General features: G+C 43.9%; 51 protein-coding genes and 2 pseudogenes (2 of these 53 cut by a window edge). 28 read left to right on the top strand and 25 right to left on the bottom strand.

Features of this window, described 5'->3' with window-relative positions:
* Window positions 1-71: the final stretch of an ATP-dependent endonuclease gene (locus R7040_RS04615; RefSeq protein WP_064354767.1), read on the top strand. The gene continues 1,564 nt to the left of window position 1, outside the view; the window shows 71 of its 1,635 coding nt (coding positions 1,565-1,635); its start codon lies beyond the left edge, outside the window; the stop codon is at window positions 69-71.
* Window positions 72-224: 153 nt separating this feature from the next.
* Here the strand turns inward: R7040_RS04615 and R7040_RS04610 are convergent, their stop codons facing one another.
* Both R7040_RS04610 and R7040_RS04605 read right to left on the bottom strand, forming a co-directional pair.
* Window positions 225-707, bottom strand: a complete 483-nt coding sequence (locus R7040_RS04610; RefSeq protein ID WP_017634175.1) for a DUF1097 domain-containing protein — start codon at window positions 705-707, stop codon at window positions 225-227.
* A gap of 228 nt (window positions 708-935) precedes the next feature.
* The gene (locus R7040_RS04605) at window positions 936-1,841 is read right to left on the bottom strand and encodes a LysR substrate-binding domain-containing protein (RefSeq protein ID WP_005376369.1); all 906 of its coding nucleotides are present in this window, start codon (window positions 1,839-1,841) and stop codon (window positions 936-938) included.
* 301 nt (window positions 1,842-2,142) lie between these two features.
* Between R7040_RS04605 and focA the strand changes: the two genes are divergently transcribed.
* Entirely contained in the window at window positions 2,143-3,594 is a 1,452-nt protein-coding gene (gene focA / locus R7040_RS04600) for a formate transporter FocA (RefSeq protein ID WP_171342929.1), read from the top strand.
* 137 nt (window positions 3,595-3,731) lie between these two features.
* Here focA and R7040_RS04595 read toward each other — a convergent pair whose 3' ends face one another.
* The 3 genes from R7040_RS04595 to R7040_RS04585 form a co-directional block, all read right to left on the bottom strand.
* The gene (locus R7040_RS04595; protein ID WP_158173064.1) at window positions 3,732-4,301 is read right to left on the bottom strand and encodes a YceI family protein; all 570 of its coding nucleotides are present in this window, start codon (window positions 4,299-4,301) and stop codon (window positions 3,732-3,734) included.
* On the bottom strand, window positions 4,298-4,837 hold the full coding sequence (locus tag R7040_RS04590) for a cytochrome b (protein ID WP_005390157.1): 540 nt from the start codon (window positions 4,835-4,837) through the stop codon (window positions 4,298-4,300). The genes R7040_RS04595 and R7040_RS04590 overlap by 4 nt, the downstream gene beginning before the upstream one ends.
* A gap of 174 nt (window positions 4,838-5,011) precedes the next feature.
* Complete coding sequence (locus R7040_RS04585) at window positions 5,012-5,254, bottom strand: DUF2164 domain-containing protein (RefSeq protein WP_042520836.1); 243 nt, start codon at window positions 5,252-5,254, stop codon at window positions 5,012-5,014.
* 183 nt (window positions 5,255-5,437) lie between these two features.
* On the opposite strand from R7040_RS04585, the gene R7040_RS04580 reads away from it, so the two are divergent.
* Entirely contained in the window at window positions 5,438-6,070 is a 633-nt protein-coding gene (locus R7040_RS04580) for a hypothetical protein (RefSeq protein WP_005376385.1), read from the top strand.
* Window positions 6,071-6,257: 187 nt separating this feature from the next.
* Window positions 6,258-7,046: an EAL domain-containing protein gene (locus tag R7040_RS04575; protein ID WP_054576002.1), complete on the top strand. Its 789-nt coding sequence runs from the start codon at window positions 6,258-6,260 to the stop codon at window positions 7,044-7,046.
* A 27-nt stretch (window positions 7,047-7,073) separates the two neighbouring features.
* On the opposite strand, the gene R7040_RS04570 is transcribed toward R7040_RS04575, so the two are convergent.
* From R7040_RS04570 to R7040_RS04560, 3 genes are all read right to left on the bottom strand, one after another.
* Window positions 7,074-8,333, bottom strand: a complete 1,260-nt coding sequence (locus R7040_RS04570; protein WP_199266705.1) for a DEAD/DEAH box helicase — start codon at window positions 8,331-8,333, stop codon at window positions 7,074-7,076.
* A gap of 67 nt (window positions 8,334-8,400) precedes the next feature.
* Window positions 8,401-9,003, bottom strand: coding sequence for an ACP phosphodiesterase (locus R7040_RS04565; protein ID WP_054730575.1), 603 nt, complete (start codon window positions 9,001-9,003; stop codon window positions 8,401-8,403).
* An 81-nt stretch (window positions 9,004-9,084) separates the two neighbouring features.
* Window positions 9,085-9,258, bottom strand: a complete 174-nt coding sequence (locus tag R7040_RS04560; protein WP_005376381.1) for a hypothetical protein — start codon at window positions 9,256-9,258, stop codon at window positions 9,085-9,087.
* Between the two features lie 314 nt (window positions 9,259-9,572).
* Here R7040_RS04560 and R7040_RS04555 point away from each other — a divergent pair, with 314 nt between their 5' ends.
* Complete coding sequence (locus R7040_RS04555; RefSeq protein ID WP_318095440.1) at window positions 9,573-11,003, top strand: methyl-accepting chemotaxis protein; 1,431 nt, start codon at window positions 9,573-9,575, stop codon at window positions 11,001-11,003.
* 430 nt (window positions 11,004-11,433) lie between these two features.
* On the opposite strand, the gene R7040_RS04550 is transcribed toward R7040_RS04555, so the two are convergent.
* Both R7040_RS04550 and R7040_RS04545 read right to left on the bottom strand, forming a co-directional pair.
* Window positions 11,434-12,102 (bottom strand): HAD-IA family hydrolase, encoded by a 669-nt coding sequence (locus R7040_RS04550; protein ID WP_017820949.1) that lies wholly within the window; start codon window positions 12,100-12,102, stop codon window positions 11,434-11,436.
* A 195-nt stretch (window positions 12,103-12,297) separates the two neighbouring features.
* Window positions 12,298-12,807, bottom strand: a complete 510-nt coding sequence (locus R7040_RS04545; protein WP_005376378.1) for a hypothetical protein — start codon at window positions 12,805-12,807, stop codon at window positions 12,298-12,300.
* A gap of 145 nt (window positions 12,808-12,952) precedes the next feature.
* Between R7040_RS04545 and R7040_RS04540 the strand changes: the two genes are divergently transcribed.
* The 4 genes from R7040_RS04540 to glgC all read left to right on the top strand — a co-directional run bounded on the left by R7040_RS04540 (window position 12,953) and on the right by glgC (window position 18,701).
* Complete coding sequence (locus tag R7040_RS04540; protein WP_005397614.1) at window positions 12,953-13,423, top strand: CreA family protein; 471 nt, start codon at window positions 12,953-12,955, stop codon at window positions 13,421-13,423.
* Between the two features lie 233 nt (window positions 13,424-13,656).
* Window positions 13,657-14,961, top strand: a complete 1,305-nt coding sequence (locus R7040_RS04535; RefSeq protein ID WP_005376376.1) for an inosine/guanosine kinase — start codon at window positions 13,657-13,659, stop codon at window positions 14,959-14,961.
* Window positions 14,962-15,197: 236 nt separating this feature from the next.
* Window positions 15,198-16,946, top strand: a complete 1,749-nt coding sequence (locus R7040_RS04530; RefSeq protein WP_005376375.1) for a formate--tetrahydrofolate ligase — start codon at window positions 15,198-15,200, stop codon at window positions 16,944-16,946.
* A 537-nt stretch (window positions 16,947-17,483) separates the two neighbouring features.
* Entirely contained in the window at window positions 17,484-18,701 is a 1,218-nt protein-coding gene (gene glgC, locus R7040_RS04525) for a glucose-1-phosphate adenylyltransferase (RefSeq protein WP_318081088.1), read from the top strand.
* 97 nt (window positions 18,702-18,798) lie between these two features.
* Here the strand turns inward: glgC and R7040_RS04520 are convergent, their stop codons facing one another.
* Together R7040_RS04520 and R7040_RS04515 are read right to left on the bottom strand one after the other, a co-directional pair.
* The gene (locus R7040_RS04520; protein ID WP_318081087.1) at window positions 18,799-21,960 is read right to left on the bottom strand and encodes a chitinase C-terminal domain-containing protein; all 3,162 of its coding nucleotides are present in this window, start codon (window positions 21,958-21,960) and stop codon (window positions 18,799-18,801) included.
* A 277-nt stretch (window positions 21,961-22,237) separates the two neighbouring features.
* Window positions 22,238-23,119 carry an AraC family transcriptional regulator gene (locus R7040_RS04515; RefSeq protein ID WP_064354760.1) on the bottom strand — a complete coding sequence of 294 codons (882 nt, stop codon included), beginning with the start codon at window positions 23,117-23,119 and terminating at the stop codon, window positions 22,238-22,240.
* 206 nt (window positions 23,120-23,325) lie between these two features.
* Between R7040_RS04515 and R7040_RS04510 the strand changes: the two genes are divergently transcribed.
* The 7 genes from R7040_RS04510 to R7040_RS04480 all read left to right on the top strand — a co-directional run bounded on the left by R7040_RS04510 (window position 23,326) and on the right by R7040_RS04480 (window position 29,860).
* Window positions 23,326-24,474, top strand: a complete 1,149-nt coding sequence (locus R7040_RS04510) for an iron-containing alcohol dehydrogenase (RefSeq protein WP_005386076.1) — start codon at window positions 23,326-23,328, stop codon at window positions 24,472-24,474.
* A gap of 294 nt (window positions 24,475-24,768) precedes the next feature.
* Window positions 24,769-25,425 (top strand): lysoplasmalogenase, encoded by a 657-nt coding sequence (locus tag R7040_RS04505; RefSeq protein WP_005376394.1) that lies wholly within the window; start codon window positions 24,769-24,771, stop codon window positions 25,423-25,425.
* A 162-nt stretch (window positions 25,426-25,587) separates the two neighbouring features.
* Window positions 25,588-26,322, top strand: coding sequence for an amino acid ABC transporter ATP-binding protein (locus tag R7040_RS04500; protein ID WP_258457412.1), 735 nt, complete (start codon window positions 25,588-25,590; stop codon window positions 26,320-26,322).
* The gene (locus R7040_RS04495) at window positions 26,322-27,119 is read left to right on the top strand and encodes an amino acid ABC transporter permease (protein ID WP_238959052.1); all 798 of its coding nucleotides are present in this window, start codon (window positions 26,322-26,324) and stop codon (window positions 27,117-27,119) included. The genes R7040_RS04500 and R7040_RS04495 overlap by 1 nt, the downstream gene beginning before the upstream one ends.
* 9 nt (window positions 27,120-27,128) lie before the next feature.
* Entirely contained in the window at window positions 27,129-27,947 is an 819-nt protein-coding gene (locus tag R7040_RS04490; protein ID WP_042520808.1) for a transporter substrate-binding domain-containing protein, read from the top strand.
* An 81-nt stretch (window positions 27,948-28,028) separates the two neighbouring features.
* The gene (locus R7040_RS04485) at window positions 28,029-28,949 is read left to right on the top strand and encodes an amino acid ABC transporter permease (RefSeq protein ID WP_318095436.1); all 921 of its coding nucleotides are present in this window, start codon (window positions 28,029-28,031) and stop codon (window positions 28,947-28,949) included.
* 92 nt (window positions 28,950-29,041) lie between these two features.
* A complete protein-coding gene (locus R7040_RS04480) occupies window positions 29,042-29,860 on the top strand; it encodes an EAL domain-containing protein (RefSeq protein ID WP_017820958.1) in 819 nt (272 codons plus the stop codon).
* A gap of 106 nt (window positions 29,861-29,966) precedes the next feature.
* On the opposite strand, the gene R7040_RS04475 is transcribed toward R7040_RS04480, so the two are convergent.
* Complete coding sequence (locus tag R7040_RS04475; RefSeq protein ID WP_005376400.1) at window positions 29,967-30,500, bottom strand: RNA-binding S4 domain-containing protein; 534 nt, start codon at window positions 30,498-30,500, stop codon at window positions 29,967-29,969.
* Between the two features lie 226 nt (window positions 30,501-30,726).
* Between R7040_RS04475 and R7040_RS04470 the strand changes: the two genes are divergently transcribed.
* Complete coding sequence (locus tag R7040_RS04470) at window positions 30,727-31,680, top strand: endonuclease/exonuclease/phosphatase family protein (protein ID WP_053349128.1); 954 nt, start codon at window positions 30,727-30,729, stop codon at window positions 31,678-31,680.
* A 17-nt stretch (window positions 31,681-31,697) separates the two neighbouring features.
* Here the strand turns inward: R7040_RS04470 and cra are convergent, their stop codons facing one another.
* Complete coding sequence (cra, locus tag R7040_RS04465; RefSeq protein ID WP_005376402.1) at window positions 31,698-32,678, bottom strand: catabolite repressor/activator; 981 nt, start codon at window positions 32,676-32,678, stop codon at window positions 31,698-31,700.
* A gap of 373 nt (window positions 32,679-33,051) precedes the next feature.
* Here cra and fruB point away from each other — a divergent pair, with 373 nt between their 5' ends.
* The 3 genes from fruB to fruA are packed head-to-tail and all read left to right on the top strand — an operon-like array spanning window position 33,052 to window position 36,924.
* On the top strand, window positions 33,052-34,185 hold the full coding sequence (gene fruB, locus R7040_RS04460; protein ID WP_005386065.1) for a fused PTS fructose transporter subunit IIA/HPr protein: 1,134 nt from the start codon (window positions 33,052-33,054) through the stop codon (window positions 34,183-34,185).
* 9 nt (window positions 34,186-34,194) lie between these two features.
* Window positions 34,195-35,166: a 1-phosphofructokinase gene (pfkB, locus tag R7040_RS04455; RefSeq protein ID WP_318081084.1), complete on the top strand. Its 972-nt coding sequence runs from the start codon at window positions 34,195-34,197 to the stop codon at window positions 35,164-35,166.
* A gap of 18 nt (window positions 35,167-35,184) precedes the next feature.
* Window positions 35,185-36,924 carry a PTS fructose transporter subunit IIBC gene (gene fruA, locus R7040_RS04450; RefSeq protein ID WP_318081083.1) on the top strand — a complete coding sequence of 580 codons (1,740 nt, stop codon included), beginning with the start codon at window positions 35,185-35,187 and terminating at the stop codon, window positions 36,922-36,924.
* An 82-nt stretch (window positions 36,925-37,006) separates the two neighbouring features.
* Here fruA and R7040_RS04445 read toward each other — a convergent pair whose 3' ends face one another.
* The 4 genes from R7040_RS04445 to R7040_RS04430 all read right to left on the bottom strand — a co-directional run bounded on the left by R7040_RS04445 (window position 37,007) and on the right by R7040_RS04430 (window position 43,086).
* The gene (locus R7040_RS04445; RefSeq protein WP_318081082.1) at window positions 37,007-37,717 is read right to left on the bottom strand and encodes a hypothetical protein; all 711 of its coding nucleotides are present in this window, start codon (window positions 37,715-37,717) and stop codon (window positions 37,007-37,009) included.
* A gap of 175 nt (window positions 37,718-37,892) precedes the next feature.
* Window positions 37,893-40,952, bottom strand: coding sequence for an efflux RND transporter permease subunit (locus R7040_RS04440; RefSeq protein WP_262651251.1), 3,060 nt, complete (start codon window positions 40,950-40,952; stop codon window positions 37,893-37,895).
* Entirely contained in the window at window positions 40,952-42,013 is a 1,062-nt protein-coding gene (locus tag R7040_RS04435; protein ID WP_318081081.1) for an efflux RND transporter periplasmic adaptor subunit, read from the bottom strand. The genes R7040_RS04440 and R7040_RS04435 overlap by 1 nt, the downstream gene beginning before the upstream one ends.
* Complete coding sequence (locus R7040_RS04430) at window positions 42,013-43,086, bottom strand: efflux RND transporter periplasmic adaptor subunit (protein WP_262637839.1); 1,074 nt, start codon at window positions 43,084-43,086, stop codon at window positions 42,013-42,015. Before R7040_RS04430 ends, R7040_RS04435 begins: the two co-directional genes overlap by 1 nt.
* 160 nt (window positions 43,087-43,246) lie before the next feature.
* On the opposite strand from R7040_RS04430, the gene vdeR reads away from it, so the two are divergent.
* Window positions 43,247-43,975 (top strand): efflux transporter transcriptional repressor VdeR, encoded by a 729-nt coding sequence (vdeR, locus tag R7040_RS04425; protein WP_005376423.1) that lies wholly within the window; start codon window positions 43,247-43,249, stop codon window positions 43,973-43,975.
* A 71-nt stretch (window positions 43,976-44,046) separates the two neighbouring features.
* Here vdeR and gcvT read toward each other — a convergent pair whose 3' ends face one another.
* The gene (gcvT, locus tag R7040_RS04420) at window positions 44,047-45,165 is read right to left on the bottom strand and encodes a glycine cleavage system aminomethyltransferase GcvT (protein WP_137282664.1); all 1,119 of its coding nucleotides are present in this window, start codon (window positions 45,163-45,165) and stop codon (window positions 44,047-44,049) included.
* 260 nt (window positions 45,166-45,425) lie between these two features.
* On the bottom strand, window positions 45,426-46,049 hold the full coding sequence (locus R7040_RS04415) for a helix-turn-helix domain-containing protein (protein WP_005376429.1): 624 nt from the start codon (window positions 46,047-46,049) through the stop codon (window positions 45,426-45,428).
* Between the two features lie 379 nt (window positions 46,050-46,428).
* Here R7040_RS04415 and R7040_RS04410 point away from each other — a divergent pair, with 379 nt between their 5' ends.
* The 3 genes from R7040_RS04410 (at window position 46,429) to gcvP (ending at window position 51,149) form a co-directional block, all read left to right on the top strand.
* Window positions 46,429-47,724 carry a serine hydroxymethyltransferase gene (locus tag R7040_RS04410; RefSeq protein WP_005376430.1) on the top strand — a complete coding sequence of 432 codons (1,296 nt, stop codon included), beginning with the start codon at window positions 46,429-46,431 and terminating at the stop codon, window positions 47,722-47,724.
* Between the two features lie 53 nt (window positions 47,725-47,777).
* The gene (gene gcvH, locus R7040_RS04405) at window positions 47,778-48,158 is read left to right on the top strand and encodes a glycine cleavage system protein GcvH (protein WP_005376432.1); all 381 of its coding nucleotides are present in this window, start codon (window positions 47,778-47,780) and stop codon (window positions 48,156-48,158) included.
* Window positions 48,159-48,284: 126 nt separating this feature from the next.
* Window positions 48,285-51,149, top strand: a complete 2,865-nt coding sequence (gene gcvP / locus R7040_RS04400; protein ID WP_318081080.1) for an aminomethyl-transferring glycine dehydrogenase — start codon at window positions 48,285-48,287, stop codon at window positions 51,147-51,149.
* Window positions 51,150-51,391: 242 nt separating this feature from the next.
* Here the strand turns inward: gcvP and R7040_RS04395 are convergent, their stop codons facing one another.
* From R7040_RS04395 to R7040_RS04385, 3 genes are all read right to left on the bottom strand, one after another.
* Window positions 51,392-51,793 carry a VOC family protein gene (locus R7040_RS04395; RefSeq protein WP_064354751.1) on the bottom strand — a complete coding sequence of 134 codons (402 nt, stop codon included), beginning with the start codon at window positions 51,791-51,793 and terminating at the stop codon, window positions 51,392-51,394.
* A gap of 250 nt (window positions 51,794-52,043) precedes the next feature.
* Entirely contained in the window at window positions 52,044-52,871 is an 828-nt protein-coding gene (locus R7040_RS04390) for an MBL fold metallo-hydrolase (RefSeq protein WP_318095431.1), read from the bottom strand.
* A gap of 266 nt (window positions 52,872-53,137) precedes the next feature.
* Window positions 53,138-54,028: a LysR family transcriptional regulator gene (locus R7040_RS04385; protein WP_250156979.1), complete on the bottom strand. Its 891-nt coding sequence runs from the start codon at window positions 54,026-54,028 to the stop codon at window positions 53,138-53,140.
* A 108-nt stretch (window positions 54,029-54,136) separates the two neighbouring features.
* On the opposite strand from R7040_RS04385, the gene R7040_RS04380 reads away from it, so the two are divergent.
* The 3 genes from R7040_RS04380 to R7040_RS04370 all read left to right on the top strand — a co-directional run bounded on the left by R7040_RS04380 (window position 54,137) and on the right by R7040_RS04370 (window position 56,550).
* Window positions 54,137-55,048 carry a DMT family transporter gene (locus tag R7040_RS04380; RefSeq protein ID WP_005388780.1) on the top strand — a complete coding sequence of 304 codons (912 nt, stop codon included), beginning with the start codon at window positions 54,137-54,139 and terminating at the stop codon, window positions 55,046-55,048.
* Between the two features lie 195 nt (window positions 55,049-55,243).
* The gene (locus R7040_RS04375) at window positions 55,244-55,705 is read left to right on the top strand and encodes a carboxymuconolactone decarboxylase family protein (RefSeq protein ID WP_213895729.1); all 462 of its coding nucleotides are present in this window, start codon (window positions 55,244-55,246) and stop codon (window positions 55,703-55,705) included.
* Between the two features lie 104 nt (window positions 55,706-55,809).
* Window positions 55,810-56,550 carry a helix-turn-helix domain-containing protein gene (locus tag R7040_RS04370; protein ID WP_170960428.1) on the top strand — a complete coding sequence of 247 codons (741 nt, stop codon included), beginning with the start codon at window positions 55,810-55,812 and terminating at the stop codon, window positions 56,548-56,550.
* Window positions 56,551-56,669: 119 nt separating this feature from the next.
* Here R7040_RS04370 and R7040_RS04365 read toward each other — a convergent pair.
* Together R7040_RS04365 and R7040_RS30575 are read right to left on the bottom strand one after the other, a co-directional pair.
* Window positions 56,670-56,822, bottom strand: a pseudogene (locus tag R7040_RS04365) (YcxB family protein); the annotation flags it as partial.
* A 277-nt stretch (window positions 56,823-57,099) separates the two neighbouring features.
* Window positions 57,100-57,255, bottom strand: a pseudogene (locus R7040_RS30575) (hypothetical protein); the annotation flags it as partial.
* A gap of 330 nt (window positions 57,256-57,585) precedes the next feature.
* Here R7040_RS30575 and R7040_RS04360 point away from each other — a divergent pair.
* Window positions 57,586-57,671 carry the 5' portion of a DUF6795 domain-containing protein gene (locus R7040_RS04360; protein WP_052767719.1) on the top strand. 484 nt of this gene lie beyond the right edge of the window, so 86 of the gene's 570 nt are visible here — the first part of the coding sequence; its start codon is at window positions 57,586-57,588; its stop codon lies beyond the right edge, outside the window.

The raw sequence follows: 57,671 nt of genomic DNA, 5'->3' as shown, positions 1-57,671 counted from the left end.
TGGAGTGTATTCCTGTTCTTCTGCGCTGGACACTTAAACGCGTTGTTACCATGGCCAACGGCAATACATGAGTTAGGCGTATTTTACACTCAACGTATTGTCTTATAATACAAAAAAAGCACACCAATTTGGTGTGCTTGTATCAAACATCATTAATTTTGATTAAGGGTATTGAGAGGGATAAAACTCAATACACAGTGGATACCAATAAGATCGGGGGTTCACTACTGTGCTTGCTCAGCAAGCGAAGAAGAAGTAGCGGTTGATTTCGTATGCAACCATAGCCCTGTCGCTTTCATTAGATAGCCAAACACACCACCTAGCAACAACGATGGAATAACAAGTTGCCAGTTTCCGTCAGCCGCAAATGTTGCGCATGAACCAATAAAAGTACCAGGGATGTACGCGAGCCAAGCCTGTTTAGCTTGAATACACATGAAGAATGCCACAATAGCGGTAATCACATAGCCAATAATTTCCAACCCCACGTAAGTGGAACCGTGAATAATTACCATTGCCCAGAATACGCCTGTCATATTGGTGATTAAGCTGATGCCTAGTCCTTTCAATCCGCTCGTTGGCGCTGCAAAGTAGCTCGTGCAACCTAAAAAACCAGCCCAAGAAAGCAAACCTAAAGAGATGGCGATCCAACCCCATACGCCAGATAAAATTCCAGTAGTGATAGAAATAGCTAAAAGTGTCGTCATGGTAGTCATACCTGCTCGGCTATTATCGTACCTATATGGTTCAATAACTGCCTTCATACATTGAAATCAAGGACACATGTTAGATACATCAGCTCAGCTTATCGGTGATATTGATCACAATAAGATATTATTATTTTCACAATTTACATTAAAAGTTTGACGCAACCGATAAATCAACAGATTTAGGGAATAAACCCAACTCATCTCGTAGGCATGTTTAATCAACCTTTAAAGAACTGAAGGCTTCCCTTTCATCATTCGCAGTCCCTCTCTTTTAATGCAGTCGACTAATGGGTTTTCTGCCATATCTGAACGCCATATAAATGAAAGCGTCCTTTCCATTTTTAACTCAGGTACATTTAATGCCACAAGATGACCTGCTTCTATATATCGCTCTACATCTAAATACGGTAAGCAAGTAAGGTACTGACCATTAGCAACTAAACTACGTAATACCGGAACATGTTCATATTCGCGCCACACATCCAAATCTTCAATAAGGTGGTGAATAGAACTATCAAATGTTTTTCGTGTGCCAGAGCCATGCTCTCTTAGTACCCACTTCGCTTGCTCTAACTGCGCAAGGCTAACAGACTGATTACGAGCAAAAGGATGATGAGAAGCTGCGACAACAGTAAGATGATCACGACACCATACTTCTTGGTGTAAACGGTTATCATCACAGCGCCCTTCAATAATCCCTAAGTCATACTTGTAATCTAATACCCCATCAATCACCCCTTTTGTACTTTGTACACCGAGGGAAATACGCATTTCTGGAAAGTCATTATCAATGATACTAATAAGGTCGGGAACTAAGTGCTCTGCTGGTGTTTGACTCGCTCCCATACGAATCTCACCACTCAATAAATGTTGCTCATAGAAGCCCATTTCAATCTGCAATGCGTCTTGTAGCAAGCGTTTTGCTTTTGGTCGTAACCACATCCCCCAATGGGTTAACGCCATTTGCTTGCCTTGCCTCTCAAACAACGGCCTGCCAAGCATCTTCTCTAATTGCGCAAGCGACATACTCGTCGCTGATTGTGTCAAAGCCAATTTTTCTGCGGCTTGGCTTACACTGCCGGTATCTGCAACTGCGTCGAAAACCGCTAATTGCTTAAGTGAGTAGCGCAAAGTGTCCTCCATTATTAGTGGGTATTTCCCAATCCCCACAATTGTTAAAGCATGCCCCAATAAGCAATAGAGTTCATTTTACCTGGCCCCGTAAAGTTATCAATTAATTTGATGAGGTTTCTAAATATTATCAATTTTACCTTACTAACCGTTCTCCCTATTCTGATTACGCGGTTCGGGAACACCGCAAGCCTCAATGGTTTTGAAACCGAAGTCGTTGAGGCTCTTAATAAAAACAACAATTTCATTTTTGAGTTAATAACCAAGGATTTTTTATGCGATTACAAATTAAGGAGTCAATATGGCGGTGACCAGTTCTCAAAATCACCAGTATTTTTCTCCAAAAGAGATGATGGTTGAAGCGGAAAAATTTGCGTTAAGTAAGGCAAACAAAACCAGCAGTATGACATTAAGCCTCGCGATTATGGCCGGCGCGTTCATCGGGTTAGCATTCTTGTTTTACATCACGGTGACCACCGGCAGTACGGGCGCTGGTTGGGGCTTGAGCCGCCTAGCTGGTGGACTCTCATTTAGCATGGGATTGATCCTCATCGTGATCTGCGGTGGTGAATTATTTACCAGCTCCGTCCTATCCAGTATTTCTTGGGCCAATAAACAAATCTCGTTCGGTAAGATGCTTTCGATCTGGGGCAAAGTTTACGTTGGTAACTTTATTGGTGCGATGTTCCTACTTGCGCTGGTTACTGCTGCTGGTCTTTATCAGATGGATGGCGGTCAATGGGGATTAAATGCGCTTAACATCGCACAACACAAACTTCACCACACTCTCATTCAAGCGTTTGCACTCGGTATTCTCTGTAACCTGTTGGTCTGCCTAGCGATTTGGCTGACATTTAGTTCTGCAAATGCAATGACAAAAGCAGCAATGACAATTTTGCCTGTGGCAATGTTTGTCAGCAGCGGTTTTGAGCACTGTGTTGCGAACATGTTTATGGTTCCACTTGGTATTGTTATCGCGAATTTTGCACCTGAATCTTTTTGGGCATCTGTCGGTGTGCCCGCGTCACAATACACAGACCTAAACATTAGCCACTTTATTACCGCTAACTTAATTCCTGTCACGCTTGGCAACATCGTCGGCGGAGCGGTATTAGTTGGCCTTTCAAACTGGTGTATTTTTCGCCGACCAGAACTAAAAGCAGCGAATATTTCTTCTATCACTACAACTACAACACTGTCGTCAGTTAAGGATTTCACCATGAAAAATGCTTCTTTTGTTAAAGACATTATGAACCAAAAACCAGTCACCATTCGTGCAGAAACGCCAATTGCAGCCGCGCTGGATGTGTTACTTGATAACAACGTAACTAGCGCACCTGTTGTAGACGTACAAAATCGATTAGTTGGCTTCTTCTCTGCTCACGATGTGATGGTAGAACTATGGTGTGAGGACTACATTCCGGTGAAAGACCAAAAAGTCGTCGACATCATGAGCCGAGATGTGGTCGCAATTGACGCTGGTGATCGCCTCGTTGATGTTGTGGAATTCCTATGTATCGATAAAGAGCAGTTGTACCCAGCGAGCAGTATGGGTATTGCCACTCGCTTGACGTCTTTGTCTCTCGAAGAACGCGCTAAAAGTATCAAAGTAAGTAAGCCACAAGTGCTTCCTGTGCTTGAAAATGGGCAGATGGTCGGGGTGGTTACTCGTACTGAAGTATTAAAAGCACTACGCCCGATTTTTGGTGAGCGTTTAAACCTAGTGGAAAAAAGCGAGTTAGAAACAGCGTAATTCGCTAAACATTTACAACGTCTATTGGCTTTCAATCGCTATCACTGACGGGTTTATCGATGTTAGTGATGTGATTAAGATAATAAAAAAGCGCTCTTCAAGTGAAGAGCGCTTTTAGTGTATCTAAAAGGAACTAATTACTTCTTAATACCTTCGATATGAAGTTCCATATCGACGTAGCTTGAAGCACCCATTACTGGGATGTCAAAGTCAGCAAGCTCTAGGCGAGTGTTGCCAACAAAGCCAGCGCGCTCGCCGCCCCATGGGTCACTGCCAGCACCAACGAATTCAGCCTCAATAGTAATAGGCTTAGTAACACCGTGTAGCGTTAGATCACCAGTTACATCTAGTTTGCCATTGCCTTTATCAACCACTTTTGTGCTCGTAAAGGTTGCTTCACTGTATTTACCAGCATCAATGAAGTCACCACTACGAATGTGTTTGTCACGTTCAGCATGGTTTGAATCTAGGCTGGTTGTATCAACAACAACATTTACTTTTGAGCCAGCAATGTTGTTTTCATCAAAAGAAAAGTCACCAGAAAATGTATTGAAACGACCTTTGATGAAACTGTAACCCAAGTGGCTAACTTTAAAGTTGATTGAAGCGTGAGCACCTTTGGTATCGATGACATAATCTGCAGCTTGCGCACCAAATGGCAGTGCCATAGCGATAGCTAATCCTGTAGCGAAAAGTGACTTTTTCATTTTGAAGCTCCTAACATTTTTCTTAATGTGTTGTCTTTATCGATAAAGTGGTGTTTTAGTGCAGCAATAGCATGTAAACCTGCAATCAGGATGACTGCCCAAGCTGCATAGAAGTGAATCTCACCTGCAATATCTGATTGGCCTGGGAATAACTCTCCCGCTCCTGGCACGGTGAACCAATTAAACACTTCGATGCCGCGTCCATCAGACGTTGAAATGAGGTAACCTGAAACAAAGATGGTGACCAATAGTAGGTACATGACACCATGCGCTGCTTTAGCAGCAAGCACTTCGTAACGTTTGCCTTCTACCTTTGGTGACGCCGTCACATGTTTCCATACGATGCGTGCCAAAGTTAAAATAGCGAGTAAAATACCGACAGAGCGATGGTAATGCGGCGCAGTTCGATACCATTCGCTGTAATAGCTAAGGTCGACCATCCACAAACCCACTGCAAATAGACCAATAATGCACAGCGCTGATAACCAATGCATCACGCGTGCAGTAAGGTTGTAATTCTTTACCAGTGTATCCATCTCAAGTTCCTAGATATATTCCTAAGTTAATGCTGAGCAAGAAACACTACATTAACCTATTTACGTCATATGAAACAGATTATTTACCATCATTTACATCCAGCCAATGGTGCCGTATCTATCAAGTTGTTCGAATTTTTTGAAGGAACTTTAAATCGTTTGTAAAACTGAAACTTACAGCTTAATTTCTTGTTCTATCTCATACAGCTCTTCGGAAACTTCTAACATTCTGCGTTCAACCAGTAACTTAGCATCTTCAACACCCTTGTTATAATAAATTGGTCCTAGTTTTTCTGTAATAAAATCAATTAGAAACTCACTATCGAACTGGCCAATTTCAACATCTAGCTCGTCTTGCATGTAATCTTGAATGGCGGTGGCCAACGCCTCTTTTTGTGCGCGTTCTAGCTTTATCATTTTTTCCCTTTCAAATTTTTGTTCAACTTCTGCTTCTTTCGTATTGCTCTATTAAAGATTAGACACGGTCATTTGTGAGAAATTTGGTGTTTAGATCAAGAAGTTGCCGAAGTAAATTAGTCTATTCTCAAAAGACTATGCTAACCTTTTGCAGTTCGTTTTGTAATTATTAAGGGATATTCTTTGCTACTCGACCTAGTTATTCAAAGTGTTAATGATTTTCAAGACGACTGTCTTAAGCTGTGTGAAAAGCATTACCCTGCGGTGCATAACCAAGGCATGAGTGAGCATCATCTTGGTCTCGCGTTTTCAAGAAGGATGGAACATACTTTTCGTCACTTTGGATACAACTGCGTGATAAAGCCAATCGAAGTGTTGGATTCTCCAGACCTTCCCCATCACTATCGAATTTCATCCGACATTGGCACTGTCTGGGTTCTGAGTCACCATATGGTCAGTGCCGGAAAATCTTGCCGGGAAAACTTACTCTCATCAATTACGGAATGGCAGAGTGAATATGGCTATGCCTTACAGCCTAATGACCTACTCTTTTTGGTTTGCGATCATTGGATAAGTCGCAGCAAAACGAGCCGAGAATTGCTTCATTGGTGGATGGGTGAACTACCCGATCAGATCAACGAATACACAGAACAAGGAATCACACTGTACACCAGCGAGTCGCAACTCACGCAATCGTTGGACACTCGATTCGGTATTAGCCCTTGTTACATTAAGTTTGGGCATCCTTTACGGCGTTCGAACAAACAGCAGTTAGTCAGAAAATATTTGCAGTTGTATGCCGTACTGCAATGGTAGCATCAAATTGAAGTGCTGAGATTATCAATTATTTCATCAATTTGTTTGATGTCACTCGACAAACCTACCCATCCATTACCATCGTTCTTGCTTGAGTTAATGAGCACACTTAGATTCATTGCCAATGAAATAGAAAAATTAGCGCGATAACGCTGATGTTGAGACATTGATTTAGGTTGTGGTAACAATGATGAGCATCTCGCAACTACTTAGTTGCATCCGGAAACAAGCCGACGGGCAGTATATTGCGAAATACGCGAACTTCACTCTCCGCAGTGTCTTTCAACCCATATATAAGAACGATATTTCCATCGTTGGCCTTGAAGCACTGGTAAGAATTAGCAATGCCAATGGCACCATGGTTAGGCCAGATCAGTTTTTCCAATCCAAAGCGACTCCCACTCAAGATTTGCTCAATGTTGAACGCTTAAGTCGCCTAATCCATATCAAAAATTTCTCTCAGTCTCGCTTTCACACAAAACAATTGTTTCTCAATGTATTACCGGTAGCGGCAGAGATACTAGTTAAAGACATCACTTATAACCGACTGCTAAAACAAACCATTTATGAATCGCATTTGATGAATGAACAAATCGTCATGGAGTTACTTGAATTGAAGGTGGAGGATGAACTCTCTTTGTCTCAAGCTGCTCGGGAGTTAAGTCTTGAAGGATTTAAATTAGCGATTGACGATTATGGCGTCAATGCATCGACAACTGAGCGAGTGAGAAGCGTTTGCCCAGATATAATCAAGATGGATCGCTCTTTATTGCTAAGGTATGAAAACGGTGATTTTAAAGCGCTTAACGATGCATTATCGCTCGCAAAAGCGTTATGCTCTAAAACCGTTATCGAAGGAATTGAAACCGAGCATCAACTTCGCTTAATGAAAAAGCTCGGTTTCGATATGTATCAAGGGTACCTACTTGCTATCCCCCAAACGTTAGACGTCTATGAAGAGGCAAAAACAGCCTGACTATGTAAGAACAAAAGTTTGCGCGGTTTAGCGAGAGCTACGTGATTTACCACGATTCTTATGAATCGCCAATTTTGCTTTTAGCTTACGCTTCTCAGATGAACGACTACGACGACGCCCACCCCCATTTTGTTCAGGCTCAATTTCTTCTACAAGACTTGGTTCGAAACCTACCAGCCATTCTTGGGGTAAGCGTTGATCAAGCAGGTTCTCGATAGCTTGCAACAAGTACTCCTCATCTCTACTCATCAGAGAAACCGCCAAACCTGACTTTCCTGCTCTTCCAGTGCGGCCAATTCGATGGACATAATCTTCTGCTTTGAATGGCATATCAAAGTTCACGACTTGTTCTAGCTCTTGAATATCTAACCCTCGTGCTGCCACATCGGTTGCAATCAAAGCACGTACCTTACCTTGTTTAAATTCATCCAAAGCTCTTTGGCGGGCACCCTGTGATTTATCGCCGTTGATAGAAACCGCTTTGATGCCATCTAACTTGAGCTCTTTCGCTAACTCATCACTGCCTTGCTTCGTTTTTGTAAATACAAGCACTTGCTGCCAATTCCGCGAGCCAATTAAGTACGCTAGCAATTCACGTTTCCGTTTTTTATCCACTGGATAAACCATTTGTGTTACCGTTTCAGCAGTCGTATTTGCTGGTGAAACTTCGACTTCAACTGGCGATTCCATGAGTTTATACGCAATAGTTTTGATTCGCTTCTCAAATGTCGCAGAGAACAATAGGATCTGTTTCTCAGCAGGCAAACGTCGGAAGATGCGCTGCAAGTCAGGCCAAAATCCCATATCTAACATACGGTCGGCTTCGTCTAACACGAGCATACCGGTTTTAGAGATGTTTACGTTACCATTAAACAGGTGATCCAAAAGGCGGCCTGGCGTGGCAATCAAAATATCAGCGCCCTCTTCTAACTTTCTCTTTTGTACGCCAATGCTTGTACCACCATAAACACACACGATGCGAAGTTCTGTTTCTGCCGAGTACTGATTCAAATTATCAAATACCTGCTGTGCAAGCTCGCGTGTTGGAACCAAAATCAATGCTTGAGGTGTGCCATTAAGTTTCTTTTGCTGAACGGTTTGTATGATAGGTAAACCAAACGCAGCCGTTTTTCCAGTACCAGTTTGTGCAGCAGCAAGTAAGTTTTTTCCTGCAAGGACGTGTGGAATTGACTTTTCTTGCACTGGTGTTGGCGTCACGATATTTAGATTGCCTAGCGTCTCGATTAGCTTTTGTTCGATGCCTAAATCAGCAAAATTAACAGACATGTGTAACCTCATTATTTTTGGAGCGCAGAGTTTACCAGAGCCCCTAAAGCCATACTACTTTTCTATCTCATTGAGTTGAGTCATTAAGCTGTTGCTGAAAATCATACGACTGGCGCAAAACATCTCGATAAAGTGACGAGAACTTCTCTTCTAATTCGGTGTAATCACTTTCAATCACTTTAAATGTTGTGGTTAAGTCTGCCATTCTAGGACTTCTTTGCGACATCCGATGTAGTGCAAATTCTATATTGTCTAGATCTTGATAGGATTGAAGCCATCGGCCATGCCACATTCTGCTGTGGAGCACCAAAAAACGTGGCGGCAAATGTTCATGAACCTCTCGGTTTACTCTCTCGTATGCCGTTTTTACAAAGTGTTCGAGAGACACGGAATGAAAGTCGTTCCAGTGTTTTGCGAGGCAATGATCCCAAAACATATCTAAAGCGATAGGTGCAAAACGTCTCGCAACACCAGTGAAATGAGGCTTACATTCGTTGACGATTGGATGATGGTCAGTAATACGGTCAACAAATCTATGTAATCTGATGCCATTTGAGATATCGCGATCATACAGCTTGCTTGGATCTCCTTTTACGAAGTCTCCAAGCAAGTTTCCCAATAAATGGCTGTTACTGTGATCTGCGATATGCAGGTGGGCTAGAAAGTTCATTCGACGCCAGTTTTGGCCTCTAGGGCTTGGTGTGACATGAACCTAGTATAACGTCAATTACGACGAGATGAGAGTGTTCCGCTATTCGGCTTCGTTGTCTGAGCCAACGTATTCCGACAAGATAATGCCAATTTCAAGCGCATCTAGCAGCTCTAGGCTCTCATCGTTTTGGTATTGGTCGCTCATTGTGACCTCCTTTATTTTAAGCTCTCTTGCTTTTACTTGCTGACGGCCTGACTCTTGCCATATCCACATCAGCAACTCCTTTTTATAGTCTTTATATGACACATTCATGACAGCGAGAAGTAAAGATTTAAAAACCTATGAGCATAATCAAAAGTAAACGATTGCAATTAGGTTTCATATCCGCTTAACACTTTAGAGAAATGACTCTTTTATCAACATTCATGTCAATTTAAAGATATAACATACTGTTATAGGCGTCCTTAGATCTCATTTCTTAAACTAAATTTAGTATTCGTTACATATTTTGCTGATTAACTTCGCATATTTTGTTTCGATATAGCAATAGATTTGGTCAATATCTTTTATCTCTAATGGAGCTTTAAATGAGAGAAGTTGAGTTTAGAACGATAGACAGGCTGTTTATCAAGATGTCTATCAACGACAAAATGTGGGTTATATTCCTACTGTTTTTAATAGCCCTCACTTCAGTGGCTGGAAGCCGCTACTTCAATGAAATACAACAATTTGAGCAGCAAGCCATCTCGGCGAGCGAAGCGAAGCTTTCTGGTATCGTTGATGCTCAATCAAACCGCGCTACAGAAATTGACGGCGTATCGAAATCGAACCGCGTAAGCGAGAGTTCTTTTGTCGATGGGTCTGTGACCGCTTATGCCAAGTTGCATTCTGGGGAAGTGATTAAGCTGACTCAAAATGTGTCCACACAATACGAATCGTTAAAATCATCAGCTCTATCGTCACTATTACTCAGCTTCTTATGGGTTATTCCTTTTGCCCTATTCTCTTACTGGGTGGCAACGTTTATCGGAGGAGCTCTGTGGGTTTTATATACAACAACCGAAAAAATTGGTGACGGTGACTTAACCTCTCGTCTTGGTTTCCATCCTGGTCGAGATGAATTCGGTACCATCGGCTGTGCGCTAGACAAGTCTATGGATACCTTAAGTGAACTGGTTAATAGTGTTAAAAATAATGCAACGATGTTGAGCGAGACATCTTCTGCATTCGAAAAAGATATGCAGTTGAGTGAAACCCAGATATCTCATCAATATCAAACGCTTGATTCAGTCGCGACGGCAATGGAAGAAATGACAGCCTCTGCAAAGGAGGTATCAAGTATTTCTCAACAAGCAACGACGCAGTCAGACCAAGATGCCCAGAAGATCGAACTAAGCAGAAGCCGTGTACAAAACGTGATTGGCGAGATAGAGACGTTATCTAGCTATATTGAACAAGCCTCTACGTCAGTAACCAATTTAAACGAGAATACGACGCAGATTAATGACGTGATCACAACGATTAACGCCATTTCAGAACAAACTAATCTGTTGGCACTAAACGCAGCAATCGAAGCAGCCCGTGCTGGTGAACAAGGTCGTGGATTTGCAGTGGTTGCCGATGAAGTACGTACATTAGCAAGCAGAACTCAACAGGCAACAGTAGAGATCCAAGCCATGATTGAGAAGCTTCAAATTGAGAGCCAGAACATTGCTTCAATCACCAACCGAACCGTTCAGCAAGCTCAAACCAGCAGCCAGCTTATTGATGAAATCGGCCATGATGTTACCTCTATTGCCGAGTCAGCACGCTCATTAATGGACATGAGCATTCAGATTTCCACATCTGCTGAAGAACAAAGCGCAGTTGCTAACGATATTGCATCGGAACTTTCAGAAATTCGTAGTCAATCAAGCACAATCAGAGAAGTGGCGGAGCAATCTACCGCTGGCGTCGCTAATCTCACGCAAGCCTCCGTTTCTCTTGGTGAGATATTACAACGCTACCGCACCGCATAACGTTGTGGAACTTATGATCAACAAGGGCTCCTTAAGGAGCCCTTTTCTTTAAACCGTGTTCAACTATTACCTTCGATATTTTCTACGACATCCAAGTGGATATTTGAAGTGAATCTCAAGTTCTCGCTGTACCGGATGAAATAATGTTCTTAAACAAAGCGTTCCGCTATGCTTGATCTTGCCAATTCCAATTTGCTGCTGGAAAACAATATGAATAATTACAAAGACACAAAAGACATAGAGAACCTGAATTGCCCACTCTGCCAAGGAGATGAATATCTCATTTCATCGGATGGCGAGAAATTCACATGCGCTGCTTGTGGATTTCATACAAAAAACTTCTCATCTATCCAATGTCTACATCAAACGCCTTACCTACAGTCTAAACTTAAGCACATCCACAGCTTGAGTCCGGTTTGCCATTAGTAGGTCAAACAGAGCAGCCACACAGCTGCTCTTTTAATTCATCTAAATGATGGATGCGAATTACACGCTCGTCATCAACAAGATTGATAGCTTCACCATTAAATAACTGTATCGTTTTGATACCGGCGTTTAGTCCCGCCTCAACTCCTTTAGGCGTGTCATCAATATAAAGACAGTCACTTGGTAAAAAGCCCATGCTCATAGCACTGTACATGATTAAATCGGGCTCAGGCTTCCAACTATTCGCATCGAATGCCGAGAACACTTTGCCTCGGAAAGCATCGAGTAAACCGGTTAACTCCAAAGCGTATTCAATTTTATCTTTAGGTCCATTAGACGCCACACAATATTCGATATTATGCGAATCCAAAAACTGAATTAATCGTTTTGCGCCATCCATCGGCTGTAAGTGGCGCACAAAAAGAGACTGGACTTCTTCTCGGTATTGCGGCTCTAAAACATCAATTGGGACTTTGATATCTTTCAATTCTTTAGTATCTAAAAGGATGTCAGCGAGCTTTCCTCCTTTAAAGTGAGAAACGCACTCTTCCATCGTTAACTCAGCCCCATGCTGGTTAAATACATTGACGAGCGCTTGGCAACACAGTCTTTCGCTGTCGACCAACGTACCATCACAGTCAAATATCACGCACTTAATATTGGTAATTGCCATAGCCATCTCCAGACGTCTTAAAGGCTCAAGCCCAAGCTGATTTTAAGAATGTTTGGATTAATCTTATTTGAGTTTGGGATTGTTGAAACGACGAGCTTGGCATTTCATGGAAATAGAAGGGAGCAATTACAGTTTTTCTAAGCAAGATCACCCAACGTCATCTTGCTTTACTTTTTATGCACATTGATGTGTAAGTTAGTTTTCGATAACCACTGAGTCTAACAGTTTTTGCTCGGTGCTTAGTCTTTTAGCCAGATCAGCCACAAACGAGCTTTTGTATTTTGATTCAGAAACAGCAACATCAGAGATGAGTGTATTTCCTTCGAGATGGCTAACAATAGCAGCACCAATTGGGACTCCAGATTTAAAACCAACATATAATTCAAAATCTGGCGTGAGGATAATCTGTGTCAGATATTCAATGATCATATCTTTATCATACTGCTGTTCCCAGCGCTGAGATTGCAAGATAGAGAACATAATGGTCAGTCGATGAAAATCGACCAGAAAAATATCGTCGGGGTTAAATTCAGAGTCACTTTCCAGTAGTGTGTCTTTGTCGACTACTTGATACGTTGCTTTTTCTAGCGTTTTGAAATAGACATCGCGCCCTTTCAAACTCTCTGGTGTCGGAAATTCAACTTCGACCAGATCATACAGCCATGTATTTTTACGCTCGATACTGGCTAACTGTTGTTCATTCATCTTGATACCTTCGTTTAGAGCAGTACATTAGCATGAAGCCCGCAACAAACCTAGCGCACATAGACCTTTCCGTGGCTAAATTTTGTTTTAGGTGCAAACCTCTGATAGATTTCATCAATATCTTTCCTAGTTAAGGACAAAAATAATGAAAAAGATGCTGTTAAGTGCATTGCTTGCTACTACTCTAGTTGGTTGTTCAGATAACGATGTTGCTGACGTGGGGCTCGGTTGGTTTACTTTGAAAGACATCAAAGTCGGTGAGTTGAAAGACGAGGTGGTAACAGGTGTCACATGTCACATCGCCTCTATCGAAGCGGATTTCAGCTTAGCAGATCCAAGTGATAGCTCAATATCATGTCGTCAGACTGGCGAAATCACACCGGAAATGATTGCAAAAATAGATAAGAGTAAGTCCGGTGAAATTGTATTTAAGAAGTCAAAAAGCATTTTCTTCAAAACAATGAAGGTTCGCCGTATTTATGATGCCGATAACCAAACCTTACTCTACTTGTCTTATACAACAAAAGAGACCGATGGTAGTTTTAAGCATAGCCTTTCGACAGTCCCACTTTGGGGTACCAAGGCTTACGTTGAGCCAACTGAAGTGAAAAAGTAACGCGGGTAAATTTAGTTAGCGCGGAGCAGGCTCTTTCCGGGCGCTGCTGAGCAACAAGTTTAAAAAACAACCCATTGCAATACGACAAGCGTCATAAATTGCAGCTGCTTTGGTTGCTATTTACTCAGCTCGCTGATTTTTTCAGCGAGCAGACTTCTTTGTAATAAATCGCCACGATTTTCATTTTTTTGTGATACAATCCCGCCTCTTTTTTTTCTCACTCAAGAACAAGCATGAAGTTTCCTGGTCAGCGTAAATCTAAACACTACTTCCCAACTCACGCTCGAGATCCATTAGTAAACCAAATCCGACAGGCACCTAAGCTATATCGCCCAACTATTGTTGGTGTCGGTCAAACCATTGTAGATATCGAAGCACGTGTAGATGACGCGTTTTTAGAGAAATACAACCTGAGTAAAGGACATTCGCTCGTTCTTGAAGAAAGCAAAGCAGATGCACTTTACGAAGAACTGGTTGAGCAAGGCCTGATCACACACCAATACCCAGGTGACACGATTGGCAATACTCTTCACAACTACTCAGTTTTAGCCGATAGCAAATCCGTTTTGCTCGGTGTGATGTCTAAGAACATTCAAGTCGGTTCTTTTGCTTATCGCTACCTTTGCCGTACGTCTTCACGCATGAACCTTAACCATTTACAAACGGTAGATGGCCCTATTGGTCGCTGCTACACCCTAATTTCTCAAGACGGTGAGCGTACATTTGCTATCAACGAAGGTCATATGAATCAACTACTTCCGGAAAGCATTCCTGAAGAGATCTTTGAGAAAGCATCAGCCCTGGTTGTTTCTTCTTACCTAATGCGTGGTAAAGAAGAAGATCCAATGCCTAAAGCGGTACAAAGAGCGATCGACTTTGCTAAGAAGCACGATGTCCCTGTTGTACTTACGTTAGGGACGAAGTACGTTATCGAAGGTAACGCACAATGGTGGCAAGAATACATTCGCGAAAACATTTCTGTTGTCGCTATGAATGAAGAAGAAGGTGCGGCGTTAACAGGTGAAACAGAGCCGCTAGCTGCTGCTGATAAAGCACTTGAGTGGGTTGATCTCGTACTGTGTACGGCAGGACCAAATGGTCTGTACATGGCTGGTTACACCGACGAGAAAGTAAAACGAGAAACCACACACGACATCCTTGAAAGCTCCCTCGAAGCCTTTAACCAGTACGAGTTTAGTCGTGCGATGCGTAAAGAAGACTGTCAAAACCCAATGAAGGTCTACTCTCACATCGGCCCTTACCTTGGTGGACCATTAGAGATTAAGAACACTAATGGTGCAGGTGATGCAGCCCTTTCAGCCTTACTGCATGACATGGCAGCAAACTCTTTCCACCAAAAAGAAGTGCCTAACTCAGAAAAGCACGAAGTACGATGCTTAACCTACTCCTCGCTTTCTCAGATCTGTAAATACGCAAACCGAGTAAGCTATGAAGTGTTGACGCAGCACTCTCCTCGCCTATCGCGAGCGCTTCCTGAACGAGAAGATAGCTTAGAAGAGACTTATTGGGATCGTTAAAACGACAGCTTTAAAGCTAAAAATATATCAAGGTCACCATTTGGTGGCCTTTTTGTTTTTATCTAGCACTATAACGAGTAGATTTCGTTAGTATGTCGCACAATACGAAGCAGTAAACTCTTTACAAGCCTAACCGAAACAGTACCATCACCAAGCAGACCTTTGCCTCACAATAATACTCGTTATAACTTAGGTAGTTTTTCAACGCTACCTGTGTGCCACTTTGGGGACTCTCCATGCAGTCAGATATCGAAATTTGCCGAAACACACCACTTTCTTCTATTGATGTTATCGCGGAAAAAGTAGGACTATCACCCGAAGAGTATGACACTCACGGGAAGCACAAAGCCAAAGTCCACCCAAAATGTTTGGAACGACTCAAAGCAAATGATGACGGTAAACTTGTACTCGTCACTGCGATCACGCCGACTCCTCTTGGCGAAGGAAAAACCGTTACGACGATAGGCCTGGCGCAAGGTTTAGCAAAGCTTAATCAATCTGTGATTGCATGTATAAGGCAGCCTTCGATGGGACCCGTCTTCGGTATTAAAGGTGGCGCTGCGGGCGGCGGTTATTCTCAAGTAGCTCCAATGGAAGAGTTAAACTTACACCTTACTGGTGACATTCACGCAGTGACAGCGGCGCACAACCTTGCTTCAGCCGCTCTTGACGCTCGCTTGTTCCATGAACAACGCGAGGGTTATGATGCCTTTGAATCACGCACCGGGTTAAGAGCACTTAAAATCGACACGGCCAGTATTACTTGGAAACGAGTGATGGACCATAATGATCGTGCACTACGTAAAGTCAAAATTGGCCTCAATGATGCAGGAAAAACCATCAATGGTTTCGAGCGTGACGAAGGGTTCGATATTTCAGCCGCTTCCGAGTTAATGGCTATCATTGCACTAGCCAAAGATTTAAAAGATTTACGCCAACGTATCGGGAAAATTGTCGTAGCGTACGATTTGAACGGAAATCCGGTCACCACGGAAGATCTACAAGTTGCAGGAGCAATGGCAGTAACACTAAAAGAGGCGATTGCACCAACACTGATGCAAACTCTAGAAGGTGTTCCTACGTTGATCCATGCAGGTCCATTTGCAAACATCGCCCATGGAAATTCATCCATTATCGCGGACGATATTGCGCTAAAACTGTCAGGTTACACGGTAACTGAAGCCGGTTTTGGTTCGGATATGGGATTCGAGAAAGCGTGTAACATTAAAGCTGCTGCCGCCAACAAAGCCCCGGACTGTGTAGTGATCGTAGCAACATTACGCGGCCTCAAAGCGAATTCCGGACACTACGATTTACGACCAGGTATGGCTATTCCAGATTCCATTTTTAATCCGGACCAAGCAGCATTGGAGGCTGGGTTTGAAAATTTAAAATGGCACATAAATAACGTTCATAAATACGGTTTACCTGCTGTCGTTGCCATTAACCAGTTTCCACAAGATTGTGTGAAAGAGCTTAAAGCTCTTGAAGAGCTGATTCACCAATTTAATCCCGAAGTTAAAGTAGCCATCAGCACCGCTTTTTCGCAAGGCGGACAAGGCGCAACGGAACTAGCTCAACATGTTATTGATGCGTGTACCACGCCTGTAGAGTTTTGTCCGTTATACAACAAAGAGCAATCATTACTCGAAAAGCTCATGGCAGTATGTGAAGCGGGCTATGGAGCAACCAATATAGAAATGACTCCTATCGCGACTGAACAGCTCAAACATTTTGAGCAATTAGGCTTTAACAACTTAGCGGTTTGCATCGCGAAGACACCACTATCAATAACCACAGACTCCGCAGTCAAAGGCGCACCAACTGGTTTTACCGTCCCAATCCGCGAGCTGCGCTTGTGTGCGGGCGCAGGATTCGTTTATGCATTATCTGGTACCGTGATGACGATGCCAGGCTTACCTGATAAACCCGCATTTATGAACTTAGATCTTGATGATGAAGGAAATATCGTCGGTCTCTCTTAGTGCAGTGATAACGTATCGCTATCAGTGAAGTGAGCATATTCATTGAGTGAGTGGTCTACTTACCTATCCACTCACTCTCAACAACTGTGAAAAGAGTTGTCTCAGGCCTTCTACTCTTGAATCGTTGATACAAAGCTCTCCTGCCTTACATCAACGCGCCTGTTTTAGGCCTTTAGAGTTAAGACGCTAACCCTAAGCCTTGTTTGGCGATAGTTATTAAGCTAGAAAACTCTATTTATCTTCTTGTTTTGTCGCCACTTTACATTGTAAATCCATACTTGTTGACTTCTCCTTTCTACAATTTTGCGCCAATTTGATGCACGGGCTATTTAGCGCTTCACTAATATGGTGCAGTTGTCTTACAGTGAAATTTTAACCTCCTTGATTTTTAAGGAGATATTCTATGGCTCGATTCTTGTAGTAGACTTTTCACTAATAAGCACATTAGCACATGCTTTTCAAAACCTCTGCGTTGCATACCACCTCCTTCAGGTTAGCACCGTTTTGATGCATGTCAGAAAAGGGAAAGGGAATACTATGGAAGACGCACTTGCCGTAATTTTAGCAGGAGGGATGGGGTCTAGACTCAGCCCACTCACCGATGACAGAACCAAGCCAGCCGTACCTTTTGGCGGAAAATATAGAATTATAGATTTCACACTAACCAATTGTTTACATTCGGGTTTACGCAAGATCCTTGTTTTAACCCAATATAAATCTCATTCACTTCAAAAACACTTACGAGACGGCTGGTCGATATTCAATCCAGAGCTAGGCGAGTACATCACTGCTGTTCCACCACAAATGCGCAAAGGTGGTGCATGGTATGAAGGAACCGCCGATGCGATTTATCACAACATGTGGTTGCTATCGCGAAATGATGCAAAGTATGTGGTTGTGTTATCCGGCGATCATATCTATCGAATGGACTACGCCGCAATGCTTGAAGAGCATAAAGAGAAAGGTGCTAAGCTCACCGTTGCCTGTATGGATGTTCCCGTAGGGGATGCTTCAGCATTCGGTGTAATGGGCACCACAGAAAACGGGCTCGTTACTTCGTTTATAGAGAAACCTGAAACCCCACCTACTCTTCCTGGAAGCGCGACCAGAAGCCTTGTTTCTATGGGAATATATATCTTTGATATGGATGTTTTGAAAGAAGCGCTTGAAGAAGACTCAAAACTCGATTCATCAAGCCATGACTTCGGAAAAGACATCATACCTAAGCTAATTGATACCGAATCCGTTTACGCTTATCAATTCTGTGGCAGTAAAGGGCGCGTCGATAAAGATTGCTATTGGCGCGACGTGGGTACCATTGATTCCTTCTATGAAGCGAATATGGATCTACTAGAACCTGTGCCGCCAATGAACCTTTATCAGTCTAATTGGGCGATTCGTACTTACGAGCCACAGTTTCCACCAGCTCGTACTGTATCGTCGGCCACGGGTAATGAAGGCATTTTTATTAACTCCATCATTGCTACCGGTGTCATCAATTCCGGAGGCTCGGTACAGCACTCCATTATTTCCTCTAATGTACGCATTCAAGATAGTGCAACGGTAGTCGATTCCATCATTTTTGATGACGTAGAAGTCGGTGAAGGAAGTCAGTTGGTCAACTGCATAGTTGATAAACATGTTCGTATTCCGCCACATACTCAAATTGGCATCAACAAACTTGAAGATGCGAAGCGATTTAAAATCTCAGACAAAGGTATTGTCGTCATACCTGAAAGTTACCAATTCGATTAAACGACAAACTATCACAACAAAAAAGCGCACGATAATCATCGTGCGCTTTTGTTTAAGTGCCTGTAAACATTAGGCTATAACAAATAATCCATAATAATTAGATGTTACATACCGTTGACCAGCTACCATCTGTACCCGGTTCAGCCGCTGTCCACCAGTTCGCTTGGTAAACCACACCGTTGTGGATGATCATATCGCCTTGGTTAGCGTGGCTTGGATTACCTGCCCAATCCGTTTGTGGCAGAGCTGGGTATGTCACTAAACCTGTCGTATCACACGTACCTGGTTCAGTGGTACCACCACCCGTGCCCGCATTGAGATCACCAATTGGTAGATCTGGCTGTTCAAACTTAAACGCAAACTCTTTACCACCAGAAATCACTGAGTAGTTAGCCGGACCAGAGATTGGTAGGTAGTAAACCATATCAAGCTCGTAAGTGCCGCCCGCTGGCAAGTCTTTCCATGCTGGTAGAGAGAACGACACACGGTGCATTACGCCATCTAAGCCACCAATGTTGTTTGCACGAGTATGTCCAGAAGCAATGACTTTCAAACCACCACCTGATTGGTCTTTCGCGTTGTCCGGCGCAGATACTGGGATATCGAATTGGAATTCAGTACCGCCAGGGATCGCTTGACCAGTGTTGTTCGTAAACGTGATTTTCGGGTTAATTGGGTAGTTTTGATCGCCAACTTTGAAGCCGCCAACACTAACAGTAATGTCTACTGCTTCAGTTGGTGTTGGACCAGTCGCTACTTTATTACCGTAAGGCGTCGCAGACTTAAACTTGTCGTAGATAGCTTTGGTCATAGTGTTACCCATGTGGTATTCACCATTACCTGCCGCACAAGCTTGTTCAGTGGCATCTACTGCCGTACGATTACCATTTGCATCCAGTACGTAACAGTTGTAATCACCGGCTAGTTCCCAGAACATGATACCGCCGATCTCTTTATCGATAACGTAATCGGCTTTCACCTCGATAGAAGCTTTATCTTCCGTAGATAGGAATACGCTCTTCTCTGCATTCCACAACCAAGGTGCCACAGCAACGCTATCGTAATGACGGGTATAAGTACCAACAAACTTATCTGAAGGATTGTTGACAGGGTCGAGACCGTAAGCAGCTGCGTAAGAGCCCCAAATACCGTTTTCTAGGTTCTTAGCATGCCACATTGGGTTAGAACCAGCGCCCATTTCGTTTCCTTTAGGGTCGGTATCATGCCACATGTTGTCGATACCAATAGCGCCGTGACCACAGTTGTTCTTCTCACCTTCACCTGTGCCCGGTTGGCACTCTGCTTGGTTTGGTAGTGCCGCTCGGCCCCAAAGGCCATTGTCGCCACCAGTAACACCTTGCCAACCACGGGTGTAGTAAGGAACACCAATGTTGATACGACCTGCTGGCATAGAGCCACGGAAGTAATGGTAAGCCCAGTCTGTGTTCAAGTAACCGATACCACCGTATGCAGCAGTGCCGTATACGTTCCACTGCGCTAGCTCAGAGTCTTTACCTGTATCGAATAAAGCCGCGTTATGACCAACGTGATCATTCCAAGCCCCATGCAAGTCGTAAGACATGATGTTTACGTAGTCTAGGTACTTAGTTACATCGAAGGTTTCCATCCCACGTAGCAAGTAACCTGAAGATGGTGCTGCGATAGTCAGCATATAATGAATACCATCTTGCGCGGATGCCGCATCAAGTTTCTCACGCAATACTTTCATCAGCTCTTGGTAAGACGCCCATAAATACTGACGACGTGGTTCCATGAAGTCTTTGTCGTAAGGGTTACCAGCACCAGCCATTGACGTCGGGTATTCATAGTCAATATCCAGGCCATCGAACTTGTACTGACGCATCATTTCAACGGCAGAAGTTGCGAACTTCTCAATACCAGCATGATTAATAGAACCGTCCGCATTCGTCGTCATGGTGTAGAAGCCACCATCAGCTACACGATCGCCGTTCGTATCGAAGTGACCGCCCGTTTCAGCCCAACCACCAATCGAGATTAGCGTTTTAACATCATGTTTTTGCTTGTAAGTTGCTAGTGCACCAAAATGACCTTTAAAACCAAGAGCAGGATCTACCTCAACGCCTGGCCAAGTTTTACCTGTAGCAGGGTTGTTAGGATCATTAACGTCGCCAACGTTTACTTTGCCGTCAGAACCAATGCTCACAAACGCGTAGTTAATGTGAGTAAGTTGTTCCCAAGGAATGTCTTTAACAAGGTAAGTCGCTTGTGGGTCGTCACCTGATCGCCAACTGGTGAAGTAGCCGATTACACGACGTGGGTGATCAGCCCCCATTTTCTCACGACCTTCTTCATCATAAATAGAACAGTAAGGAACATCTACACCCGTTGTTTGATAAAGACCATCAGGACGACAATTAGATGTCACTGCGCCGCCGTTTACTGTTAACGTCGCAATTGCAGAATCTGCTGTTGCTCCAGCATCATCGGTTGCTCTCGCATAAACACTTAATGAGCCAGCTTGTGAAGGGGTTACATCCAGCGTGTATGGCGCTGTTGTAGCAGTGCCAGCAAGCACACCTGCAACATAAAAATCAACTTTAGCAACGGTACCATCCGCATCCGTAGCATTTGCAGTCAGTGTTACGGAACCACCCAGGTCAATAGAGCTCGCAGAAAGCGCGACATCCACTGTCGGCGCTTCGTTACCAGGTTGCGCTGATGCCACAGTTAACGTCACAACACTTGCCGTACTAACGGCACCTGCATCGTCATAGGCTTTAGTAGAGAACTCGTGCTGTCCTTCAGTTGCTGTCCACGATGCAGCATACGGCGCAGACGTTGCCTGACCAACTAATACACCATCAACAAAGAACTCTACTTTGCTAACAGTCCCATCAGTATCTGCCGCATCTGCAGCTAGGTTAACAACATCACCCGCAGTCACAGAAGCCGACGCAGAAGGCGATGTCAGAGTAACCGTCGGGACTTCATTCTGAGGTGGTTCAACCGGTCCAGCGCCATCACAAGCGCCAAGTGTTTCCCACTCGCCCCACTCACCAGATTGCGCTGGATTGTTGTTTTGCGTCCAGTAACGCGCTTTATAAGCATTACCTTCATGCTGAACTTGGTCGCCACCGTTATAAACTTTTGATGATTGCCAAGTTTCTAGAGGGGCACAGTCAACTGCTGCGTAGCTATTGAAGGCCATAAGACAAGAAGCGGTGAGTGTGCTTAGTGTGAACACGTTTTTCACTGCGTTGCCGTTTTTAAGGTGCATAATCGCTCTTCCTTAAGTTATTGTTAAAACAATACTAAATGCGCTAAACGAAGCGCATCTATACTTTTATTTCGACGTAAAATAACTTAAGTACAAGTTGGTGATTTCACACTATCTATTTACGAGTTTTCCACACCGCCTCGCAACAATCCACTAAATGATTGCAACAACGTACCTATTATTTGGCACCAGTAACTAATTTTATAACTCAAATAAATATGTCACTCGCAAATTAATAAAAAAGGTAAAAAAAGTCGCCATTTTGAAATAAAGATCACTAAGCCTTTGTTGACCTTGGCGTTTCATTAAAATGCCGCTTGTACTCGCGACTAAACTGTGATGGGCTCGTGTACCCGACCATTCTCGCTGCATCATTAACACGTCTCCCCTCTAACTGGATCAATTCGCGCGCTTTGTTAAGTCGAACTTTCTTAATATATTGCAACGGAGATTCAAGCGTGACATTGCGAAATGCTTGATGGAAAGCAGACACACTCATGTTGGCTTCTTCAGCCAATGCTTGTACGTTCAACTGTTCATGATACGCTTGATGTACACGATTTAGTGCTTTAGCTACCCTCGCGTAAGAACCTTCTTGATGTGCTAGGTCAAATAAAACATACCCCTCTTTGCTCACCAAAGTACGATACACAATTTCCTCAAGAAGCAACTCGCCAAGCATGATGACATCAAGCTCGTTACACATTGCTTTCATTAACCGTTTGCACGCATCCAACATACCTTCATTCATACGTACCGACTTAAGGCCGCAACGGGTAGCATCCAGACACTTATTACTGAATTTTTCAGCCTCTAATTTTTTAACGAGTTTATGAAGAAGCGTTGGCGAAATATCTATCGAAATGCCAAGTAAAGGCTCATTGTTTGTCGCAAACGCTTCGCACTCTAGTGGCATGGGAACCCCGACAACAAGGTAATCATCGGGCCCATATTGCACTGGTGTATCACCAATATGAATGTTCTTATGCCCTTGACCCAATACGATGATGCCGGACTGATAGACAAACGGCTGGCGATGATTCCCTTTGCTACTGCGATAAAACCATACGCCATCTATCGCTGTTTTCTTCATACCTTCTAGGTCATGCAGCCCCTGCTTTTCAACATATTGCTGCATGATATCTGCGAGAGTGTGCATTAGAGCGCTCCATCAATGACCAACGAGTTTGGTCTCTATTATCGTTTCGAGCACTATACTTCCTCTCGACTTTAACTTTCTAGCTCAAGAGCATTAATTTTGTAGAAATAGGCAAATTATTTGCAGAAATCGACCTGTTAACCATCATTAATCAGGACTAATATGCATGTATTCAATCTCCTTCACTGGAAGCAAGAGGGCTAATAATGAACTTTTCTTATGTAAACCCAACCAAGATTTTCTTTGGTCAAAAACAAATCGCAGCAATCAAAGAAGCTATCCCATCCGACCAAAAAGTTTTAGTGGTATACGGTGGTGGCTCCATCAAAAAAAATGGCGTGTACGACCAAGTAGCAGAAGCTCTTGAGGGACATGAATGGCTAGAGTTTTCAGGTGTTGAACCAAACCCAACCAAAGAAACACTCGATAAAGCAGTCGCAATGGTAAAAGAGCATGGCGTTGACTTTATTTTAGCGGTAGGTGGTGGTTCAGTCATCGATGGCTCCAAATACGTAGCAGCGGCATCAAAGTATGATGGTGATGGTTGGGATATCATGATTGGTAAGCACCAAGTCACTGAAGCGACGCCTCTAGCTGCAATTTTGACATTGCCAGCAACAGGCTCAGAGTCAAACATGGGCGCAGTTATCACTAAAAAAGAAACTCAAGACAAACTTCCGTTCATGTCTCCAGCAGTGCAGCCAAAATTTGCCGTGTTAGACCCAGATGTAATGAAAACACTGCCAGAACGCCAGCTTATCAACGGCATTGTTGACGCATGGGTGCACGTATGTGAGCAATACTTGACGCTTCCTACCGGTGCAATGGTTCAAGATGGTTACGCAGAAACACTGCTGAAAACCTTAAAAACACTCGGAGAACAGTTTGCGGAACGAGACGACGATATGTGGCGCGCAAACTTAATGTGGTCTGCTAACCAAGCATTGAATGGGTTAATTGGTAGTGGCGTTCCACAAGACTGGGCGACACATATGATCGGCCATGAATTAACCGCTCTATGGGGCGTTGATCATGCGCGTTCTCTTGCAATTGTCCAACCGTCGTTACTTCGTAACCAAATGCAGTTTAAGCGCCCTAAGTTAGAACAAATGGGTCGCAACGTATTTGGTCTTGAAGCAGGTGAGGATTTAGCAGAGCGCACAATCGAATCTATCGAAGCGTTTTATCATCAACTTGATGTCGCAACTAAGCTCGAAAACTATGGTGAGAGCCGTGAACAAGCTATCGATGCCATCATTGATCAACTAAACAAACACGGCATGACTGTTTTAGGTGAAAACCAGGCGATCACACTTGAACGTAGCCGAGAAATCTTAGAGTTAGCTGTCTCATAACTGCAACAATTCTTCACTGCCCTTCCTAGGGTTTAACGGTATTGTGACTTAACAGTCACAATACCGTTTTTTTATGCTATTTTGTAAGCCACATCACGTTCAAAACGAGGAGGCTTCTAAAAACAACGATTCCCTCCAGACAAAAAATCGGCCGTGTTGGTTAGTAAAGAGACAACTGTCCAGCTTTACACAAATAAAAATAATTGAGATCAAAGAACGAGTTAACTCGTTAATTAAGTTTTGATTTGTTGTAGTGATGTACTACATAATTTTGTCTGTTCGAGAAAACACTTTATGTGGCTAGTTGTTGTCGTATTAGCATTCATACATATCATCAGTATCCGTAAAGGCTCTAAATGGCTCTTTTACGTTTCTAAACCATTACCAGTGCTCTGTATGCTTGGTATTTTAATTCAGTCCCCGGCTTACCCAATGCCATATGCGCATTGGATTTTGATTGGCTTATCGCTCTCGTTGCTTGGTGACGTGTTATTAATGCTCCCTAGAGACAAGTTCATTACAGGATTAGTGCTCTTTTGCTCTGCCCATCTCTCCTATAGTTATGGTTTTGCCATCATGTCAGCGTGGCATTTTACACCTTGGCTCCCAATTGCCTTGTTCGGACTCGGTATATGCGTCTACTGGTTGTTCCGACCGGATCTCGGTAAAGAAAAACGGCCAGTTGCTAGTTATATATTGGTACTGATGACTATGTGCTGGGCTTCGATCGAGTATTATTTGAGTGGGAAAACACAATCCTCCTCTTTTGCAGTGCTCGGAAGCTTTATCTTTATTATCTCTGGCATCGTATTGGCTTTCGAACGCTTTGGAGGACGGTCAATATTTTCACGACAAGTTGTCATGGTGACCTACTATTCTGCACAGACACTAATGGTTATGTCTGTTGTTGCGATTGTTGTTCGTTATCCGTATCTCGTTGAACTGAGTTAGTCATACTCTAGACTGCACCAACATTAAAGAAACATGGATGTATCTTGTAATCGATCTGAATAGAGTCTTAAAATCATCGCCTAAACATTAGCTTATTCTTAATGAAATTATGCGCACAACTTGCTATTGTAAAAGGATATTTTTCCGTTATAGCGTGCCCCTTTGAAAGAGAATACTCCCGTCGTTGAGTTTAGCGACGTAAACAAGTGGTATGGCGATTACCACGCTCTAAAAGATATCAACTTCTCCGTGCATTCTGGCGAGATCGTCGTGGTGTGTGGCCCTTCTGGTTCAGGAAAGTCAACGCTCATTCGTTGCATCAACCATCTTGAATCGATTCAAGAAGGCCAGCTTCATGTGTTCGGCCAGCCTTCTCACGCAAAATCTCTCAAGCCCGGTAAAATCGGCATGGTGTTCCAACACTTTCACCTTTTTCCTCACTTGACTGTACTGGAAAACCTCACCTTAGCGCCGATTCGCACACTCAAATTATCAAAACAAGAAGCTGAAAAACGCGCAAAACATTACCTAAAGCGAGTCAATATTGAAGAGCAAGCGAGTAAGTATCCTATCCAGCTTTCTGGCGGTCAGCAGCAACGCGTCGCGATTGCCCGCTCCTTGTGTATGGAACCGGATTTACTCCTGTTTGACGAGCCAACTTCAGCGCTTGATCCGGAAATGATCAACGAAGTGTTGGATGTCATGGTTGAGCTGGCTCAAAGCGGAATGACGATGATTTGCGTCACGCATGAAATGGGATTTGCCAAAAAAGTAGCGAACCGCGTGGTATTTATGGATGAAGGCCAAATCGTGGAAATGAACTCTCCAGTCGCCTTATTTGAGACACCACAGCATCCACGCACCCAAGCATTTTTGAACCAAATTTTAAGTTACTGATGATAGTTCGCGTAATCAAACCTGTCCTTCAAGCTTTACTGCAAATGACGCTCCTCTTCATCGCGATTGTGTGGGTGTTGGACTCTGGTGCCGACGCTATGGGCTATCAATGGCAATGGGAGCGCGTACCTGATTACATCGCTTTTTATGAAGATGGCGAATGGTGGCCGGCAGAACTTATTGATGGGCTATTGGTCACGCTTAACATCTCGGCTATTAGTCTATTTTTTACCTTAGTATTAGGGTTGGTCACCGCGTTACTAAGGCTTAGCGATTCGAAAGTCGGCAATATTATTGGTACAACTTACGTCGAAGTAATACGTAACACGCCGTTGTTGGTGCAAATCTATTTACTCTACTTCGTGTTTGGCCCCGTGATTGGTTTGGACCGATTCAGCACCGCCGTTTTGGCATTATCCCTTTTCCAAGGTGCCTACACCGCGGAAATATTCCGTGCAGGTTTAAACAGTATTCCTAAAGGGCAATTCGAAGCAGCACAAACTCTCGGACTATCACCGTTTTACACCTACAAAGACGTAATTTTGCCTCAGGTTTTACAGCGCACATTACCGCCATTAACCAATGAAGTGGTTTCTTTGATCAAAAACTCTTCCATTGTAAGCGTGATGGCGATTTTTGATCTAACAACACAGGCACGCAACATCGTCTCAGAGACGGCGATGCCGTTTGAAATTTGGTTTACCGTGGCAGCAATTTATCTTGCTCTCACTCTGTCACTTTCTGGCTTGTCTGCATGGCTAGAACACAAACTCGGAGCCAGTTGGCGCAAATTATAAGGAGATAACATGAAGTTATTCAAAGCGACCATTACTGCATTATTAGGGCTAGCCATCGCTATGCCTACAATCGCGAAAGAAGATGTTGCCACACCCAATGTAGATCAAATCAAAGAACGAGGCACTTTGCGCGTTGGTATGTCAACATTTGTACCTTGGGCAATGCGTAACAAGCAAGGTGAGTTAATAGGTTTTGAAATCGATGTGGCCAAACGCTTAGCACAAGATTCAGGTTTGAAAGTGGAATTCGTACCGACTGCGTGGGATGGCATTATTCCCGCACTACTGGCGAAAAAGTTCGACGTGATCATCGGTGGCATGTCTGTTACGCCTGAGCGTTCCAAAAGCGTGTTGTTTACTGAGGCCTACTCGCACTCAGGCGTTCAAGTAGCAGCAAACAAAGAACTCGCCTCTGATTTTAGCAAATTCTCCGATTTTGACTCACGACGCGTAAAAATTGCGGCTCGTCGCGGCGCATTCACCGTTCAAGTAGCCAGAGAAACCTTCCCGAAAGCGAAGATCCTGCAATTTGATGACGACGCGCAAGCGTTCCAAGAGGTGCTGAATGGTAACGCCCACGCGGTCATTGCTTCTAGCCCAAAACCAGAACATGAGACAGTGAAACACAGCGACAAACTATTCCTTCCATTCTCTGAGCGACTATCACAAGGTAACGAAGCCTTTGCAGTTCGCTTGGGGGAAGAAGATAAAAAGGCCTTTTTCAATAAATGGATTGAAGCAAGAACCCAAGATGGATGGTTAAAACAACGTTATGAATACTGGTTCTCGACATTAGATTGGCAAGATCAAGTCGCGCAAGGCCAGTAATCTAAATGGCTCGTGGACGCCGCGAGCCTATACTCTCCAATCATCCATTTTACTTTTCCATAACTTATCGGAGTCAAATTTTTGGGCGAACACACTACCACTCGCACAGCACCCGCGAAATCCAGCACAGGCTACCTTTTACCGCAATTAAACACACTAGACTGGGTACTACTTGTTATGTGCGGTATCGGTGGTGTTTGGCTGTACCATCGGTCCGCTGTTGGTGTGCATTATTTGTGGCAGTGGAAAGAGGCGCTTGAATTACTTTTCACACCTAGAGCAGATGGTGGTTTGCCCTACTTCTTCCAAGGTTTGATTTCGACGTTAAGGCTCAGTATTTGGGGCATCAGCTTCGCATTAGTGTTTGGCACTTTGTTAGGCTTAGCACGCTTCTCTCGTTCCGTTTGGTTGCGCACACCCGCCAATGCGTTTATCCAGTTAGTGAGAAACATCCCTCCGTTGGTGTTTGTTTTTATTTTCTACTTTTTCATTTCTAACCAATTGATCCCGTTACTCGGTTTGGAAGATCTTCTACGAAACTACAACGGCGAACCAAATGCGCTACAGCGCTTTCTGTTTGGGCCTTCTAACCTTTGGGAAAACCTTGCCTCTGGCATGTTATGCGTCGGCTTACTCTCTTCTGCCTACATTGCAGAAGTTGTGCGCGGTGGTTTACAAAGTATCGACCAAGGTCAGTGGGAGGCGGCTGACTCATTGGGCTTGTCTCGATGGGTGAAATACCGATTTGTTATCGCGCCACAGGTGCTTAAATCAATAACACCTGCACTTGCCGGTCAAACCATCTCTTTGGTGAAAGACACCTCTATTGTTTCACTGATTTCGATACAAGAAATGACGTTTGTTGGGACAGAGATGGCAAATTCATCAGGGTATATATTTGAAATTTGGTTGATTGTCGGCCTTGCTTACTTCTTAATCTGTTTTGGTCTGTCACTTATTTTCCGCCATATTGAAGCAAAATCGGAAGCCATTTCAAATTAACTCAACCGCATATGTAATTAGGCACATTTGATTCTTCAAATCAGAATTGCACCCTGTTACATTGGCAAGATGCTAAATTTTCGGCGTTTTTCATGGAGTTAAAGAATCAATCCGACTACGAGCGATACATAAAACAAGATAATCTTGGTGAATATTACGTAGTTCTCAATCAATTCACTTTTCACAGTGTTTATCAGCCAATTTTTGATAGACGCCAACGTATTATTGGTATGGAAGCCTTACTGCGTATTCGTGGCATTGATGGTTCCCTAATTCGTCCTGACGTGTTTCTGGCCAATAATGGTCTTGATCCCTACTTTCGCTTATGTGTAGAGTTTTTATCTAGAGCAATGCACATTCGAAATTTCGCACGCTATTTCGCAGGGACGCCGATCAAACTGTTTCTTAACGTCATGCCTCAAACGCTACTCACACTAACCAAAGACATGGGCTTTAAAGATAACGGCCTGCTTTACAAACGCCTTTCCGAACTTGGTATGAGCCCATCAGACGTAGTTTTTGAAGTAGTCGAAGAGTCATGCGGAGATACGGATTTATTAATCAAAGCCGTACAGTTAATGAAAGCAAATGGTTTTATCTTTGCTATCGATGATTTTGGCGCCCAACATTCTGATATCGCACGTGTTCAGCAGCTCTGCCCTGACATCATCAAAATCGATCGTTCCTATTTGCTAGACTACTGCGCCGGAGAAACCTTTTCCATACATAGCGCCGTTGATCTAGCGGATCATATGGGAGCAAAAGTCATTATAGAAGGGGTTGAAGAAGACGTGCAGCTACAAGCTATGTATCAACTTAATTTGGATTATTACCAAGGCTTTTACTTAGGAAAGCCTTGCGCCATTCATCACTGGACAGATAGCCTAAACATCGAGACGACAGTGCATTAACACTGCCCACTTACAGCACAGTGAAACCAAAAAAGCGCCGATATAATATGCTCGGCGCTTTTTAGTTTTACTCAGATGTCACTTATTTAGTTAAGCGTTCATTTCCCTAGAAAAAATCAATAGAATTACGTCCGCTCTTCGGATCACGAGTGGCTTGCGGTTTGTCTTCTTTTTTGCCTTTCTTAGCAGACTGAGACAACGCTTCTTTCTGCGCTTTACGCTCTTTATGTGCCGCTTTACGGCCTGTTGATTTAGGCCCAGAGGCTTTAGGTGACTTACTTTGACGAGACTTATCTTTACGAGAAGACTGTGCTTCTTTTTTCGCTTTCTTTTCTGCTTTTTGCTCTGCCGTTTCAGGTTCGGTTACTGGCGCATCGCAAACCACAACATAATATTCCTGGTTAAACTCAAAAAAGTCACCATCATACATCTTGCGGCGCTTACGTGTTTCTAGTTCACCATTCACCGCAACGTAGCCTTCCTCGATGATATGTTTTGCTTCGCCGCCACCGCTGACCAAGTTTGCGATTTTAAAAAGCTTGTACAGTTCGATTGGATGCGCATCAACATCGATGCCAATCGCTTCGATCTCAATCTCTTCGCCTTCTAAATACTCTTCGTGGTCGTAATCTTGGGTCATGTTACTTACTCTTACTATTTGATGCCCTGAAGTTTAAACGCAATGCTTAAAAATAGAAACCTCTGCCGATGTTCAATCACCGATTCGCCTTGGCGTTTGAGCACCTCTTAACCCATTTAACTTGTCGCTTGTTAGCTTGTATACCGATGCGTAGCTCAAACGAAGATGCAATTACGCAACCTGAAGGTATATACTCTCTAAGTTATTGTTGAAAAGAGCGAATACTTTGTCTCAACCAAGTAGAATTACCTTTGTCACTGCGAACTTGTTTAATTTTGTCGCACCGCCTAACGCCTACTATGATTTCGAGAACATATACTCGTTAGAGCAATGGCGAGACAAACTTTCGTGGACGCAACGTCAAGTTGAAAAACTGGAAGGCGACGTGATTGGCTTACAAGAAGTATTCAGTATCGAGAAGACCCAGGCATTCTTTTCAACCATCGGCTACCCCTACTTTGCGACCGTTGACACCCCACATGTTGAAGATGAGTACATTTACTCAAGCCCTGTTGTGGCAATCGCATCTCGGTTTCCAATAGAAAAAGTACAAGCGGTAGAGTTTGACTTAGCAACGCTTGAGCCTTTTGGAGTAAGTGTTGTTCCAGAGTTCAGTCGCAAACCTATCTATGCCCAAGTAATACATCCTGTACTTGGTCATATCGCCGTTTACGTAACGCACCTGAAATCTCAACGCCCAGCCGACTCAGAACAACCAGAAACGTCTAGCACGATTATTGGGCGCTGGTTATCCACCCAGCAAAGAGGCTGGGAAGCAGCGATGTTAAGAGACGCGATGCAAAAGAGGTATCGAAAAGAACCAATGCCGACAGTGTTAATGGGCGATATGAATCAACCTATCACTCCTATCAGCGTTAACAGCGCATTGGTATCCAACACTGGTGACAGCGTCACTGAATTACAACTCAAAGATGGTTGGTTATTGCAAAGTGACACCCTGAAGGATGAACGCCCAGCCACGCACTATCATTTTTCCACTGGGAATGTACTCGACTATATCTTGCTCTCACAAGAGTTTGACACCTTATCAGATATATCGGTTGCCGAGGTTGTTGACTATCAGGTGTCTAACCAACATCTGATCAACCCGATTTATGACAGAGATAAAAACGCCAGCGACCACGCATTTGTGGCGCTGACGGCTGAAGTAAAGCTTTGAGCAACCTATTTAGTTACTTAGTGACGTTTCACAATTTTACGCGGGATAAGTTCTACGCCAGGCTTGTAACGCTTGGCGGAAGCGTTGAGTGCTAACTCCATTGCGCTGTCCGCGATCAACTCAAACTGTTGAGGCAAAGAGTTGATTTTCACAGGCAAGAAGTCCAGCAGTCGATTATCACCAAATGTCGCTAAACGCACCTTTCCCATCAGTTCTGGTTTTTCTAGCATTACATCCAACACACCTTCTAGCAGTGTGTATGACGTTGTAACAATGGCATCTGGCAATGCGTTCTCTATTAACCATCTCTCTAAGACTTTCTTGCCTTCTTCCCGGGAGAAGTGTTGTCCATAACCCACTGTTGCCGTTTTGCCACCTTGTTGAGAAGCAGATAGAAAACCGAGCTCACGCTCTTTTGAGACTTGAAGATCTTGCAATGCACCGATTAAGCCAATGGACTTAATATCCTCTGACAGTACTGACTGAGTGAGTTCAAGTGCGGCATCAAAATCTTCGCTGATGACACAACAAAAGTGCTCATCATCCATTGGACGGTCTAGCGCGATAACTGGCGTACCAGAATTTTGCAACTTAAGGTAATACTCGTTTGCAGTGGGCATACCACTTGCCACAAACAACGCATCAATGCGACGACTGACTAATGCTTCCGCCACCTTTTGCTCTGTATCAGGATCATCATCAGAGCAGCCAATCAAAATTTGGTACCCCGCTTTCCGAGAGTTCTGCTCTATCAGCTTTGCAAGACGCGCATAACTGGTGTTCTCTAAGTCTGGGATGATAAGCCCAAATGAGCGTGAATTACCTGCCCGCAAGGAAGACGCCGCATGATCTGGCTTATAATTGTACTCATCTACAACGGCCATCACCTTTTTCTGAGTCTTCTCGCTGATGCGGTATTTCTGCGCTTTTCCGTTAATCACATAGCTTGCAGTTGTCTTAGAAACACCCGCTAATTTGGCTATTTCATCCAGTGTCATATTCTAAACCTTATTCTGTGCGCGCGATCATATTAATACATCAACGATCTTTCGATAAGTTGAATTATAAGCTGAACCGATTCAGTATAAAAGCTGAAAGGATTCAGCAAAACTTAAAAATTGACGTAAATCACCCGAACACGCAACAAACCAATTTGTGAGCTAGGCTATAGGACAGCGGCAAAGGCTCGTTTGTTAACGTCAGTTTTTAAAACAGTTTTTCTGAGTCTTTTAAAAAATTTACCAACAAGCTGAATCGATTTAGCTTGAAATATAAAAGGTTTGAGGAGTGATAAGCGCTCAGAAGAAGCGGCGTTCAACTTCTCACACAGAATACATTTTTAAATTGATACCTTAAGGCTGGAGAAGCACCATGCTTAAGCTAAATAAGAACGACATTACCCTCTCGCAATCAGCGACAGATAAGTTTGAAGCAATAAAGAGTATTGCTCATAGCCTGACTGATAAAGGCCTAGTTGAGCAAGGTTACGTTGAAGGCATGCTAAACCGTGAAAACCAAAACTCTACGTTTTTGGGGAACGGTATTGCCATACCGCACGGTACAACCGACACTCGTGCAATGGTGAAAACAACGGGTGTTGCTGTGCACCACTTCCCACAAGGTGTCGACTGGGGTGATGGCAATACTGTGTTCGTCGCTATCGGTATCGCAGCTAAATCTGATGAGCACCTTGGCATTCTTAAACAGCTCACCAAAGTGCTAGGCGCAGATGGCGTAGAAGAACGTCTGCGTAATGCAAAAAATGAAGACGAAATCATCGCCCTACTGCACGGTGATGTTCAGCTTGAAGCAGACTTTGACGCTTCTTTAATTCAACTGATGTTCCCTGCGAGCGACATGCTACAGATGAGTGCTGTTGCTGGTGGTCTGTTGAAAAATACGGGATGTGCTGATAACGAATTCGTTGCAGATCTCGTTACCAAACAACCAACTCACTTAGGTAATGGCCTGTGGTTAATTGGCAGTGACAAACATGTCACTCGCACAGGTGTGTCATTTGTCTCGACGGCAAACGACTGCGAATATGAAGGTCAAAAAGTGCGTGCACTTGTCGCGTTCGCGGCATGTAACAATGCTCACCAACCTATCCTAAAAACGCTTTCTAATATTGTGTTTAACAATGAACACGGCAAGCTTTTAGATGCATCAGTAGAACAGATTCTTGCTTTGTTCAAAGGTGAAGAAGTCACAGCTGCATCTTCAGAAGAAGGCAATACCGCTGTATTTAAAATCAAAAACTCTCACGGCCTACATGCTCGTCCGGGGGCAATGTTAGTCGCAGAAGCGAAAAAGTTTGAATCCACTATACGTGTTTCCAACCTAGACGGAGATGGAAAAGCAGTAAACGCGAAGAGCCTAATGAAAGTCATCGCGCTGGGCGTTAAGCACGGTCACCAACTTCAATTTACAGCAGAAGGCCCTGATGCGCCGCAAGCCTTGGAGTCTATCGGAAATGCAATCGCTTCTGGCCTTGGTGAAGGTTAAGGATCCGATATGACAAAAAAAACAAATAAGGTTGTCACTATTACGCTCAACCCAGCATTGGATTTAACAGGTTCAGTAAATGAACTAAACGTTGGTTCCGTGAGCTTAGTACAGCAAAGCAATCTCCACGCTGCTGGTAAAGGTGTCAACGTAGCAAAAGTATTGAGCGATTTAGGCGCAGACGTCACGGTTACCGGCTTTCTCGGTAAAGATAACCCTGAGCTATTTCATCAGCTTTTCAATGACATCAACGTTAAGAATGAATTTGTGGAAGTAAAGGGTGCCACTCGTATCAACGTTAAGCTGGTTGAGGCCAATGGCAACGTCAGTGATATCAACTTCCCTGGCGTTCAAGTAGCGGCCGACGAAATTACTCGCTTTGAGGAGACACTATTTCGTCTAGCGGAGACGCATGATTACTTTGTATTGGCAGGCAGCCTACCGGGCGGTGTTACTGCAGAGCAATGCGCTGCATGGATAGAAGCACTGCATCAACAAGGCAAAAAGGTGTTGTTCGACAGTAGCAAAGCCGCATTGAAGTCAGGTATTGATGCTCACCCATGGTTAATTAAACCTAACGATGAAGAACTTGGTGATTTTGTTGGCGAACATCTAGCAACACCTGAACAGTGCCAAGCTGCAGCGCAAACACTGAGCGACAAAGGCATAGAAAACATCGTGGTTTCTATGGGACCTGACGGTGTTATGTGGCTCAACCAAGGCGAATGGCTTAGTGCAAAACCGCCTCGAATGCATGTCGTGAGCACCGTTGGCGCAGGCGATACGCTGGTCGCTGGCTTGTGTTGGGGCCACATGCAACTGATGCCTAAAAACGATTTATTGCGCTTCGCTACGGCACTTTCTGCTTTGGCAGTTAGTCAAGTTGGCGTAGGGCTAACCAGTCAGGAAGAACTGGAAAATATCAAGCGACAAACTGAAGTTAGCGCGCTTTACCCTATTACAAACTTAGAACAAAACTAAGGAACAGAAGGTTATCGTATGAATATTGCCATTATTACTGCCTGTCCGAGCGGTGTAGCAAATAGCATCCTTGCGGCAGGATTACTAGAACAAGCCGCCGCAAAATTAAACTGGAATGCCAAAATAGAATGTCAATCAAGTGTGGTTGAACCAACACTATTGACGGAAGCTGACGTTGAACAAGCAGAAGTCATTGTCATTGCGGCAAATACTAGCGTCGACACTTCTCGTTTTGTAGGAAAAAAGGTTTACCAAGCGGAAATTAGCGAAGTAGCAAAAGACGCAACTGCGTTTCTCCAGCAAGCGGTTGAAAACGCCACTTTACTTGAAAAAGCAACCACACTTGCAGCCCCTATCACTACAGATACAACATCAGCATCAAAGAAGATTGTTGCAATCACGGCATGCCCTACTGGCGTTGCGCATACCTTTATGGCGGCAGAAGCTTTAGAAGAAGAAGGCAAGTGTCGTGGCCATCAAATCAAGGTGGAAACTCGTGGTTCAGTTGGCGCTAAAAACCAACTGACTGAGCAAGAAATTGCAGACGCCGATCTGGTGATCATTGCTGCGGATATTGAAGTGCCACTTGATCGCTTTAACGGCAAAAAGATGTACCGCACGAAAACAGGTCCAGCTCTGAAGAAAACAGCCGAAGAGATGGACAAAGCATTCGAGCAAGCCACGGTGTATCAACATTCTGGTTCAGCTAACTCTTCATCTTCCACCGAAGAGAAAAAAGGCGCTTACAAACACCTAATGACGGGTGTTTCGCACATGCTTCCTGTCGTCGTTGCAGGTGGTTTGATCATCGCTCTATCTTTCGTGTTCGGTATTGAAGCATTTAAAGAAGAAGGCACACTAGCAGCAGCCTTGATGAACATTGGTGGTGGCTCTGCATTCGCATTGATGATTCCTGTACTTGCTGGTTACATCGCGTTCTCAATTGCTGACCGTCCGGGTCTGGCTCCTGGTCTTGTTGGCGGTATGCTAGCAAGTTCAACGGGTGCTGGTTTCCTAGGTGGTATCGCAGCTGGCTTCATTGCCGGTTATGCAGCGAAGCTCCTTGCGGACAAAGTAAAACTCCCACAATCGATGGAAGCGCTTAAACCAATTCTGATCATTCCATTTGTAGCAACATTGTTCACTGGCCTTGTCATGATCTACATCGTAGGCGGCCCAGTTTCAGGCATCATGAACGGCCTGACTGACTTCCTAAACAACATGGGTTCTGACAGTGCAGTACTACTGGGTATTATCCTTGGCGCAATGATGTGTTTCGACCTAGGAGGCCCGGTAAACAAAGCCGCTTACGCATTTGGTGTTGGCCTTCTGGCTTCACAAACTTACGCACCAATGGCGGCAATCATGGCCGCAGGTATGGTTCCTGCGCTAGGTATGGGTTTAGCGACCTTCATTGCGAAGAACAAATTTGAACAAAATGAACGTGAGGCAGGTAAAGCATCATTTGTCTTGGGCCTGTGTTTCATCTCTGAAGGCGCAATTCCATTTGCTGCGAAAGATCCAATGCGCGTGATTCCATCTTGTATGGCAGGTGGCGCGCTTACTGGTGCCCTATCGATGCTATTCGGTGCGAAATTAATGGCACCACACGGCGGTCTATTCGTGCTGCTAATTCCTAACGCAATTTCACCAGTATTAATGTATTTAGTGGCTATTGCAGCGGGTACAGCGGTAACTGGCTTTACTTACGCATTCTTAAAAAGCAAAGCAGAAGCGAAACAAGAAGTCGCAGCTTAATTAGAGCGACTCCGGTTAACAATGCCACCCTCGAATTTGGCATTTAGCACCTCCCTTTAATTCCGGTTAAGGGAGGTGTTTTTTATTCCGCAGCCGGAACGGCTACAATGTCTACTTCCCCACTGCTCATATCCACCGTTGCTTGATAAGCGCTATGCGGGTCACCGTAGTGCTTGAAGGTAAAGTGGTAAACGTTAGCTGGCGTCCACAAGGTTTTTGATTCTGCGGGCAGAATGTCATAGCCGTCTTGCTGATAAAGCTCTGTCGCCATTACATTTGCGATTGCCGCCTGCTGGTTAGCGTCTCGATCCACCTTTGGCTCTAGTGACGGGTTACTTGGATAAGACTCACCGTTGTAACTCATGAGTCGATAGGAGCCATTACTCCAAACGATAAAGTCCTGCCAACCATTACTGTAACTGTCGGCTAGTACAATAGGCGTGCGAGTTACCGACATTCGATTAATAACGTTTCCCTCATTATCAAACATATATGCAGAGCAGCCACCACTACCACAGAAATAGAGATCTTGAAGCAACACTATGTGTTCTGCCTTGCCATCGCTGTTTAGGTCGGCGCTACCCGATAGATAACGTAGATTGTCTTGCTCGAGCGACAGCCCTTCAGGGGCTAAAACCTTACTATCAATCCAACTGGAAATGACTTCAGCACTAACACTGTTGACTTTAGGGGCAGGTTGTTTGGTTTCTGTCGGCATGCTATCCGTCGCGGTGCAGCCAACCAAGGTGAAAGAACCAATGAAGAAGAGTCCGTTTAATATGCGCTTATTCATGTAATCTCAATCTTTGATGTGTCGTTACATGAGTATACGCATGATTTGCATTGTAATCGTAAGAAAATCATTAAAATCAAGCAAATGAATGGTTTGGTATATATTAGTATGATCAAAAAAGCCCCGAAGAAAACCTTCAGGGCTAGGCAGGAAGCTGGCAAATAGCCAGGAGTCCCTATGCAGTGGTCGGTTTTACCCTAAACAGAATTGCAAACATCACTGGCACCACTATCAGTGTCAGTACAGTAGCAAAACCAAGACCTGCCATAATCGTTATTGCCATCGAGCCAAAGAAGGCGTCGAAGACCAGTGGAATCATCCCCAAGATAGTTGTTAGCGCAGCCATACTTACCGGACGAACGCGGCTTATCGCACTATCAACAATCGCGAGGTAAGGATCTTTACCTGACTCCAACTCAAGGTTAATTTGGTCAAGCAACACAATACCGTTTTTCAAAATCATGCCACTTAGGCTTAACAAACCAAGGAATGCTGTAAAACTGAACGGCATGTTCGTGGTAAGCAAACCAAAAGCAACGCCAATGATCGCTAACGGAACGGTGAACCAAATTACCAACGGCTTTTTGATTGAGTTAAACAATAAAATAGTAATGATGAACATCAACAAGTAACCCATCGGCAATGAACCGAATAGGCCTTCTTGTGCATCTTTGGATGATTCGTACTCACCACCCCATGTGATTTCGTATCCTTCTGGAACATGCAATGCCATCACTTTAGGCTGTACACGAGCAAATAAGCTTGCTGCCGTGTCGTCACTCAACACATCATGGTCCGCGAGAACGGTTAACGTACGCTTACGGTCACGACGCTGAATTAGCGGCTCACTCCAATCCAGTTGAACGCCATCAATCACTTGATCAACCGGAATATACGTTTGCAACGAAGGACTCCAAATGGTCACGTTTTGTAGTGATTCAAAATCTACGCGTTCTTCTTCAGGAAGACGTGTCATAATTGGCAACGTATGTGTACCATCACGCAAGTAACCTAAGGTGCTACCACCAAACGTCATTTGCAGTGTGCTTGAAAGATCTTCTTTCGAAATACCTAAGCGACGAGCTTTAGACTCATTGAAAGCGGGTACAAGTTCCTTGGTGCGCTCTCGCCAATCGTGACGAATGTTTCGGGCACCAGGGTCGGTATGAAGGATGTCTTCAACTTGCACCGCCAAGTCACGTAAAACTTGTGGATCAGGGCCAGTAATACGCGCTTCGATCTTAGACGCTGGTGATGGACCAAATTCCATCAATTTAAACTGGAACGTAGGCGCATCAAATGTTTTCGCCAGATTCGCATCTAACTTATGCAGCAAACCAAACATTTTCTCACGATCAGTCGCGCGAACTTGGAACTGAGCGTACGCTTCGTAACTTTTTTCTGGTTGATAGGTTAAAGCAAAACGCTGTAGACCCTGCCCAATCGAAGCAGAAACAAAGTCAATATCATCTTGCTGACGAATGTAGCTTTCGACCTCTTCAGCTTTTTTGATCGTTTCACGGATGTCAGTACCCTCTGGCATCCACATATCCACGTAGAACATCGGCGTATTCGATGGTGGGAAGAACTGCTGTTTTACATTACCAAATGCCACGACAGCACCCACTAATAGCGCCACCATGCCAGCAACGGTAAGCCAGCGGAATCGTAATGCAAATTTCAGCGATGCCCCAAATACGACAAACAACCAGCCTTTATAAGGATCATCTTCGCTAGTACCCTGCTCTTTGTTTTCCTCTTTCAACAAAAGATCGGCAAGGAAAGGCGTCAGTGTAATAGCGGTAATCCAGCTTAAAAATAGTGAGAAACACAGCACCCAGAATAAAGAGCCCATGAACTCACCTGTCGCATCTTGCGACAAGCCGATAGGTGCAAAAGCCGTAATTGCAATAACAGTTGCGCCCAGCAAAGGCCATTGTGTTTGCTTTACAATATCGACAGCCGCTTGAACTTTGGTACGCCCTTTCTTTAGGCCAACCAATATGCCTTCCACGACAACAATCGCGTTATCAACCAGCATACCCAAGGCAATAATTAACGCGCCAAGAGAAATACGATGCAGTTCGATGTTGTTGTAATTCATCAAAATGAAGGTACCAAATACCGTCAATAACAACACAACTCCAATGATGACACCACTGCGTAAACCCATAGTAAACAGCAACACAATGATTACGATCGCCACTGCCTCCGCTAGACTAATTACAAACGCTTTAACAGATTCATCCACCTCATTGGCTTGGTTGTAAAAGTAGTTCATATCGATGCCAGCAGGCTTGATAGACTCAAGGCTCGCGAGCTCCGCATCCAAACGTTCACCAACCTCAACCACGTTCACACCCGATGCAAACGAGATACCGATATTAATCGCTTTTTGACCGTTAAAGAGTACGACGTTGCCTGGCTTCTCTTGAATACCGCGAGAAATCGTTGCTACGTCTTTTAGACGAATTAGATTTCCTGTGTCACGGCCATGAATGATCAGATTTTCTAGTGCTTCTACAGTGTTTAAGGTGCCGCTTGGGCGAATAACAAGGCTTTCGCCATTGACCATCACTTCCCCTGCTGAAACCACATTGTTTTGCTGGTTCAACAAGCTCGAAACCACATTCATGTCTAAGTTCAGTGCAGCAAGGCGATCAAGTGAGATCTCAACGAATAGCATTTCTTGCTGATCGCCCGTGATGTCTACCTTACCAACACCATCAACAAGCTCGATTTCACGGGTCAGGTAATCCGCATAACGTTTCAGCTCTACATAGTCGTAATCGTCACCAGTGAGCATTAACATCACGCCATAAACGTCACCGAAATCATCAATGATCTGTAAAGACTGAACACCTTGAGGCAATGATGGTCGTAAATCATTAATTTTACGGCGCATTTCATCCCAAATTTGCGGCAGTTCATCAGGACCATAGTCCATTTCCATGCTCACCGTTATTTGAGACATACCATTAGAAGACGTAGAGGTAATTTTGTCGATATAAGGGAGTTTTCGAATCTCTTTTTCTAGAGGATACGTCAGCTCTTCTTCAACTTCTTTTGACGTCGCGCCAGGGTATGTTGAGATGATCATGGCATCTTTGATCGTAAATGCCGGGTCTTCTAATCGTCCAAGCTCCAAAAATGACGTTAAACCACCAACAGCAAGGATAATAATGAACAACCAGCTGATGACTTTGTTTTTTATTGAATACTCAGCAATGTTCATTATTGGTTATTCTCCACAACATCCACATGTTTACCTTCGCGTAATTTACGCAGATTTGAATTAATCAGAATATCGCCCTGGCTAACACCTGACGACACAATGGCTCCATTGCCATTCACTTGAGAAATCATGACAGGCACCCGTGTGACAATGTCACCTTCTTTTTTCCACACAAAGAACTCATTCCCTTCACTGCCTGCTTGAAGCGCCGTGACAGGCACACTGTAACCATCAATAGAGGTAATGCCCGCCTTCACCATATCGACCAAAACGCTTACGCTGGTTCCCGGTAATATCTCTGTTTTTGGCTGTGGCATCGTCAAGTACATTTCGTAGGTTTGAGTTTCAGCGTTGGGTTCACTTGTGTGCTCTAAATAGTCCAAAGCAAATCTGCCATCGATGCCGGAAAAGGTTGCTCTAGGCTTGTAGCTCATGCTGTCTGAGTTTGGGTCTACCATCGCTAAAACATTGTCGGAAAGCTCAATACGCACGTAAACCAAATCGTTTTGGTATAGGTTTAACACGGGTTCACCAATTGCCACACGCTCAAAACGTTCTTTGAAAACATCAGATATTTTACCGGCGAACGGGGCGAATAAACGGGTGTAATTCAATTGATTGGTCGCGTTATAGAAAGTAGCCTCAGCTAGCTCTTTATTGGCTGTTAGCTCATCAAGTTCCGCTTTTGAAATCATTTGACGTGCATGCAAGTCTTCACCGCGTTTAAGCTGACGAATTGCAAGTGTGTATTGTGCTTCTGCGTCATTCACGGCTTGCTTCTCTTTGCTATCATCTAGCTTTGCGATCATTTGCCCCTGCTTCACAACGTCACCCGCTTTAACCAATACGTGCTGAACTTCCCCAGCGCGGCGAAATGCCATTGGCGTTTGTTCTGCAGGCACTACTATGCCTTTGAACGCGCGATGTTGACTTTGTACTGGTGCATCCACCGAGATAGTCGACACAAAAAGTGGCTGCTCGACGATAGCTTGGTTTTCATTTTTGCACCCTGTTAAAACTGCAAGTGCAATCGCAGAGATCGTAAGTAGAGAACGTTTCATTAAATGCCTCCCTCACGAACCCAAGCTTTCACCACTTGTCCTTCAACCAGTCTCTCAACACCAGCAATAACAACGTAATCATTGTTATCAAGCCCGGCTTTCACACCACCTGCTGCGTCAAGTGAGACAGTGACTTTATTGACCTGCTGCGTGCTTCTGTCCATTACCCAAACTTCACCTTGCGTCCCATTTTTGTTGACCCAAGCAGACTGAGGTAACGTCATCGCGTCCGATACATGTTGTTTAGCCATGTGTACCTGCCCTGTCATACCTGTCAGCAAATTGCGATCTTCTGGCCGAGTGATGGTCACGATCGCCTCATAACTATTGGTATCGATGTTTGGCTGCGTCGAAATTTCTTTAAATTGCCCAGGAATACGTTTTCCTGGCTCGCTATCCATCGTCACCCACATATCGGAGTTTTGCAGTGACTCAAGTGATACAGATTCCGCATAACTTACAGGCAAGGTGAACGACACATCCAACGTCGTGTTATCAATGAGATTCAAGATCTCCTGCTTCTCTGCTACTACTTGAAACGGGTTGACATAGGTATATGACACAATGCCATCAAACGGTGCATGAATTTTGGTATAGCTCAAATCGGTTTTAGCTTGTTCGTAGTTCGCCAATGCCGCTTTATATTGAGTTTCTTTCTGATCGTACTCATCAGTACTAATGAGTTTTTTTCCGTAAAGGTTTTTCGCGCGGTTCCATTGTGTTTTCGCTAACGCGTACTGCGCTTGAGCGGCATCTAACGCAAGCTGAAGATCTTTAGGGTCTAACGTTGCGAGCACTTCACCTTTTTGGACCTTTTGACCCATGCGTACACGTAATTCATCTACCTCTCCACCAACCTGAAAAGAAAGCTGCGCGCGATGTGTTGCATCAATACGCGCTAAAAAGGCGTGCGAGTCTTCAAGTTCTAGGTCTTTCACCGCCAGTAATTTGACAGGTTTGATTAAAGGTTCAGACGGCTCAGAAATGGCTTTATTACACCCAGTTAGCATCCCAGAAAGACTTAATGTCACCACTGCGCCAACTAAAGTGCGCCTTAAATATTGTTTTCGCACCCGCTTTCTCCGTAGGTTTTATATATTACACAGCCGTGCAGTATAAGCAGAATTTGAAATTGATCAACATATTTTCCAGGTGGATAGCAAATTAATTAGTCAAAGCGTTCGGTTTCTGGTAAAAGTAAGCGCGTGATTAATATTCGGGAAAATTCGAACTATGAATGAAAGAAAGCAGGGGCGTAGAAGTGCTGAAGCAGCAGAACAAACTAAGTGTCTGATCCTTAAAGTGGCAGCAGATATGTTTTGTGAACTTGGTTACGAGCGTGTCTCGCTGCGCAATATCAGTGAAAAGGCTGGTGTTTCACATAGTTTGATCCGTCACCACTTCGGCAGCAAAGAGAAAATCTGGCAAGCGGTTAGCGATGCAATGGACGAGTTCATGCAGTGCTATATGGCTGAACTCATCAATGAAATGCCGGAGAACACACCTTCGAATAGAAAAATTTATCTGTTTATGGTTCGCATGCTAGCATTTGCTCTCGTCAATCCTCATCCAGTACAGATGATCGCCGATGCCATTCGACAAGGCGATGACGGTGCTCTACTGCAGTATTTCTTAAAGTCAAAAGATGAGTTCGCTGCAATATTTACCGGAATTTTCGAGCAGTACAACAGCGAAAACCCTAATGCACAATTTGATCAGTGGGAATCAAAGTGGCAAATGTTGATCTTCGCACATGGTGCTGTCAGTCTCGCGCCAATGATGCAAGAAACATGGCCGGATATTGCAGATAATCGCGAAAAACTGCTGATCAAGCATTGGGAATTGTTTAATACCATTATGGCCTCTCAATTTGGGATCCCAAAAGAAGAGATGATTCATCCGGAAAAGCTTGAAGATATCGTTATTGATATGTGCTGTACTATTGATGAAGCAGTAAACTAAAAGTAAACAAGCGAAAAGAAGACATAAAAAATGCCGAGCTACAAAGCTCGGCATTTTTGTTTCAATTCGTTTTAACCACGGTAGTAGCGTTGTGGTACGAACGGCATTTTTTCAACTGTCATTGGTAGCATTTTGCCACGCACTTCAGCGAACACTTCAGTACCAATCGCCGCCAAATCCGCACGAACATACCCCATTGAGACTGGCTTACCTGCATTCGGGCCCGCCGTACCGCTGGTTACAACGCCAATTTTAACGCCGTCAGCATCAAACAGTTCAACACCTTCACGCACTGGCGCTTTGGTTTGACCTACTAGACCCACACGCTTACGCGCCACATCTTTAGTCTCAATCTGCTTAAGAATAATGTCTGCGCCAGGGAAACCACCTTCACGTTCACCACCAATACGACGAACTTTTTGGATACCCCATAGCAAGCTCGCTTCAACGGGTGTTGTTGTTGTGTCTAGGTCATGACCGTATAGACAAAGGCCACACTCAAGACGAAGTGAATCACGAGCACCAAGGCCAATCCATTCAACTTCATTTTCCGCAGTCAGTTTACGTGCTAGCTCTTCCGCTTTGTCAGCAGGAACCGAGATTTCGTAACCGTCTTCGCCTGTATAACCACTACGAGAAACAATGCACTCGGCGCCTAAAATATCGACTTTACGAATATCCATGAACAGCATTTCAGAAACTTCTGGTGCAAAACGCACCAATACAGCCGCCGCTTTAGGGCCTTGGATTGCAAGTAGAGCTCGGTCTTCGATAATTTCTAGCTCAACACCAGATGGTAAATGCGCTTGTAGGTGTGCGATATCTTGCGCTTTACATGCTGCGTTCACAACCACAAACAGATGATCGCCTAGGTTAGCCACCATCAAGTCGTCCATGATGCCGCCCTCTTCATTAGTGAAAAAAGCGTAACGCTGTTTACCAGACTCAAGATCCACAATATCCACTGGGACTAATGTTTCTAGGAACGCAGCTGCACCGTCACCAATTAGGCGAAGCTGTCCCATGTGAGAAACATCAAACAGACCTGCCGCATCACGAGTATGTAAGTGTTCCTTCTTTACGCCTAGAGGATACTGAACAGGCATATCGTAACCCGCGAACGGGACCATTTTGGCACCAACTTCAACGTGAAGTGCGTGTAGTGGTGTTTTCAGTAGTTCTTGAGTCATTTTCGTCTCCATTTAGATAGACCCGAGAATGCTATCGGCATTCGATGTGTTTCCAATAATAAACATGGCTCATTCTATTTTGCACGAACAAGACGTAGATCGACTTGCAAAAGTGTGACTCTTAACATTTTAATCACAACAAATCGTACAAAAAAAGCGCTTTAATGAGCAAGTTCTCATCAAAAAAGCGCTTTTTCATCATAACGACCACCAACAGCAATCGTTTGCTTTCACTATAGGAAATTTACAAGTATTTATCACTATTTGGCTGTCACCCACAAAATGAGCGCATCTTCCTCGCTAACACTGGTCAACATATGTCCCATATTTGCATCGTAATAAACGCTGTCTCCCTCGCTTAAAACAACAGGTTCGTAAAACTCAGAATAGAACATGACCTCACCAGATAAGATAAGTAAAAATTCTTCGCCGTCATGACGAACCCAGTCTTTATATTCATCAAAACTACGAGCTCGAATTTGGCTCTTAAACGGCATCATTTTCTTATTGGAAAGTTGAGTAGCGAGCAGTTCATGTTCATAAGTTTGTGTTGGGTGTGGTTTACCTTCATTCTTCTTGGTAACATCCCTGCGCCCTGTCGCTACCTTTTTTCTAGGTGGTTCAAAGAGTTGTGGCATGTCAATTTGTAAGCCTAGTGCCAATTTTTGCATCGCTTGAAACGTCGGGGAGATCTGCTCATTTTCTATTTTGCTCAGTGTAGATCGAGCAAGCCCGGTTCGCTGACTGGCCTCTTCTAATGTGATACCGAGTTTCGAGCGGATATCCTTAATACGCTGGCCCAGTTTTAACGGCTCGATATTTTGGTCATGTTGCTCTTTTGCCAACGTCATCGATGGGTATTCATCGTAAATACTTTCTGCCATAAATCCCTCTATAGATATCCATATTTTTTGTCTTACTCGCATTGTGCATGAAGCACATAGTGGATAGAAGTCCACCAAGTGAATTAAACCGTGCTCTTGTTAACAAATTTTGAAATCTTGTTTCCTATAGGAAATTTTTGGTTGATTGTTCCCGTCACAGGCGCTATGTTACCAACTTGTTAGATGTAGAGATGCATATTTCCGTAAGAGATTGGTAAAGGAAACACGCAATCCAACGGAGTTTTTGCCCAAATTTAGGGCCGGATGTTCACTCTGTTCTGCTACGCAGTTCAGCTGTTTTTGAGGACAAATGAACCACAACCGCAAATCATAACTCATCTATTGCGGGTTCATTTTCAGATTTGGAAGGTCAACTACCATGAATAAGAGTTACCCTAACCACAGCTTGGAAAACTTTTTCTCTACCAACCTCTCTGCGACAGATGATGCTGTCTTTGCTGGAATTCAAGCGGAATCCGCTCGCCAAAACGAACAAATCGAACTTATCGCTTCTGAGAACATTGTTTCTAAAGCGGTAATGCAAGCTCAAGGCACATGCCTAACAAACAAATACGCTGAAGGCTACCCAGGTCGTCGTTACTATGGTGGTTGTGAGCACGTAGATACAGTGGAAGCCATTGCTATCGAACGCGCAAAAAAACTTTTCAATTGTGAATACGCAAACGTTCAACCACACTCAGGCGCACAAGCAAACGGCGCAGTAAAACTAGCACTGCTTCAACCTGGTGACACCATTCTTGGTATGTCTTTAGACGCAGGTGGTCACCTGACGCACGGTGCACGCCCTGCACTTTCTGGTAAATGGTTTAATGCAGTTCAATACGGTGTTGATCGCGAAACACTGGAAATCAACTACGAAGATGTTCGTGAGCTAGCACTTGAGCACCAACCTAAAATGATCATCGCAGGTGGTAGCGCTATTCCACGTACTATCGACTTTGCAAAATTCCGTGAAATCGCAGACGAAGTAAATGCAATTCTTATGGTCGACATGGCACACATCGCCGGTCTTATCGCAACAGGCGCGCACCCTAGCCCACTGCCACACGCACACGTTGTTACGACTACAACACACAAAACATTGCGTGGCCCTCGCGGCGGTATGATTCTTACTAACCACGAAGACATCATTAAGAAAATCAACTCAGCCGTATTCCCTGGCCTACAAGGTGGCCCACTGATGCACGTTATCGCAGCCAAAGCGGTCGCATTTGGTGAAGCGCTTGGCCCTGAATTTAAAACTTATATTGATTCGGTGATCAATAACGCAAAAGTCCTAGCGGAAGTATTGCAAACTCGCGGTTGCGACATCGTAACTGGTGGCACAGACACGCACCTAATGCTGGTTGACCTTCGTCCGAAAGGGTTGAAAGGCAATAAAGCAGAAGAAGCTCTAGAGCGTGCTGGGATCACATGTAACAAAAATGGCATCCCATTCGATACAGAGAAGCCTATGATTACATCGGGCATCCGTTTAGGAACGCCTGCGGGTACAAGCCGCGGCTTTGGCGCTGAAGAATTCAAACTCATCGGTAATTGGATTGGTGACGTACTGGACGGTTTAGTGAACAACCCTGAAGGTGACGCAGAAGTTGAAAAACGCGTTCGCAAAGAAGTAAAAGAACTTTGCAGTCGCTTTCCTCTATACCAGTAAACGATTTTTTTAAAATCATAATAATTCCTGACAAGTTATTCGGAGATTAAGCAATGGACAAAACACTGAAGTTTGCAGATAGCCACGAGTGGGTACGTGACAACGGTGACGGCACAGTAACAATTGGTATTTCTGAGCATGCACAAGAAATGCTAGGTGACGTGGTATTCGTTGACCTACCAGACGTAGAAGACGAAGTTGAAGCAGGTGAAAGCTTCTCTCTCGTTGAATCTGTAAAAGCAGCGTCAGACATCTACGCACCAATCACTGGTGAAATCGTAGAAATCAATGAAGAACTAGAAGACAGCCCAGAGCTAATTAACGAAGAGCCGTACGAAGGTGGCTGGATCGTAAAAGTGAAGATGTCTGATGTATCTGAACTAGATAACCTGAAAGACGCAGACGAATACCTAAACTCTATCGAAGAAGAGTAATTAGGATGTGACGAAAGCTGTTCCCTAGCCTGTTTAGAGAACAGCTTTTTTTCTAGGTTCGGACGTATAATTTAATTTATCAGTAACGCAAATCCGTTACCCGAACCAAGGAGTAGGTAAAGGACAATGACTGAATTACTTCAAAGCCTCAGCACACAAAACGAGTTCGTTGCTCGCCACAATGGACCAAACAAATCTGACCAACAGAAAATGTTGGAAGCGATCAACGCAGTTAGCCTAGATTCGCTTATCGACGAAACCGTACCAGCACAAATTCGCCTAGAGCAACCAATGAGCTTGGCAGAAGCGAAAAGCGAAGCAGACATGCTGGCAGCAATGCGTAAGTTCGCCGATCAGAACCAAGTTAAACGTACATTCATTGGTCAGGGTTACTACAACACCTTCACGCCGAACGTGATTCTACGCAACGTGATGGAAAACCCGGGCTGGTACACCGCTTACACCCCTTACCAACCAGAGATCTCACAAGGTCGTTTAGAAGCACTTCTAAACTACCAACAAATGGTGATGGATCTTACTGGTATGGAAATCGCGAACGCGTCATTGCTCGATGAAGCAACGGCAGCAGCAGAAGCGATGACACTTTGTAAGCGTGCGGGTAAAAGCAAGAGCAACGTATTCTTCGTTGCTGACGACGTTCACCCACAAACCATCGAAGTGGTAAAAACTCGTGCGAAATTCATCGGCTTTGAAGTCTTGGTTGGTTCTTTAGAATCACTACCAGAGCAAGACGTGTTCGGCGCACTAGTTCAATACCCAAGTACAACAGGTGAAGTTCGTGACCTAACGGACATCATCGCTAAAGCGCAAGCAAACAAAACACTAGTGACTGTAGCAACGGACCTTCTTGCTTCTACCCTACTTAAACCTGCAGGTGAAATGGGCGCAGACGTAGCAATCGGTTCAGCACAACGTTTTGGCGTGCCGATGGGTTACGGCGGTCCACACGCTGCTTTCATGGCAACGCGTGATAAGCACAAGCGTACAATGCCTGGCCGTGTTATCGGTGTTTCTATCGATACCAATGGTAACAAAGCACTGCGTATGGCAATGCAAACGCGTGAACAGCACATCCGTCGTGAAAAAGCGACATCAAACATCTGTACTGCTCAAGCACTGCTAGCGAACATGGCGTCTTTCTACGCGGTTTACCACGGCGCAGAAGGTCTACGCACTATTGCTCGTCGTACACACCACATGACAGCCATCCTAGCCGCTGGCCTAACTAAAGGCGGCTTCGAGCTTGCTCACAACAGCTTCTTCGACACCATCACTATCAACACAGGTGCACAAACTGAAGACCTATACGCGAAAGCACTAGCCGCAGACATCAACCTACGTAAGTTGGGTACTCAGCTAGGTGTGAGCTTCGACGAAACTACAACCGTGGCAGATGTAGAAGCCCTATTCGCAGTATTCGGTGTGAAAGAAGAAGTCGCAGCACTATCAACTGAAATCGCAGGCAACGAGTTTGCAGCCATTCCAGAAGCATTGCGCCGCACAACAGAATATCTAACACACCCTGTGTTTAACACGCACCACAGCGAAACACAGATGATGCGTTACCTAAAACAGCTAGAGAACAAAGACTTCTCACTCACGCACGGCATGATCCCACTGGGCAGCTGTACGATGAAGCTGAACGCAGCAGCAGAGATGATTCCAGTAACTTGGCCTGAGTTTGGTTCGATCCACCCGTTCGCACCAGCAGAACAAGCAGCTGGTTACGCTGCACTCGCAAAAGACCTTAAAGAAAAGCTATGTGAAATCACTGGCTATGACGCATTCTCACTACAACCAAACTCTGGTGCATCGGGTGAGTACGCAGGTCTTATCGCGATTCAACGCTACCACGAAAGCCGTGGCGAAGGTCACCGCAACGTATGTTTGATCCCAAGCTCTGCGCACGGTACTAACCCTGCGACAGCATCTATGGTGTCAATGAAAGTGGTTGTGGTTAAGTGTGATGAAGAAGGCAACATCGACATCGACGACCTAGCAGCGAAAATCGAGAAACACAAAGACAACCTATCAAGCATTATGATCACTTACCCTTCTACGCACGGCGTTTACGAAGAGAAAGTGAAAGAAGTGTGTGAAATGGTTCATGCCGCTGGTGGTCAGGTTTACCTAGACGGCGCTAACATGAACGCGCAGGTTGGTCTAACATCACCAGGCTTCATCGGTTCAGACGTTTCTCACCTAAACCTACACAAAACCTTCTGCATCCCGCACGGTGGTGGCGGTCCGGGTATGGGTCCTATCGGTGTGAAATCTCACCTAGCTCCTTTCTTACCAGGGCATATTGAAGACGGTGTAGAAGGCGCAGATTTCGCAGTATCAGCAGCAGATATGGGTAGCGCTTCTATCCTACCTATCTCTTGGGCTTACATCGCAATGATGGGCGAACCTGGCCTAACAGATGCAACAAAAGTAGCAATTCTGAACGCAAACTACGTGATGGAAACACTTCGCCAACACTACCCTGTTCTTTACCGTGGCAAAAATGGCCGCGTAGCGCACGAATGTATTATCGACATTCGTCCGCTGAAAGAAGAAACAGGTATCAGCGAAGAAGACATCGCGAAACGTCTAATGGACTACGGTTTCCACGCACCAACTATGTCGTTCCCTGTAGCGGGCACGCTCATGGTTGAGCCAACGGAATCGGAAGATCTAGAAGAGCTGGACCGCTTCTGTGATGCGATGATCGCTATCCGCGAAGAAATGGAGAAAGTGAAAAACGGTGAATGGCCACTGGATAACAACCCACTTGTTAACGCGCCACACACACAAGTTGATCTTTCTGCTGAAGATTGGGACCGCCCTTACTCTCGCGAGATTGGCTGCTTCCCGTCTAAAGCGACCAAATCTTGGAAGTACTGGCCAACGGTAAATCGCGTAGATAACGTATACGGCGACCGTAACCTAATCTGTTCATGCCCAAGCATCGATAACTACGAAGATTAATTTTTGTAGTCTCTAAATCGACAAAGGCGAACCGTTTGGTTCGCCTTTTTGTTTTTGGTGTGCCGCCCTAACACTTGTTGATACATCGAGAAGGAATTATGGCTAGTTATTGTTTGCACAAAAGTGATTTAGAAATACAGTAACTTCTGAGAACCTTTGAATTAGCACTAATATCTCAGAGCCTTAAAAGCTTGTTGGAAACTCCTCATGAACACTATGTTATGCAGGTGCTGTGTAGTTTCTCAGTTCAGTTGCAGTAAGTCCCACTTATTACCATAGAGATCTTGGAACACCACCACTGTCCCGTATTCTTCCACACGAGGCTCTTCATTAAATACAACACCATTTTTCTTCATCAACTCGTAGTCACGCCAAAAATCATTAGTTTGCAGAAACAGGAAAACACGACCACCTGTTTGATTTCCTACTGCATGCGTTTGCTCCGGTGTACTCGCTTGAGCTAAAAGTAGGTTTGTACCATTGGAGTTTGGAGGAGAAACTTGAACCCAGCGTTTACCACCACCTAGGTGGGTATCTTCAACCAGAGTGAATTGAAGTTTTTGAGTATAGAACTCGATAGCATCGTCGTAATTTTCAACGACTAGAGCAATGTTTCCGATTTGCTGCTGAACAGTTTTGGCCATGATGATTTCCGCTGTGTCAAAACGCTAATTGTACGCTATTTTGAGACTTTTCCAGAAAGCACGTAACGCCTTGCAAAGGTTTAAGGCACACAATACGAATGTTTACGCACAGCGCCTTTGTCACTAGAACCGACAAACAATATAGCTGCTACCAGTGTCGAATCTTGATTGAGCAACTTATTAAAGCCTTAGCTATAACTCAAGAGCAAATCTCTAACCTAATAACGAAGGCTGCTCGTATACCATGGTATTATAGTTCTTCTAGTTTTCCCTTAGCTAAATCTTCTTGTTGCTTAAGGGACATGCAGAAGTTTGCCTCACTGATAAACGGGTTACCGCTTGTGCCGAGCTTCTTCCTATTTTCAAAAAGGAAATTTTTATGTGGATGGTTCGAAAGGTTAACGTTCACAATAGGTGCCTGTAGTGAAATTTTTCTAATTTTCTCCATGCTAGTCAGGAACTGGCCAATAACTTCTGGATCATTGCTACTTACGCTATGCCCACCAACGATAAAAGCACGATATTGTTCGCCATTATCTTCAACAGCGAAGTCTAAGGAATAGTCACCTTCCGTGTGGCCAGGTGTGAGATAGAACTTAAACTCATGTCCACCAATAACCATGGAGCTATCGCTTTTTATCTCTATGTCTAAATTTGGAGGAAGGAACTTGTTCTCACCTTCGCTTTTGTTTGATTGCTGTATAGATAGTTCATGAGCGCTTTTGGTCATCACGACTTTGGAACCATACTTCTCTTGAAGTAACTGGGCGCCCCCAACGTGGTCAGAATGCCCATGAGTTACCAATATGTGCGTTATTGGCTTATCTTTTAGCCCTAGCTTCTCTAGGTTGATAGGTATCCACTCAGAGTAAGGGAAGTCAAGCGTATCAATGATAACGAGTCCGTCGTCTGTAGCAATGGCATATGATGAGACCCACTTGTCTCCTACATAATAGACATTATCAAACATCTGAAATGGTTCTACATAACCGTTCTTATCATTCATTGCTGGAACATATTGACTTAAGGAAGCAAAAGACGAAGCACTGAAAAGTAAACCTACAATAATTTTTTTCACGAAATCGCACACAAATATATCCTTAATAATTTCTTATAGAACTTCGCGGATGAGAAAGCTCTAAACGATTTTCAGAGGCAAATACAACTGCAAATACTTTCTACTTAGCTTGAGTTTTAGCTGACCGAATCACTTGTAAACTCGAATCCCATTAACTGCCTATGTATTCATGATTCTTTTAGAGGTTAAATAAATGAACTCAATTGAAGCAGAGTCATGAAGCTTCAATTGAGGTTACCGGCACAGCACAATGTGATAAACCTCTTTCAAGCAAACATTTGAATGCGATTTTTCCAATTTAAGACATGTTCAATAAATGCATCAACTCTTGCAGGCCTTTTATCGCGGTCTCGATACATAATGAATACTTCTTTACCCGAGCATTGCCATTCTGGCAACAAAGGCAGCAGGTTATGTTGATCATGATTTAGCTCATGAAAGTAATAGGTTGGAATCCACGCAATTCCTAAACCATGGATGACGGCGTCTCTAACTAGCAGTACATCATTTGAAGTGAATTGAAACTTTAGCGGATGATCAAATGTTTCATTGGTGATTTGATTAACTAATTTCCATTGGCAGTCGTTGTTTACCGTAATTAGGCGATGATGAACAAGTTGTTCTGGATGGGTAATCGGTTGGTGTTGTTCTAAATAGCTTCGTGATGCACAAAGCGCAAATGGAATCGACCATAATTTCTGAGCAATCCAGTCTTGTTCAATAAGATCACCAAGACGAAAACTAACATCGACACGGTTAGATACAAGATTGATTTTTTCATTCTGTACATCTAAATCGATACATATCTTCGGATGTTGCTCTGCAAATTCATAAACGCACCGCTTTAACCACATCTGTGTCATGTTAATTGGCGCTGATATTTTGATCGTTCCGCTTAAAGACTGACGCTCAGTCGCAATTCTCGATGTCACATTATTTAAGCTAAGAAGTAACGGCTCACAGAGTTGATAATATTTTTCGCCATCAGTTGTTAACGCAAAGTGGTGTGCACTGCGGTTAAATAGTCTGCAATTTAAGTTTGTTTCTAGCCTTTTTAACTTCCGGCTTAGCGTGGCTAACGGGACATTAAGACGCTCAGATGCTTGTGTTAGGCTTTGATAGCGAGCAACAGAAACGAATAACAAAAGGTCATCCAAAGAGTGACGTTCCATATTTGGGATTAACCCTCTTAAATTTGGCTATTAAAAATCAAATATGAAATATATAGCATTATCGCGTCAAGTTAATTTTTATCAGGAAGATCTATGTCTAAGCATTTATCAATTTGGTGCGGTGTTGTTGTCGCTATCTTTTTTTGGTCTAGTAACTTTAACGTAATAAAGGCTATTAATAGCGATGTCTCTCCTTTGGATTCAGCGACGTTACGATTTTCCGTTGCAGCTTTAATACTCTTACTGATAAGAGGTACTAAACGCTCTCCATATGGAGCCAAACTCACACGAAAAAGTATGTTGTCGTTGTTTGTTATAGCAACCGTGGGTGTAACTATCCAAAACTTCTCTATTTTCTCTGCAATGAGATTTACTACCCCAGTTAACGCAGCGGTTGTTCAGGCAAACCTACCACTTGTCACTATCTTGTTGTCGGGCTTTATTCTCAAGACTTCCATTTCGGTTAAAACTATTTTAGGTGCACTAATCAGTTTTTGCGGAGTGGTAATCGTCATTACAGGGGGAAATATTCATTCTATTAGCAGCAATAGTAATATTGGTGATCTATACATGTTATTTGCTTTAATTAGTGGGTGTTTATACACAATTCTAGCGAAGCGTTTAACATCTCATATCCCAGTAACTCAGCAGTTACGTTGGGTGTTAAGTATTGGTGCCATTCAAATGGTCGCTATAGCGATGTACCACGGCGACTTTAGCCGTAGCTTAAATGCCATAACATTTAAAGACCTAGCATTAATAGCTTACATGAGCCTGTTTGGAACTTTGATTGCTTATTACTTTTGGATGAAAGGCGCTATCGTTCTTGGTCCAGATAAGATGTCTCCATTATTTAATATTATGCCGGTATTCACTCTACTGATTTCGTTCATTTCTGGTGAGCAGGCTCAATGGGAAAATGTTTTAGGCGTCTTTATCGTTGCGGCTGGTGTGTATATAGGTAACTCAGCACCTTTTGCTCGTTTACGGAAGGTGGTGGAGTAAAAATAGACGCCAACCTTAAGTCCATTATTTAGAGCAATACTTTGTTAATTGGCATAAGTTTTCTTGGTTTCCAATAGGTACACTTTTCGCTTTCGTCGTTCACTCTTTTATCTAACTTTATTGAGTACATGTCGAAAATCTTCAATCTTTTGCTAAGAGCGTTTTTTACTATGTAAAAAACAGAGGAGAATGACCATGAAAAAACGACTCGACTATATTGAAGTAGCGCCAAAAGCAATAGAAATCCTATACGCTCAGGAGGCTTACTTCCATGAACAATTTAGCCAATCAGAAACCATGAACATGATCATATGGGAACTGGTTAAGTTACGCATATCGCAAATCAATCAATGCGCATTTTGTATCGACATGCATAGTAAAGATGCGCTTCAGTTAGGTGAAAAGCCGGAACGCATATGGGGGCTTAGTGCATGGAAAGATATGCCATTCTACAGCGATGCAGAACACGTTGCACTAGGCTGGGCTGAACTACTAACTGCTGGCCTACCAGTAGATGATGATACCTATCAGCTGACCTTGAATACCTTTGGAGAAGAAGCTATGGTCAACCTAACAATTGCGATCAACGCGATCAATAGTTGGAACCGAATAGTTAAGGCATTTAAGCCAAAGGTTGGAGTCTATAAACCTCGATAATTCTATTTGACGGTTCTTACTTGTAAGCCGCTGCTTATACCTCAACTTAATAGGATGAAAAGTACATGTGTATCACTTTCTCATTTAAGTTGAGGTTAAATAGGATGATTCATTTGAACTTAGAATTTGATATTTTAAAACCTCAAAAGGCTTTAGCTGGCTATGTTCAAGCCATTTGGTCAGCATCCGTCAAACCTGATACGACGCAAACCGTACGTAAACAATTACTCAGTGATGCTGGTACAGGTGTGGTATTCATTTTACAGAATGAAGTACAAATGGATGGTGAGTGGCAAACGCCAGGGGTTGTCCTACTGCCTATAAGCATTCTGGCACATCAGGTCTGCCTACCGCCAGGCGCGGTGATGACTGGCGTACGCTTTCATCCTGCTGTTGGTTATCAACTATTTGGTAAACGTCTAGAACAGCTATTGCGGATTCAAGACGACCACCCTTTGGCTTCTTCTGCGCTAGCAACATTTGAGTCTCTGCAAACAGCGCGTTCGCCATATGCAAGGATTTCTACGTTATATCGCTGGGTTCAAACACTGATTGAGGAATATGAACCGCAGTATGTCGGCCACATTATTGACCAACCTACAGGGACCATCAGTCAGCGCCAGAGAGAGCGCAATTTTCAGAAATGGTTGGGGATTACTCCTAAACATTACCAACGCATTAAACGAGTGAAGCACACTTTAGAGCAACTCCGAGCGCAACCCGATCTTACTTTATCGGAGTTGGCGCTGGAGCAAGGTTTTTCCGATCAAGCACACATGACTAGAGAGTGTAAGCAGATTGCGCGCATGACACCGAAGCAGTATGTCCGAAAGAGAAACCTCTAAACCTTATTAGCTTTCTACATCAAACCCCATTGATTCAGAACCGACCATATACTTGTTACAATGTTCGATCATATATCACCTACTTTTTCGAGCGCTCATTCCAGCTTGATGTGAGTTGGTTAGCTCGCTTTTGATGCCGCGTGCCGCTCTACCATAAACGCGATCACTTCTTCGTTTAAGCAAGATTTGCTGATGTATTGGCGTTGTTTACCAAGGTGAAGGATAAAGCCCAAATCAGTTTGTTCGAGTTGGTCGATTTCATTGATAGCTAGGTAGAGTTGGTAATCATGCTGTTCAACACAGCCACAGTATTCAGTGCCTCGGTCAGTCAAAATTCTCAGTATTAGCATAGGTCGAGCTCCAACGTTGAAGTATTCTCTCTGGGTGCTTTTCTAAGGTTGTTAGGACTTTTCTTACTGGCTCTAGTCAACTAAAGCTTGTGCTTGCTTATCTGTCATCGGACTCTCAACATCCTTTAACACCGCCCAACGAAGAGCTTTTTGCGTGCCATTGTTTTCGAGCGTCATCAACAGCTCGTGTAAATAAATGCACTACATGGAACCAGTCGAGAGTAACATTCGCTTTCGGAAGCTCATCTTTGACACCACTCCAACCTGCCCAGGCACATCGATGAGCTTTATAGTGAACTCGAGGTATTTTCGCTGTGATATAGCAATGGTGCTGAAAAAGTTGAGATGGCGCCATGTTTTATCGGTTATAAAAAAACAACCATCTGCGCGGTGGCTATTGTTAACTGATCTTCATGATAAGAATTCAGAATGAGACAACGAGTATGCAAGCTTACGAAATGGACGTGGATAAGTACTTTAACGAATAGCTCGGTATTTTTTGCCAGAGGGAGTCTACTTATGTTTAACCCATGAAAGTAATAGACATGTCATTTACATTATTTTTTAAAGTATGCCTAGATATAAGCTTTGACATGACTTATTTTTGAGAATTGGGGCGGTCCTAGGCTAGCACTTGAGAGCATTAGGACATAGTATCGTCTCACGCGTGGATATGGGTTGACCTATGTACAATATTGGTAAACAAATGACTAAAATACTGGTTTCCCTTATGAGTGCCACAATATTATTGCTCTCAACAGGTTGTAACGC

It is taken from the genome of Vibrio sp. 1069, from assembly GCF_033340555.1.
This window is presented reverse-complemented; position numbering and strand designations above follow the sequence as displayed.

Bases quoted from the DNA above. Each gene is read 5' to 3' on its own strand.
- R7040_RS04610 (WP_017634175.1), bottom strand. From the start codon at position 707: ATGACGACACTTTTAGCTATTTCTATCACTACTGGAATTTTATCTGGC.
- focA (WP_171342929.1), top strand. From the start codon at position 2,143: ATGGCGGTGACCAGTTCTCAAAATCACCAGTATTTTTCTCCAAAAGAG.
- R7040_RS04595 (WP_158173064.1), bottom strand. From the start codon at position 4,301: ATGAAAAAGTCACTTTTCGCTACAGGATTAGCTATCGCTATGGCACTG.
- R7040_RS04590 (WP_005390157.1), bottom strand. From the start codon at position 4,837: ATGGATACACTGGTAAAGAATTACAACCTTACTGCACGCGTGATGCAT.
- R7040_RS04585 (WP_042520836.1), bottom strand. From the start codon at position 5,254: ATGATAAAGCTAGAACGCGCACAAAAAGAGGCGTTGGCCACCGCCATT.
- R7040_RS04575 (WP_054576002.1), top strand. From the start codon at position 6,258: ATGATGAGCATCTCGCAACTACTTAGTTGCATCCGGAAACAAGCCGAC.
- R7040_RS04570 (WP_199266705.1), bottom strand. From the start codon at position 8,333: ATGTCTGTTAATTTTGCTGATTTAGGCATCGAACAAAAGCTAATCGAG.
- R7040_RS04565 (WP_054730575.1), bottom strand. From the start codon at position 9,003: ATGAACTTTCTAGCCCACCTGCATATCGCAGATCACAGTAACAGCCAT.
- R7040_RS04560 (WP_005376381.1), bottom strand. From the start codon at position 9,258: ATGTGGATATGGCAAGAGTCAGGCCGTCAGCAAGTAAAAGCAAGAGAG.
- R7040_RS04555 (WP_318095440.1), top strand. From the start codon at position 9,573: ATGAGAGAAGTTGAGTTTAGAACGATAGACAGGCTGTTTATCAAGATG.
- R7040_RS04550 (WP_017820949.1), bottom strand. From the start codon at position 12,102: ATGGCAATTACCAATATTAAGTGCGTGATATTTGACTGTGATGGTACG.
- R7040_RS04545 (WP_005376378.1), bottom strand. From the start codon at position 12,807: ATGAATGAACAACAGTTAGCCAGTATCGAGCGTAAAAATACATGGCTG.
- R7040_RS04540 (WP_005397614.1), top strand. From the start codon at position 12,953: ATGAAAAAGATGCTGTTAAGTGCATTGCTTGCTACTACTCTAGTTGGT.
- R7040_RS04535 (WP_005376376.1), top strand. From the start codon at position 13,657: ATGAAGTTTCCTGGTCAGCGTAAATCTAAACACTACTTCCCAACTCAC.
- R7040_RS04530 (WP_005376375.1), top strand. From the start codon at position 15,198: ATGCAGTCAGATATCGAAATTTGCCGAAACACACCACTTTCTTCTATT.
- glgC (WP_318081088.1), top strand. From the start codon at position 17,484: ATGGAAGACGCACTTGCCGTAATTTTAGCAGGAGGGATGGGGTCTAGA.
- R7040_RS04520 (WP_318081087.1), bottom strand. From the start codon at position 21,960: ATGCACCTTAAAAACGGCAACGCAGTGAAAAACGTGTTCACACTAAGC.
- R7040_RS04515 (WP_064354760.1), bottom strand. From the start codon at position 23,119: ATGCACACTCTCGCAGATATCATGCAGCAATATGTTGAAAAGCAGGGG.
- R7040_RS04510 (WP_005386076.1), top strand. From the start codon at position 23,326: ATGAACTTTTCTTATGTAAACCCAACCAAGATTTTCTTTGGTCAAAAA.
- R7040_RS04505 (WP_005376394.1), top strand. From the start codon at position 24,769: ATGTGGCTAGTTGTTGTCGTATTAGCATTCATACATATCATCAGTATC.
- R7040_RS04495 (WP_238959052.1), top strand. From the start codon at position 26,322: ATGATAGTTCGCGTAATCAAACCTGTCCTTCAAGCTTTACTGCAAATG.
- R7040_RS04490 (WP_042520808.1), top strand. From the start codon at position 27,129: ATGAAGTTATTCAAAGCGACCATTACTGCATTATTAGGGCTAGCCATC.
- R7040_RS04480 (WP_017820958.1), top strand. From the start codon at position 29,042: ATGGAGTTAAAGAATCAATCCGACTACGAGCGATACATAAAACAAGAT.
- R7040_RS04475 (WP_005376400.1), bottom strand. From the start codon at position 30,500: ATGACCCAAGATTACGACCACGAAGAGTATTTAGAAGGCGAAGAGATT.
- cra (WP_005376402.1), bottom strand. From the start codon at position 32,678: ATGACACTGGATGAAATAGCCAAATTAGCGGGTGTTTCTAAGACAACT.
- fruB (WP_005386065.1), top strand. From the start codon at position 33,052: ATGCTTAAGCTAAATAAGAACGACATTACCCTCTCGCAATCAGCGACA.
- pfkB (WP_318081084.1), top strand. From the start codon at position 34,195: ATGACAAAAAAAACAAATAAGGTTGTCACTATTACGCTCAACCCAGCA.
- fruA (WP_318081083.1), top strand. From the start codon at position 35,185: ATGAATATTGCCATTATTACTGCCTGTCCGAGCGGTGTAGCAAATAGC.
- R7040_RS04445 (WP_318081082.1), bottom strand. From the start codon at position 37,717: ATGAATAAGCGCATATTAAACGGACTCTTCTTCATTGGTTCTTTCACC.
- R7040_RS04440 (WP_262651251.1), bottom strand. From the start codon at position 40,952: ATGAACATTGCTGAGTATTCAATAAAAAACAAAGTCATCAGCTGGTTG.
- R7040_RS04435 (WP_318081081.1), bottom strand. From the start codon at position 42,013: ATGAAACGTTCTCTACTTACGATCTCTGCGATTGCACTTGCAGTTTTA.
- vdeR (WP_005376423.1), top strand. From the start codon at position 43,247: ATGAATGAAAGAAAGCAGGGGCGTAGAAGTGCTGAAGCAGCAGAACAA.
- gcvT (WP_137282664.1), bottom strand. From the start codon at position 45,165: ATGACTCAAGAACTACTGAAAACACCACTACACGCACTTCACGTTGAA.
- R7040_RS04415 (WP_005376429.1), bottom strand. From the start codon at position 46,049: ATGGCAGAAAGTATTTACGATGAATACCCATCGATGACGTTGGCAAAA.
- R7040_RS04410 (WP_005376430.1), top strand. From the start codon at position 46,429: ATGAATAAGAGTTACCCTAACCACAGCTTGGAAAACTTTTTCTCTACC.
- gcvH (WP_005376432.1), top strand. From the start codon at position 47,778: ATGGACAAAACACTGAAGTTTGCAGATAGCCACGAGTGGGTACGTGAC.
- gcvP (WP_318081080.1), top strand. From the start codon at position 48,285: ATGACTGAATTACTTCAAAGCCTCAGCACACAAAACGAGTTCGTTGCT.
- R7040_RS04395 (WP_064354751.1), bottom strand. From the start codon at position 51,793: ATGGCCAAAACTGTTCAGCAGCAAATCGGAAACATTGCTCTAGTCGTT.
- R7040_RS04380 (WP_005388780.1), top strand. From the start codon at position 54,137: ATGTCTAAGCATTTATCAATTTGGTGCGGTGTTGTTGTCGCTATCTTT.
- R7040_RS04375 (WP_213895729.1), top strand. From the start codon at position 55,244: ATGAAAAAACGACTCGACTATATTGAAGTAGCGCCAAAAGCAATAGAA.
- R7040_RS04370 (WP_170960428.1), top strand. From the start codon at position 55,810: ATGATTCATTTGAACTTAGAATTTGATATTTTAAAACCTCAAAAGGCT.